This is a genomic window from Bacillus sp. DE0042 (genome assembly GCF_007680225.1).
Taxonomy (GTDB): domain Bacteria; phylum Bacillota; class Bacilli; order Bacillales; family Bacillaceae_G; genus Bacillus_A; species Bacillus_A wiedmannii.
This window is the reverse complement of the sequence record NZ_VEJP01000001.1, coordinates 1874477-1931804: the sequence shown is the minus strand read 5'-3', so window position 1 is coordinate 1931804 and position 57328 is coordinate 1874477. Positions and strand designations below refer to the sequence as shown.

General features: G+C 36.2%; 62 protein-coding genes and 1 riboswitch. Of the genes, 41 read left to right on the top strand and 21 right to left on the bottom strand.

What is annotated here, in order from left to right:
• Window position 1 precedes the first annotated feature (1 nt).
• The 3 genes from FS802_RS09845 (at window position 2) to FS802_RS09835 (ending at window position 2697) form a co-directional block, all read left to right on the top strand.
• A complete protein-coding gene (locus FS802_RS09845) occupies window positions 2–736 on the top strand; it encodes a YwaF family protein (protein WP_144524982.1) in 735 nt (244 codons plus the stop codon).
• An 88-nt stretch (window positions 737–824) separates the two neighbouring features.
• Entirely contained in the window at window positions 825–1691 is an 867-nt protein-coding gene (locus FS802_RS09840) for an ABC transporter permease subunit (protein WP_000239701.1), read from the top strand.
• Between the two features lies 1 nt (window position 1692).
• A complete protein-coding gene (locus FS802_RS09835; RefSeq protein WP_000269930.1) occupies window positions 1693–2697 on the top strand; it encodes an ABC transporter permease in 1005 nt (334 codons plus the stop codon).
• Between the two features lie 35 nt (window positions 2698–2732).
• On the opposite strand, the gene brnQ2 is transcribed toward FS802_RS09835, so the two are convergent.
• From brnQ2 to FS802_RS09815, 4 genes are all read right to left on the bottom strand, one after another.
• On the bottom strand, window positions 2733–4049 hold the full coding sequence (gene brnQ2 / locus FS802_RS09830) for a branched-chain amino acid transport system II carrier protein BrnQ2 (RefSeq protein ID WP_001260906.1): 1317 nt from the start codon (window positions 4047–4049) through the stop codon (window positions 2733–2735).
• 218 nt (window positions 4050–4267) lie between these two features.
• On the bottom strand, window positions 4268–4837 hold the full coding sequence (cotJC, locus tag FS802_RS09825; RefSeq protein ID WP_000265283.1) for a spore coat protein CotJC: 570 nt from the start codon (window positions 4835–4837) through the stop codon (window positions 4268–4270).
• A gap of 12 nt (window positions 4838–4849) precedes the next feature.
• Window positions 4850–5113 (bottom strand): spore coat protein CotJB, encoded by a 264-nt coding sequence (locus tag FS802_RS09820; RefSeq protein ID WP_000194954.1) that lies wholly within the window; start codon window positions 5111–5113, stop codon window positions 4850–4852.
• An 8-nt stretch (window positions 5114–5121) separates the two neighbouring features.
• Window positions 5122–5337 (bottom strand): spore coat associated protein CotJA, encoded by a 216-nt coding sequence (locus FS802_RS09815; protein WP_000343267.1) that lies wholly within the window; start codon window positions 5335–5337, stop codon window positions 5122–5124.
• 108 nt (window positions 5338–5445) lie between these two features.
• Between FS802_RS09815 and FS802_RS09810 the strand changes: the two genes are divergently transcribed.
• From FS802_RS09810 to FS802_RS09790, 5 genes are all read left to right on the top strand, one after another.
• Complete coding sequence (locus tag FS802_RS09810; protein WP_000446754.1) at window positions 5446–5808, top strand: VOC family protein; 363 nt, start codon at window positions 5446–5448, stop codon at window positions 5806–5808.
• Between the two features lie 289 nt (window positions 5809–6097).
• A complete protein-coding gene (locus FS802_RS09805) occupies window positions 6098–6379 on the top strand; it encodes a YkvA family protein (protein WP_000733852.1) in 282 nt (93 codons plus the stop codon).
• 11 nt (window positions 6380–6390) lie between these two features.
• Complete coding sequence (locus tag FS802_RS09800) at window positions 6391–6996, top strand: DedA family protein (protein WP_000435018.1); 606 nt, start codon at window positions 6391–6393, stop codon at window positions 6994–6996.
• Between the two features lie 110 nt (window positions 6997–7106).
• Window positions 7107–7475, top strand: coding sequence for a DUF3992 domain-containing protein (locus FS802_RS09795; protein ID WP_001277539.1), 369 nt, complete (start codon window positions 7107–7109; stop codon window positions 7473–7475).
• A gap of 20 nt (window positions 7476–7495) precedes the next feature.
• On the top strand, window positions 7496–7840 hold the full coding sequence (locus FS802_RS09790) for a DUF3992 domain-containing protein (protein ID WP_000525800.1): 345 nt from the start codon (window positions 7496–7498) through the stop codon (window positions 7838–7840).
• A gap of 58 nt (window positions 7841–7898) precedes the next feature.
• Here the strand turns inward: FS802_RS09790 and FS802_RS09785 are convergent, their stop codons facing one another.
• Complete coding sequence (locus tag FS802_RS09785) at window positions 7899–8324, bottom strand: S-Ena type endospore appendage (RefSeq protein WP_002096836.1); 426 nt, start codon at window positions 8322–8324, stop codon at window positions 7899–7901.
• Between the two features lie 351 nt (window positions 8325–8675).
• Between FS802_RS09785 and FS802_RS09780 the strand changes: the two genes are divergently transcribed.
• The 3 genes from FS802_RS09780 to FS802_RS31030 all read left to right on the top strand — a co-directional run bounded on the left by FS802_RS09780 (window position 8676) and on the right by FS802_RS31030 (window position 11604).
• A complete protein-coding gene (locus tag FS802_RS09780; protein ID WP_141547144.1) occupies window positions 8676–11138 on the top strand; it encodes a LamG-like jellyroll fold domain-containing protein in 2463 nt (820 codons plus the stop codon).
• Between the two features lie 79 nt (window positions 11139–11217).
• Complete coding sequence (locus FS802_RS09775; RefSeq protein ID WP_000391504.1) at window positions 11218–11421, top strand: hypothetical protein; 204 nt, start codon at window positions 11218–11220, stop codon at window positions 11419–11421.
• A 12-nt stretch (window positions 11422–11433) separates the two neighbouring features.
• Window positions 11434–11604 carry a hypothetical protein gene (locus tag FS802_RS31030; protein WP_001174856.1) on the top strand — a complete coding sequence of 57 codons (171 nt, stop codon included), beginning with the start codon at window positions 11434–11436 and terminating at the stop codon, window positions 11602–11604.
• A gap of 28 nt (window positions 11605–11632) precedes the next feature.
• Here the strand turns inward: FS802_RS31030 and bcaP are convergent, their stop codons facing one another.
• Entirely contained in the window at window positions 11633–13036 is a 1404-nt protein-coding gene (gene bcaP, locus FS802_RS09770) for a branched-chain amino acid transporter BcaP (RefSeq protein WP_000838746.1), read from the bottom strand.
• Window positions 13037–13216: 180 nt separating this feature from the next.
• Here bcaP and FS802_RS09765 point away from each other — a divergent pair, with 180 nt between their 5' ends.
• The 9 genes from FS802_RS09765 (at window position 13217) to FS802_RS09725 (ending at window position 21002) form a co-directional block, all read left to right on the top strand.
• Window positions 13217–14440 carry a cation:proton antiporter gene (locus FS802_RS09765; RefSeq protein WP_050552155.1) on the top strand — a complete coding sequence of 408 codons (1224 nt, stop codon included), beginning with the start codon at window positions 13217–13219 and terminating at the stop codon, window positions 14438–14440.
• A 124-nt stretch (window positions 14441–14564) separates the two neighbouring features.
• Entirely contained in the window at window positions 14565–14879 is a 315-nt protein-coding gene (locus tag FS802_RS09760) for an outer surface protein (protein ID WP_078182858.1), read from the top strand.
• A 29-nt stretch (window positions 14880–14908) separates the two neighbouring features.
• Window positions 14909–15772, top strand: coding sequence for a MurR/RpiR family transcriptional regulator (locus FS802_RS09755; protein WP_000648177.1), 864 nt, complete (start codon window positions 14909–14911; stop codon window positions 15770–15772).
• Between the two features lie 150 nt (window positions 15773–15922).
• Window positions 15923–16807, top strand: a complete 885-nt coding sequence (gene murQ, locus FS802_RS09750) for an N-acetylmuramic acid 6-phosphate etherase (protein WP_075312087.1) — start codon at window positions 15923–15925, stop codon at window positions 16805–16807.
• Between the two features lie 24 nt (window positions 16808–16831).
• Window positions 16832–18196, top strand: coding sequence for a PTS transporter subunit EIIC (locus FS802_RS09745; RefSeq protein WP_000711310.1), 1365 nt, complete (start codon window positions 16832–16834; stop codon window positions 18194–18196).
• Between the two features lie 48 nt (window positions 18197–18244).
• Window positions 18245–19318, top strand: a complete 1074-nt coding sequence (locus FS802_RS09740) for a DUF871 domain-containing protein (protein ID WP_098707906.1) — start codon at window positions 18245–18247, stop codon at window positions 19316–19318.
• A 152-nt stretch (window positions 19319–19470) separates the two neighbouring features.
• Window positions 19471–19875: a DoxX family protein gene (locus tag FS802_RS09735; protein ID WP_001077758.1), complete on the top strand. Its 405-nt coding sequence runs from the start codon at window positions 19471–19473 to the stop codon at window positions 19873–19875.
• 155 nt (window positions 19876–20030) lie between these two features.
• The gene (locus FS802_RS09730; protein ID WP_001126716.1) at window positions 20031–20432 is read left to right on the top strand and encodes a nuclear transport factor 2 family protein; all 402 of its coding nucleotides are present in this window, start codon (window positions 20031–20033) and stop codon (window positions 20430–20432) included.
• A gap of 87 nt (window positions 20433–20519) precedes the next feature.
• On the top strand, window positions 20520–21002 hold the full coding sequence (locus FS802_RS09725; RefSeq protein ID WP_098654520.1) for a DUF6241 domain-containing protein: 483 nt from the start codon (window positions 20520–20522) through the stop codon (window positions 21000–21002).
• Window positions 21003–21034: 32 nt separating this feature from the next.
• On the opposite strand, the gene FS802_RS09720 is transcribed toward FS802_RS09725, so the two are convergent.
• The gene (locus FS802_RS09720) at window positions 21035–21946 is read right to left on the bottom strand and encodes a DMT family transporter (protein WP_098654521.1); all 912 of its coding nucleotides are present in this window, start codon (window positions 21944–21946) and stop codon (window positions 21035–21037) included.
• A 205-nt stretch (window positions 21947–22151) separates the two neighbouring features.
• Here FS802_RS09720 and FS802_RS09715 point away from each other — a divergent pair, with 205 nt between their 5' ends.
• On the top strand, window positions 22152–22646 hold the full coding sequence (locus FS802_RS09715; protein ID WP_000446101.1) for an Lrp/AsnC family transcriptional regulator: 495 nt from the start codon (window positions 22152–22154) through the stop codon (window positions 22644–22646).
• A 128-nt stretch (window positions 22647–22774) separates the two neighbouring features.
• Window positions 22775–23230 carry an N-acetyltransferase gene (locus tag FS802_RS09710; RefSeq protein ID WP_098654522.1) on the top strand — a complete coding sequence of 152 codons (456 nt, stop codon included), beginning with the start codon at window positions 22775–22777 and terminating at the stop codon, window positions 23228–23230.
• A 66-nt stretch (window positions 23231–23296) separates the two neighbouring features.
• On the opposite strand, the gene FS802_RS09705 is transcribed toward FS802_RS09710, so the two are convergent.
• Entirely contained in the window at window positions 23297–24067 is a 771-nt protein-coding gene (locus FS802_RS09705) for an SDR family NAD(P)-dependent oxidoreductase (protein ID WP_000878087.1), read from the bottom strand.
• 137 nt (window positions 24068–24204) lie between these two features.
• Here FS802_RS09705 and FS802_RS09700 point away from each other — a divergent pair, with 137 nt between their 5' ends.
• The 5 genes from FS802_RS09700 to FS802_RS09675 all read left to right on the top strand — a co-directional run bounded on the left by FS802_RS09700 (window position 24205) and on the right by FS802_RS09675 (window position 28444).
• Window positions 24205–24564: a MerR family transcriptional regulator gene (locus FS802_RS09700; RefSeq protein WP_098130982.1), complete on the top strand. Its 360-nt coding sequence runs from the start codon at window positions 24205–24207 to the stop codon at window positions 24562–24564.
• A 1075-nt stretch (window positions 24565–25639) separates the two neighbouring features.
• Window positions 25640–25984 (top strand): DMT family transporter, encoded by a 345-nt coding sequence (locus tag FS802_RS09690; protein ID WP_098654523.1) that lies wholly within the window; start codon window positions 25640–25642, stop codon window positions 25982–25984.
• 2 nt (window positions 25985–25986) lie between these two features.
• The gene (locus tag FS802_RS09685; protein ID WP_000539678.1) at window positions 25987–26301 is read left to right on the top strand and encodes a DMT family transporter; all 315 of its coding nucleotides are present in this window, start codon (window positions 25987–25989) and stop codon (window positions 26299–26301) included.
• Between the two features lie 151 nt (window positions 26302–26452).
• Entirely contained in the window at window positions 26453–27031 is a 579-nt protein-coding gene (locus FS802_RS09680) for a TetR/AcrR family transcriptional regulator (RefSeq protein WP_048562455.1), read from the top strand.
• A 210-nt stretch (window positions 27032–27241) separates the two neighbouring features.
• Entirely contained in the window at window positions 27242–28444 is a 1203-nt protein-coding gene (locus FS802_RS09675; protein WP_048545666.1) for an MFS transporter, read from the top strand.
• A 33-nt stretch (window positions 28445–28477) separates the two neighbouring features.
• Here FS802_RS09675 and FS802_RS09670 read toward each other — a convergent pair whose 3' ends face one another.
• Window positions 28478–28816, bottom strand: a complete 339-nt coding sequence (locus FS802_RS09670; RefSeq protein ID WP_001059468.1) for a winged helix-turn-helix transcriptional regulator — start codon at window positions 28814–28816, stop codon at window positions 28478–28480.
• A gap of 166 nt (window positions 28817–28982) precedes the next feature.
• Here FS802_RS09670 and FS802_RS09665 point away from each other — a divergent pair, with 166 nt between their 5' ends.
• A complete protein-coding gene (locus tag FS802_RS09665) occupies window positions 28983–29522 on the top strand; it encodes an ester cyclase (protein WP_098654524.1) in 540 nt (179 codons plus the stop codon).
• A gap of 23 nt (window positions 29523–29545) precedes the next feature.
• Complete coding sequence (locus FS802_RS09660) at window positions 29546–30094, top strand: NAD(P)H-dependent oxidoreductase (protein WP_098654525.1); 549 nt, start codon at window positions 29546–29548, stop codon at window positions 30092–30094.
• Between the two features lie 44 nt (window positions 30095–30138).
• Here FS802_RS09660 and FS802_RS09655 read toward each other — a convergent pair whose 3' ends face one another.
• The 6 genes from FS802_RS09655 to gapN all read right to left on the bottom strand — a co-directional run bounded on the left by FS802_RS09655 (window position 30139) and on the right by gapN (window position 36644).
• Window positions 30139–30657 carry a general stress protein gene (locus FS802_RS09655; protein WP_098654526.1) on the bottom strand — a complete coding sequence of 173 codons (519 nt, stop codon included), beginning with the start codon at window positions 30655–30657 and terminating at the stop codon, window positions 30139–30141.
• A 128-nt stretch (window positions 30658–30785) separates the two neighbouring features.
• Window positions 30786–30989, bottom strand: a complete 204-nt coding sequence (locus FS802_RS09650) for a hypothetical protein (RefSeq protein WP_001063864.1) — start codon at window positions 30987–30989, stop codon at window positions 30786–30788.
• A gap of 222 nt (window positions 30990–31211) precedes the next feature.
• Entirely contained in the window at window positions 31212–31727 is a 516-nt protein-coding gene (locus FS802_RS09645) for a type 1 glutamine amidotransferase domain-containing protein (protein ID WP_098654527.1), read from the bottom strand.
• 281 nt (window positions 31728–32008) lie between these two features.
• Window positions 32009–33208, bottom strand: coding sequence for an ABC transporter permease (locus FS802_RS09640; RefSeq protein ID WP_098654528.1), 1200 nt, complete (start codon window positions 33206–33208; stop codon window positions 32009–32011).
• 60 nt (window positions 33209–33268) lie between these two features.
• A complete protein-coding gene (locus tag FS802_RS09635; RefSeq protein WP_001186279.1) occupies window positions 33269–34693 on the bottom strand; it encodes an amino acid permease in 1425 nt (474 codons plus the stop codon).
• Between the two features lie 146 nt (window positions 34694–34839).
• Window positions 34840–35026, bottom strand: a riboswitch (Lysine riboswitch).
• Between the two features lie 178 nt (window positions 35027–35204).
• Entirely contained in the window at window positions 35205–36644 is a 1440-nt protein-coding gene (gapN, locus tag FS802_RS09630; protein ID WP_000213611.1) for an NADP-dependent glyceraldehyde-3-phosphate dehydrogenase, read from the bottom strand.
• Window positions 36645–37233: 589 nt separating this feature from the next.
• Here gapN and FS802_RS09620 point away from each other — a divergent pair.
• The 5 genes from FS802_RS09620 (at window position 37234) to FS802_RS09595 (ending at window position 43508) form a co-directional block, all read left to right on the top strand.
• On the top strand, window positions 37234–38994 hold the full coding sequence (locus tag FS802_RS09620; protein ID WP_000953774.1) for an ABC transporter ATP-binding protein: 1761 nt from the start codon (window positions 37234–37236) through the stop codon (window positions 38992–38994).
• Window positions 38991–40991, top strand: a complete 2001-nt coding sequence (locus FS802_RS09615; RefSeq protein ID WP_098720290.1) for an ABC transporter ATP-binding protein — start codon at window positions 38991–38993, stop codon at window positions 40989–40991. The genes FS802_RS09620 and FS802_RS09615 overlap by 4 nt, the downstream gene beginning before the upstream one ends.
• A gap of 271 nt (window positions 40992–41262) precedes the next feature.
• A complete protein-coding gene (locus FS802_RS09605) occupies window positions 41263–42060 on the top strand; it encodes an amino acid ABC transporter substrate-binding protein (protein WP_000732850.1) in 798 nt (265 codons plus the stop codon).
• Window positions 42047–42745 carry an amino acid ABC transporter permease gene (locus tag FS802_RS09600; protein ID WP_033657688.1) on the top strand — a complete coding sequence of 233 codons (699 nt, stop codon included), beginning with the start codon at window positions 42047–42049 and terminating at the stop codon, window positions 42743–42745. The genes FS802_RS09605 and FS802_RS09600 overlap by 14 nt, the downstream gene beginning before the upstream one ends.
• A gap of 28 nt (window positions 42746–42773) precedes the next feature.
• Window positions 42774–43508, top strand: a complete 735-nt coding sequence (locus FS802_RS09595) for an amino acid ABC transporter ATP-binding protein (protein ID WP_000623593.1) — start codon at window positions 42774–42776, stop codon at window positions 43506–43508.
• A 51-nt stretch (window positions 43509–43559) separates the two neighbouring features.
• Here the strand turns inward: FS802_RS09595 and sasP are convergent, their stop codons facing one another.
• Window positions 43560–43763, bottom strand: coding sequence for a small acid-soluble spore protein, SasP family (sasP, locus tag FS802_RS09590; RefSeq protein WP_000013349.1), 204 nt, complete (start codon window positions 43761–43763; stop codon window positions 43560–43562).
• Window positions 43764–44201: 438 nt separating this feature from the next.
• Between sasP and FS802_RS09585 the strand changes: the two genes are divergently transcribed.
• A complete protein-coding gene (locus FS802_RS09585; protein WP_098654530.1) occupies window positions 44202–44447 on the top strand; it encodes a hypothetical protein in 246 nt (81 codons plus the stop codon).
• Window positions 44448–44463: 16 nt separating this feature from the next.
• On the opposite strand, the gene FS802_RS09580 is transcribed toward FS802_RS09585, so the two are convergent.
• Entirely contained in the window at window positions 44464–45924 is a 1461-nt protein-coding gene (locus FS802_RS09580; RefSeq protein WP_000658065.1) for a YheC/YheD family endospore coat-associated protein, read from the bottom strand.
• A 20-nt stretch (window positions 45925–45944) separates the two neighbouring features.
• A complete protein-coding gene (locus FS802_RS09575) occupies window positions 45945–46997 on the bottom strand; it encodes a YheC/YheD family protein (RefSeq protein WP_098654531.1) in 1053 nt (350 codons plus the stop codon).
• A 134-nt stretch (window positions 46998–47131) separates the two neighbouring features.
• Between FS802_RS09575 and FS802_RS09570 the strand changes: the two genes are divergently transcribed.
• Both FS802_RS09570 and FS802_RS09565 read left to right on the top strand, forming a co-directional pair.
• Complete coding sequence (locus FS802_RS09570) at window positions 47132–48268, top strand: DUF445 domain-containing protein (protein ID WP_141545963.1); 1137 nt, start codon at window positions 47132–47134, stop codon at window positions 48266–48268.
• Window positions 48269–48410: 142 nt separating this feature from the next.
• Window positions 48411–48767, top strand: a complete 357-nt coding sequence (locus tag FS802_RS09565; RefSeq protein WP_000164620.1) for a YlbF/YmcA family competence regulator — start codon at window positions 48411–48413, stop codon at window positions 48765–48767.
• A gap of 41 nt (window positions 48768–48808) precedes the next feature.
• On the opposite strand, the gene FS802_RS09560 is transcribed toward FS802_RS09565, so the two are convergent.
• On the bottom strand, window positions 48809–49405 hold the full coding sequence (locus FS802_RS09560; protein WP_000760956.1) for an NDxxF motif lipoprotein: 597 nt from the start codon (window positions 49403–49405) through the stop codon (window positions 48809–48811).
• A 24-nt stretch (window positions 49406–49429) separates the two neighbouring features.
• Window positions 49430–49987 (bottom strand): DUF1700 domain-containing protein, encoded by a 558-nt coding sequence (locus FS802_RS09555; protein ID WP_001038632.1) that lies wholly within the window; start codon window positions 49985–49987, stop codon window positions 49430–49432.
• Window positions 49988–50388: 401 nt separating this feature from the next.
• Between FS802_RS09555 and alsS the strand changes: the two genes are divergently transcribed.
• Window positions 50389–52077 (top strand): acetolactate synthase AlsS, encoded by a 1689-nt coding sequence (gene alsS / locus FS802_RS09550; protein ID WP_098654535.1) that lies wholly within the window; start codon window positions 50389–50391, stop codon window positions 52075–52077.
• Between the two features lie 16 nt (window positions 52078–52093).
• Window positions 52094–52852, top strand: coding sequence for an alpha-acetolactate decarboxylase (alsD, locus tag FS802_RS09545; protein WP_098654536.1), 759 nt, complete (start codon window positions 52094–52096; stop codon window positions 52850–52852).
• 62 nt (window positions 52853–52914) lie between these two features.
• On the opposite strand, the gene FS802_RS09540 is transcribed toward alsD, so the two are convergent.
• The gene (locus FS802_RS09540) at window positions 52915–53532 is read right to left on the bottom strand and encodes a DNA-3-methyladenine glycosylase (protein WP_001148819.1); all 618 of its coding nucleotides are present in this window, start codon (window positions 53530–53532) and stop codon (window positions 52915–52917) included.
• Between the two features lie 134 nt (window positions 53533–53666).
• Between FS802_RS09540 and FS802_RS09535 the strand changes: the two genes are divergently transcribed.
• Together FS802_RS09535 and FS802_RS09530 are read left to right on the top strand one after the other, a co-directional pair.
• Window positions 53667–54539: a Cof-type HAD-IIB family hydrolase gene (locus FS802_RS09535; RefSeq protein ID WP_000640413.1), complete on the top strand. Its 873-nt coding sequence runs from the start codon at window positions 53667–53669 to the stop codon at window positions 54537–54539.
• Window positions 54540–54931: 392 nt separating this feature from the next.
• Window positions 54932–57328, top strand: a 2397-nt coding sequence (locus tag FS802_RS09530) for a SpaA isopeptide-forming pilin-related protein (RefSeq protein ID WP_260989062.1), incomplete at its 3' end; no start/stop codon positions are given.

Sequence of the window (57328 nt, the reverse complement as noted above, 5' to 3'; positions counted from 1 at the left end):
GATGGAAGCTTATTTTAGTGCGCATCCATTCAAACCATTTATTCCATACTCAAGGCAACATGTCATTATATTATTTATTATGTTGGTAGGGATATTTTTTCTATATCAATACCAAGATTTATTGCGGCAAAGTGAGTGGAATATAACGGTTAGATATGCGATTGCATTTTTATTTATTGGGAGTGAAATTGGGCTCCATATGTGGGAATGGAAAGCAGGGATTTTTGAACTAGGCACTTCATTACCATTTGAGTTATGTACGATTAGTTTATTGTTAGCGTCGATTATGATGGTAACGAAAAGTTACCGCATATATGAGATTGTATTTTTTACAGGAATTATCGGTGCATCACAAGCGATTTTAACGCCGAACGTGCAATATGCTTTTCCGCATTTTCGCTTTATAGAATTCTTCGCTGCACATGTATTACTCATTTGTGCACCACTCTTTATGACGTGGGTAGAAGGATATAGACCGACCTTGCAATCAATTAAGCGTACGATGATATTTTTAAACATAGTAATTCCAATCGTTTCTTTTGTGAACTACAAAACAGGCGGTAATTATATGTTTTTAGCTCGTAAGCCAGAAACTGCTTCATTACTTGATATGTTAGGGCCGCACCCTTACTATATTATTTCATTAGAAATAGCTGCGCTTATTGGATGTTTTATTTTGTATATGCCGTTTGCGAAAAGAGAAGGGCATGCGCATAAAGAATCACTAGGATCATAACCTAGTGATTTTTTCGTGTAAATATTTACAATTCAGAAAATTAAGAATAAAATTAAGGGGTAAATTATATAGAGAGAGAAGGGAAAACGTGGTCAAAAAAGTTTTTCTGAATGGGATGGAAGTGACGGTTCAATTTATTATTTCGATTTTGGGTATTATTTGTTTAGGGGCACTGCCGAAATTATTTTATGGATTTGAGCTGCATGCATCAAGGTACATACAGAGTTTAAAAGAAGTGTTTGTGAACTTAATGGATATCTCTAATTTTCAATATGTGAGAGGTAAATTTTTATTTCCGCAGTTGTTCGTCCATTATAAAGAAACGATTGTTATTTTTTTAGCTGCTTTTTTCATTTCATTATTTGTAGCATTTTGTATTGTTTATGTGATTACGAGTAGTTCACCGCGTATACAACATCGCATTAAATCATTTCTCATCTTCTTAGAATCTATTCCAGACATTCTACTTATTTTAGTATCACAAATTTTAGTTGTATGGTTTTTTAAACAAACAGGTTTTTTGCCCTTTCAAATTGCATCAATTGGAGGCGAATCAATTAGAGGATTACCAATATTTTGTTTGAGTATACCGACTACGATTCTGTTTGTAAAACTGTTAGTGCTTCGTTTTGAAAATGAGCTAGAAAAAGATTATGTACTATTTGCTAAGGCGAAAGGGCTCGATCGTTTTCATATTTTAAATCGTCATATTTTACGAAATGTGTTGCTTAGTACACTTTTCTTTGCGAAAACGAATATCTTTTTTATGTTATCTAATTTATATATTATAGAATGGATTTTTAATACGGGTGGTATTTTTATGTTTTTGAAATCGTATGAGGGTATTAGGATTGAGGTTTTCATCGTTAGTGTGCTGCTTATTTATATTCCGATTTTTATTTTGTTTAAATTGTTTCATTATCTCATTCCAGCTGCGATGAAGGAGAGACTATAATATGTGGACGTATATAAAACGCGATAAAAGATTTTGGATAAGCATTGGGTTTCTTCTCATATTAGTTCTTTTGAGCATCGGAAATACGATATGGAATGATGGACATATTAAAAAAGTTACGTTGCAATATGATGCGGCTGGAAATCCAGAAGTGCCACCCTTCTCACCTTCATTACAATTTTTACTCGGGACAGACCGAAAAGGATACGACCTGTTACATTTAGTCATTGAAGGCGCGAAGTGGACAATTGGTATATCTATTTTAATTGCGGCACTTAGAATGGTGATAGGTGTGTTTTTCGGTGTTATGCTTGGAACATATGTAAAAAGAGGTTTTTCCAAAATCGAGGCTTTTTTTGATAGTTTTACAGTTATTCCAACAGTTATGATTGCGTATTTTTTTCTTCAATCTGCAAATGCATTTGGGAGTGGAGAGGAAACAACAACCTTTTTTGAAAGGGCTTCGTTTCAAGTTTTATTACTTGTAATGCTTGTGATGCCAGTTATTGCATTGTATGTTGCGAAGGAAGTCCGTAAGTTGAGAACCGAAGAATTTATTGAAGCTGCGTGCATATTAGGTGGATCGAGAAGGCATATTGTTATAAAGCATATTTTCCCGCATCTTTATATGACGTTTATACTTGTATTTTTTCAGCAGTTTACGCAAACTCTTACTATTTTACTGCACTTAGGATTACTGGAAATATTCTTTGGCGGAACAGTTCAGTTTTTCGGACCGATAGAAGAAATAGACTCTTACACACATGAATGGTCAGGCTTAATTGGAGTCTATTTTAGATCATTAACAGTGAATCCGTGGATTCCGCTCGTTCCCATTACATTTTTTGGACTTACTATTTTTTCAGGAAATATGATTGTGAAAAGTATAGAAGAAGCGATGACAAAAGTTCGATTAGGGGGAGAGATAAAGAAGACGGATGTAGAAGAGGAACAATCTGCTGTGCAGTCAAAAGAAGAGCTATTTACTTTTAAACATACGATGTGAAAAGAAGCAAGCATGGATTTCATGCTTGCTTCTTTTTATTTTGTAGAAACTTCACCTTCAGCTTCTGTTTGAGGAATATAGTATCCGATTATACCACCGATGATTGCTGGAATAATCCAGCCGATTCCTAAGTTGTAAAAAGGAATGGTGTGTACGATATTAGCGATAAAACTTGGTATCAATTCCACATTATCAAGTGCATGAATACAGCTAATAATGAATGCTGCGAGCATTGCTCCGATGTAGACAGAAGGTTTACGTTTCGTATATTTATCAATAAATGATACGAAAATTAAAATGATTGTAATTGGATACAAAATGATTAATACAGGTAATGTAATTTTTATTAGTAAACTTAATCCTAAGTTTGAAATGACGAAGCTAAATATACAAACGTATAGTACGAGTTTCTTATATGAAACATTTGTTAGTACTGTTGCGAAATAGTTGGCGAATGCACTTACAACACCGATTGCTGTCGTTAAACAAGCGAAGATAATGGCGATACTTAATAAAACATTACCGCTTGTCCCAAAGAATTGATACATAACAGTAGCTAATAGTTGACCACCGTTTTCGAATTGCCCTAGATTGCCGTTTGAAGCGCCGATATAACCGAGTAAGAAATAAACAATTGTTAAGAATAGAGCTGCAATGCTTCCGCAAATAATTGTATATTTTGCAATCGATTTCTTCTCTTGTATACCATTTTGGCGAATTGCATTTACAACAATTGTTGATAATACAAGTGCTCCAATTGCATCTAACGTTAAAAATCCTTCAAGAAATCCTTTGAAAAATGGAATTTCTTTATAGTCACCAACAGGTTCTGCAAACGTTCCTGGTGAAAGAATCGCTTTTGTTGCCATAATTGCAATAATTCCAAGTAAAATTGGCGTTAATATTTTTCCGATATGGTCTACTAATTTTGATGGATTTAATGATAAGAAGTAGACGACTGTAAAGAAAATCGCACTAAAGACTAACATAGAGTACCATTGGTCCGGGAAAAGTGGTGCAATCCCAATTTCGTAAGATACAGATCCAGTTCGTGGAATAACAAATAGTGGGCCGATTGAAAGATAAATAATGATAGCGAATATTGCTGCGAATTTTGGATGAACACGGCTTGCTAAAGTGTTAAAACTACCACCGGCAAGGGCAACAGCGACGATAGCTAGTAAAGATAAACCGACGTCTGTAATAATAAATCCTGTAATGGAAATCCACATGTTTTCTCCGGATGAAAGACCGAGAAGGGGCGGGAAAATCATATTACCAGCACCGAAGAAAACTGCGAATAGTAATAAACTAATCGAAAGTATTTGCGCTGGTTTTAAAGTTGTACGCATATAAAGAAAATCCTCCTAATGAGTATTTTTGTCGAAAATTCAAATAATTTGTCGAGTAACTGTTACTATTTTAAAGGTCTGATGACTAGAAAGCAATAGGGAATTTTAAAAATATTTTAAAATAATGCGTAAAATTGAATAAATATACTATTTATATCTTTAATAGGAAGGATTTAACTTTAAACGTAAAAAAAACACATATCGCTAGGATACGTGTCTTAAAAAAATATTTTTTTATCACGTTCTTCTTTTAAAATTTCAACTGCTTCTCGGAAACGTTGTGAATGGACAATTTCTCGTTCGCGTAAAAAGCGTAAGCTGTCATTTATGTCAGGATCGTCAGATAAATCAATGAGCCATTGATAAGTTGCTCTTGCCTTTTCTTCAGCAGCAATATCTTCATATAAATCTGCAATAGGGTCTCCTTTTGCTTGAATATAAGTAGCAGTAAAAGGAACGCCACCAGCATTATGATAAAACAAAGCACTATCATGATTAGCGTACTGTGCGTCTAATCCAGCAGCTTTCATTTGCTCTGGTGTTGCATCTTTTGTTAATTTATAAATCATTGTCGCAATCATTTCTAGATGCGCGAATTCTTCGGTACCAATGTCGGTTAGTAAGCCAACTACTTTGTCAGGAATGGTATAACGTTGATTTAAGTAGCGAAGAGCAGCAGCGAGTTCGCCGTCCGCACCGCCATATTGTTCAACTAATAATTTGGCGAGTGCTGGATTACAAGTACTCACTTTAACTGGATATTGTAATTTCTTTTCATAAATCCACATAGTCTCTCTCCTTTATATTTGCCATGGCCACGGTCCTTTGCTCCATTCCCATGGAGCGTTAGAATAACTATTTCCGAACTGCTGGAGTGGCCCGTATTTTTCTTCGATTTTTTGTTGTAATACTCTTCGTTTATAGGAGAAATCGTTGAATTGATTTATAGCTGCAGTATCGTTTGGGTGCGTATCTAAATAGAGGGTAAGTTCAACTAATACAAAGTCTAGTTCTTGTAGTTCTTCAATCCATTTGTAATATTCATCAGGCAATGTCTGTGTCACGTTTTTATTCACCGTCCTTTTTTGTAAGGATTTTCATAAAAATCATAAAAAGCAGGCCACAGAGTTCCTTTTCGTAAAGCTTCTTTTGGTGGGAATTGTGGTAGGTTAGGTGGTTGAAAGCCCATAAATAGGTGTGGGGGAGTTGAGTAATATTTTTTTCCAATTGGAGGGCAAGGGTCGTTTGGGCCATGGAAAGGTATGTAGGATTTCATAAATTCATCCATGTTACACGCCTCCTTTATAAATGAAATATTCATCACTACGTATTGTATTCGTACATAATTGCAAATTATGACTCATATAGAAAACTAAAAGAGGCAGGGGGAGTGCGGATGGAAAGTGTTACAACATGTATTGTATTAGAATCTAAAAACTTAAAGGAAACATTATATTTTTACGAAGGCATTCTAGGGTTTAAACCGAGCAAGGAGAGGCCACAAATACGTGTAACAGGTGTGTGGTATGATATCGGTTCAACGAGAATTTGTTTTGTTGTAAATAGGGGACTAGGAGAACATAGAGAGACCGTTATATCATCAGTGAAAGAACTATTGTTAAAAACTACAAATATCGAGCGGTTAAAGAAAAAGTTAGTGTTTTATCAAATATCATTTGTAGAAGAGCACCATGGTGAAGAAGTTAAAATAATATTTCATGATCCAGATGGTTATACACTCCAATTTACTTCAATATAAAATATGGAATAGAGCTTTTTATAATGGAATAATCTGAATGGTGAATGAAAAAAATATTGACAAGCTTAGGCAAATATTTTAATGTGATTGTATAAAACTGTGTATATAAAGGGGAGTAACTTATTACAGTAAAGTCGTCATTACAGGGAGAAACCCTCGGCTTTATTGGCAACGTTTCGTTGTTAGTGAGACCTTTACCAGCAATGGTAAAGGCCCCTTATTGTCTTTTTTAGGACCCTTACCATATTTGGTAGGGTCCTTTTTGTATACAAAGAGAGGAGAAATAAAAATGAAAAAACTTATTAGTAGATTAAGAGTTGTATTTCATGTTCGTCGTTTCGTTCCATTCCTATTTGACTTTTTTACTTCAAAAGAGGTTTCAATAAAGAAGAAAATTTTATCTGTTGCTTTTTTAGTTGGGTATGTTGCGATGCCGCTTGATTTAATTCCAGACTTCCTGCCGTTTATCGGTATTTTAGATGATATTGGAATTGTGTTATTCATTTTGAACCGAATTGTAAAAATGGCGCCAGTGCAATTACAAGAAAAGCATAACGTAAACGTAGGATAGGAGTTGAAATTATGGAGCAAATTATTTTAGATATAATCGAGTTTTTAAAGCAGTTTTCTTATTTTGGAGTTGTGTTAGCATTAACGTTTGAATTTATTCCAGCAGAAGTAGTTTTGCCTATGGTTGGGTATTGGGTGTACGAGGGAGATATGAATTTTTGGCTAGCTGTATTAGCAGGGACACTTGGCGGAACGACAGGACCATTAACGTTATACGCACTCGGTTATTACGGTGGCCGTCCTCTATTAATAAAATACGGGAAATACTTCTTTATTAAAGAAGAGCAAATTCAAAAAGCAGATGATTTCTTTGAGAAATATGGACCAGTTGTAGCATTTGTTGGACGCTTTGTGCCAGGGGTTCGAACGCTTATTTCTGTTCCATGTGGAATGGCGAAAATGAATATATGGAAATTTAGTATATATACATTTGTAGCAATGTTCCCGTTAACGACTTTATATGTCTATTTTGGAATGAAATTAGGGCCGCATTGGGAAAAGGCTGCGGATGTTGTTGGACAATATATGTTACCGATATTAGGAGGCGTACTTCTTATCGTGGCTAGTATCTTTATCTATAAATTTATGAAAAAACGAAATAAAACTGAATCTATCTAGTCATTGGTACTGAAATTTTCATATTTTTTGAAAATAGATGAATAGTACAGGCAAAAGACTCTGAGGGACATACACATATAGGGAATATAAAAGAGAGAGGGGAAACAACTATGTCTTGTGAGTGCTCAGGGTCAGCATTAACTTGTTGTCCAGATAAAAATTATGTACAAGATAAAGTGTGTAGTCCGTGGTCTGCTACTGTAGTTGCAACAGCAATTGATAATGTTCTTTATACAAATAATATTAACCAAAATGTAGTTGGTACTGGTTTTGTTAAATATGATGTTGGTCCAGGTCCAATTACTGTAGAAGCGCTTGATTCTGCTGGGGCTACAATTGATACACAAATATTAAACCCAGGAACGAGTATCGCTTTTACGTATCGCCGCTTTGATAGTATACAAGTTGTGTTACCTGCAACACCTGCTGGAACGTATCAGGGAGAATTTTGTATTACAACACGCTATCCACTTTCATAGTAGAATAGGAGAGGATTGAAATGGGAATGAGAAGTTCCGGTTTGTCTTGTTGTTCTAATAAAACACTTGTGCAAGATCAAGTATGTACAGACTGGTCTATTACAGGTGCTGGTACTCAAATTGTATATACGAATAATATTACACAAGAAGTATATGGTTCAGGTTATTTGAAATATGATGTAGGCGCGAATCCCATTACAGTTGATTTTTTAGTAGGTGCTACAGTAGTTGATACAATTACTGTACAACCACAAAGTAGTGGTACTTTCACTGTACGATATTTTACTACTGTTCGAATTACTACGACAGGAACAACTGTTAATCAAGGAGAGTTTTGTATTACTGTACGTTATCCGATTTCATAAAAAAAGCATACCGTAAATGGTATGCTTTTTTAATTGAGAAAGTAATGAAATTGGTATTCTATAAGCAACATGTAAATTGGCAACAGTACTTGCCTTCTAAATATAGTGAAGGATCACTTTGTATATTAATAATACTGACAGATTGTAAGTCTTTTCCTGTGTAAGATATAGTATTACCAGGAAACACAGTGAAAATATTAGTTACTGCTCCAGTGATTTGAATTGTAATTGCTTCTGTGCTGCTAGTACTATTGTAAACCGAGACAGTACCTGATATAAGTAGTATCCTATCACTTTTCCATAGTATCATTGATTGTAATGCATCTTTGGCAGATGGGATGGTGTTATTAGTTATGAGGAAATTCCCTGCAAATTCATTTGTTACTCGCTCGCAATTTGGATTTGGGGGAGGGGGTGGTGGACAAGGGTCTGGACAAATAATAGATAAAGGAGCGAAACAGCCAATATTTTTTTTGTTCCTCAATATAACCCCTCCTTTTAAGTTGTCTTTTACTACTATTAAATGTAGAAGCATGGCCGATGTGTTAAAAAAGAAGGAAATGTTAAAAATTAAGATTGTCCAATAGGCTTAAACTTTAATTTATCATTAGTGTTATAGAAAAGATTATATGTGAATAGTCATAGGAAAAGAATGATCAGATTCTTTTAGACAAAAGGTGGTTGTATACAATAGTATGAGGAATGTTGGACTTAACCTCTAATTAACTGTATATTTACAAAAATCTAATAAAATTCATTTGTTATTTAAACGACATTAACATGTTTTAGATAAAATAGCTCTTGTAATGAATTAATTATTATGAGGAGGATTCACGTGGAAAGAACAGCTTTACGAAAAGTAAAAGGTCTTATTGGATTATTAATGTTTTTTGTATTAGCATTCGTATCAGTTCCGTGGAGTACATCAGTCAAAGCGGAAGAGAAGAAGCAAGAAAAGGCACCAAGTGAAAAGAAGATAGTTTTTCCAGTTGTGAGTGATGTACATATTAAAAATAGTGGAACGGATGATACGTTTCGCTGGAAAAGAGCGATTGAACAGTTTAATACACTTGCACCAAAGCAAGATGCGTTCGTAATTGTGGGAGATTTTACTGATTCAGGATCGGTACAACAATATGATCGTTTTATGCAAGTATATAATGAAAATGCAAATAAAGATGCGGTACGAATGAATTCTCTTGGTAATCATGATTATTGGAATGGTTTATCTGTAGAAGGAGCACAGAAGCGTTTCTTAGAAAAAACAGGAATGAAATCAATTTATTATCATAATGTGGTAAAAGGTTATCATTTCCTTGTTATGTCTCCAGAGGATGGAACAACTCATGGATATTATTCGGACAAGCAAATTAATTGGTTAAAAGAAGAGATGGCAAAGGCGCAAAAAGATGATCCAGAAAAACCAATTTTCGTATTTTTACATCAACATATTAAAGATACAGTGTACGGTAGTCAAGAATGGGGAACGAAAGATAGTGCAAAAATTAATGCAGTATTAAAAGAATATCCACAAGTCATTACGTTTTCAGGTCATTCACATTATCCATTAGATGATCCAAGATCGATTCATCAAAAAGACTTTACATCCGTTGGTACCTCTTCTGTAAGCTATATGGAGGTAGAGGGTGGCAAAGTGCAAGGGAATATTCCTTCAGAATCGCGTGCATTAAGCCAAGGTTTATTAGTAGAAGTAGATGATAAAGAAGTAACGATTAATCGCCGTGATTTCCATACAAATTCTTGGACAGGCGAGCCTTGGAAAATTCAGTTGCCATCAAAGAAAGAGACATTTACACATGTAGAAGATCGTGATAAAGAAAAGCCTTACTTTGCAAAAGATGCGAAGTTATCGGTATCAAATGTAACAGAAAATGCAGCAACAGTAACATTCCAGCAAGCGTTGGACAACCTTCTTGTTCATTCTTACCGTGTACAAGCGAGAGATAAGCAAACGGGAGAAATAAAGAATAAATTGTTAGCATTCTCAGAGTTTTATCGTGATCCAGTGCCGAAAGAACTGACATTTACGCTTGCAGGACTAGATGGCGGGAAAACATATACACTGGAAGTCGTTGCGATTGATTCATTCGGCAATGAAAGTGTACAACCATTAACGGCAGAGGTTACTACGAAAAAAGATAATATTGACCCGAATGTGAAAGTACCAAAGGCGGATGTTTTTGATGTGAACTTTGCAGATGGTACATTTAAAGACAATTCATCATTTGGTACAAAAGGTGATGTTAAGGGTAATGTGACTATTGAATATGATAAAGCGTTGAAAAAGAATGCTATGAAGCTAAACGGAAAAGCAAATACATTTGGATATCTTCCGTTTTCAGCAGCACAAAAAGAGAAAGTAGCAAATACATTTACGTTAGAAACTGTGTTTTCAATGAATGAAATCCGTGGGCAAGGTATTTTACAAAATACAGAGAGCGGCGGAATTGGCTTTGAATCTACAGGAAGTGGTTATGTAGAATTATGGGCTCATATTGGCGGTAGCTATAAGCGTGTTGGCGTGCAATTAGAGGCAAATAAAACGTACCATTTAACTGGAACGTATAATGGAAGTGAAGTAGCCATTTACGTAGATGGTAAAAAAGTAAATAGCCAACCAGCTACAGGGAAAGTATATCACCCGAACGTACCATTTGCACTTGGTGCAGATCCAGATAGCAACGGGAATGGCGGTATTCCGTTAAACGGACAAATTGCGCTTGCAAAATTATATAGTAAAGCGTTAAGTTCTTCAGAAGTATTAGCAGCATATAATGAGTTTTCTAATCGTACAAAATTAGAGCAAGTAAACGCGTTATATGAAGAGCTTGGAAAAGTAAAAGAAGTGTTAGCTGGTACGTATGAGTTTGGTGACAAACCAGGTCAATATTCAAAGGAAGCATTTCAAGCACTAGAGAAAAGCTATAACACTGCAAAGCAAGCATTTGAAAATGTAGGAAGTACTGGAGAGCAAATCGTTCAAGCGTATAACGAATTAAAAACAGCTAATGTAACATTTGTACAATCTAAAGTAGCAGAAGAACAACTGAAAACACCGAAAGAAAAATTACAAATCAATATTGAAACTGCAAAAGCAGTGGTGAAAAAAGCGCAAGCTGCAAATGTAACGGATGGTTCAGTGAAATCATTGAGTCAAAAAATTACAGTGGCAGAATCTGTGTTAAAAGATGCGAAAGTAAAAGATGCACAAGTAGAAACGATGAATCGTACGATGGAATATGCGATTTCACTCGTTGAAAAAAGCATAAACAAATAAGAGAGAAGAAAAGAAGCTTATCATGATAGGCTTCTTTTTTGTTATACTAAAAATAGTATAGAATGAGGGAGCGAATAATTTGGAAGAGAAAAAGCTAAAAAGAATTCTTGAATATGTATGGATCGCGGTTGTGCTCCTTGTAGGATATTATTTCTTAAAAGAAAAAAGTATATGGGTTCTATTTCTAATGACGTTTTTATTAGCGGGTTTAGGCACGTTATTTATTAATTTCTTCTTTGATAGTCTAAATGCATGGAAGAAGAAAAAGAAGGGAACGAAGTAAAGGAGGGAATATATGCAAAAGTGGAAGCTCATATATCAGGTGATTCTTTTCATAGTGCTTGTAGGTATTGTCGTTTTAAAATATTCTACACCGATAGGAAATTGGGCATCGTTTACAGCTTGCATCGGCATATTTTTCATTTTACAATCGTTAACGAAAAAATATAATAATACAGAAAGATAGCTCACCGTTTTATCGGCGAGCTATTTTGTTATGCTTTTTTCTCTCCATCATTTGTTTTTTCAGTAGCTAAATGACTATGTTTTCTAGAGTAGAAGAAATAGAAACATAAGCCAACTATAAGCCAAGCTATAAAGCTAATCCATGTCGTTTTAGACAAATTAATCATCAAATATAAACAGCAAAGAATTGCAACAACTGGTAATACAGGTACAAAAGGTGCGCGGAATCCACGTTTTAAGTCAGGATGTGTTTTTCGTAAAATGAGTACTGCGCAGCAAACGAATGTAAAGGCTGTTAGCGTACCGATGTTCACTAAATTAGCAAGTAGATGTAGGTCTAGAAGTCCTGCTAATAAAGCGGCAACAACACCAGTGATCCATGTGTTTAATAAAGGGACTTTTACTTTTTTATTTACACGTGCTAGCGCTTTTGGAAGTAGTCCGTCGCGGCTCATCGCATAAGAAACGCGAACTTGTCCGTACATAACGACTAGGAGGACGGTTGTCATTCCAGTCATCGCGCCAACAGCGAGAAGTCCTGCAATTGTATCTTCGCCAACGAAATGTAAGGCAAACGCAACTGGATCAGAAACATCTAATTGTGTATATGGAACCATACCTGTTAAAACGAAAGATACAATCATGTATAAAACAGTACAAATAAGAAGAGAACCGATAATGCCAATTGGTAAATCGCGCTGTGGTTTTTTCGTTTCTTCTGCCGCGGTGGCGATTGCATCAAAGCCTAAGAAGGCGAAGAATACAGTGGCAGCTCCAGTAATGATACCGTCGTATCCGAATGGAATGAACGGCGTCCAATTTTCAGGTTTTACATATTTTGCGCCTGCTACGATAAAGGCGATAATAACAGCTAACTTGATAAGAACCATAACATTATTAATGCGTGCGCTTTCGCGTATACCGAAACTTAAAAGGCCCGTAATGAGTAGTAAAATACAAACAGCTGGTAAATCGATAATGCCGCCTTTTCCTACGCCAGGGGCCGAGGCGATTATGGTGGGCAGATGGATGTTAAACCCTTGTAGTAAAGATTGTAAATAACCAGACCAACCGACAGCTACAGCCGCGACTGCAAGTAAATATTCGAGCATTAAACACCAGCCGACGATGAAGGCGACGACTTCTCCGACTGTCATGTATGCGTAAGTATACACACTTCCAGAGACAGGAATAGAAGAAGCAAATTCGGCATAGCAAAAGGCTACACAAGCACAAGTAAATGCAGCAATAAGGAATGATAACATAATACCAGGACCAGAATGTTTCGCTGCGACAATACCTGTTAATACAAAGATCCCTGTCCCAATTACGGCGCCAATTCCTAAAAAAGTTAAATCAAGTGCAGTTAATGTTCTCTCTAACTGCCGTGGTGATTCAGTACTAAGTGGCTTTTTTCGTAATAATGACTTCACTTTGGACTCTCCCCCCGTTTTTTCATTTCCATAACTGCGAATATAGTATGAGCCCACTAGAAGAGAGTATGTAAGTAAATGGAGGTACAGTTATGGTATGTAGTTTTTTAAAATTGCTGGATTAATCTTAATATAATTCAGAATATTTTGTCAAATAAAAATATGACAAATAAAATGCGGATGAATAGGGGAAACTACTTGCAGAAATGGACGAGGGTTAACAGAGTGACAAAACCACTCATAAAAGTTTCACTTTATAAAGTAGGAGAAGATGTTATGTTATTTTATTTTGAACTTGTCGTCATTTTACTTTGTACGAAATTAGCTGGTGATATTAGCGTGAGACTTGGCCAGCCTTCTGTACTTGGTAAATTAATCGTTGGTATTATTATCGGTCCGGCTGTGCTTGGTATTATTAATAGTTCTGAATTGATCGATGAACTGAGTGAAATTGGTGTTTTACTACTTATGTTTATGGCAGGGCTTGAAACAGATTTAGAAGAGTTAAATCGGAATTTGAAATCTGCATTCGCAGTAGCGATGGGGGGAATTATTTTCCCATTCCTTGGTGGGTATTTAGCGGGACTTGCGTTTGGAATGTTACAGTCGCATGCGATCTTTTTAGGGTTATTACTTTGTGCCACTTCCGTTAGTATTTCTGTTCAAACACTAAGAGATTTAGGGAAAATGAATACGAGAGAAAGTACGACGATTTTAGGGGCAGCTGTATTTGATGATGTAATTGTTGTTATTTTATTAGCATTTGTGATGAGTTTTTTAGGTACACAAGATGTAAATGTAACGCTTGTCATTGCAAAGAAAATTATCTTTTTTGTCAGTATCGTTTTCATCTCTTGGAAAGTTGTTCCATGGATTATGAAAATGCTCGTACCACTTCGCGTAACAGAGGCGTTAATTAGTGCAGCTCTTATTATTTGTTTCTCATTTTCGTATTACAGTGAAATGATGGGGATCGCAGGTATTATTGGGGCATTTGCAGCCGGAATTGCCATTTCGCAAACAGAGTATAAGCACGAAGTAGAACATAAAATTGAACCGATTGCTTATGCGATATTTGTACCGGTGTTCTTCGTAAGTATTGGAATGGAAATTACATTTCAAGGTATCGGAAGCCAGCTTTGGTTCATTATCATCATGACGCTTATTGCAATTTTTACAAAGTTAATCGGATCAGGTTTAGGAGCAAGACTGACAGGGTTCAACCTTCAATCTTCTATTAGTATTGGTGCGGGGATGGTTTCGCGCGGAGAAGTGGCGCTTATCATCGCAGCAAATGGACTTGCGGCGAATTTATTAGCGAAAGAAAATTTCACAGCGATTGTTATTGTTGTTATATTAACGACGATTATTACGCCGCCGCTTTTGAAAAAATATTTTGTATAGAGAGGAAGAGCTTATCTCATGTAGGTAAGCTTTTTTTTATTGGAAAAAGCAATAGTCATATAGCGTGAATAGGTTGTAATTATGTTAAAATCTACGTATATGATAAGTCGAGGAGAGAAAATGTGTGAGGATTACGAAGGGGAAGGTTATCGGTATAATCATACTTATTGCGCTATGTATACCATTTACTGCATGGAAAGAGTCAAAAGTGAAAGACTTTCCTGTTTCTATTTTTTCTTCCTATGTAGAAGACGAAAACCCGAAAGACTATAATTACACTGCTTTTGTACCTGACTTTGCAATTTGGATACATGGATGGGAAAAACAGCGATCTGAAGGTGAAACAACGTCATATAAAAAAGGGGATCGAACTGTAATTGTTCACCATCCTCCTGGCGATGATGGTTTTTATCTTTTTGAAGCAAGAGAAAATAAGTGAAAGCAACCGTAAGAAGTGGAGGTTAAATAGTGAAAGCTTCAACATTACTATTTAAAATTGAAAGTAATATGGATCAATTTTCACCAGCTGAAAAGAAGGTTGCCATGTACATAATGGGGAATGCAGAAATTGTTCCGAACTTAACGACGAAAGAAGTGTCAACGAATGCGGGCGCAAGTGAGGCGAGTGTTGTTCGCTTTTGTAAGTCGATTGGGATTGGAAGCTTTAAAGCATTTAAAATCGCGCTCGTTCGTGAATTGACGATTGCTGATTATAATATTAATGATTTTTCAGTTATGAATACGGAAGATGGACCGTATGACTTGTTTAATAAAGTTACGTATGTGAATAAAGCTGCAATTGAGGCGAGCGTTACTGCGATAGATAAAAAGGAACTTGAGAAAGCTGCAGATCGTATTGTAAATGCAGATAAAATTATATTTTATGGAGTAGGCGGATCAGCTACTCCGGCGATGGACGGGGCTTATAAATTTACAAGGCTCGGATTTACAGCGATGATGCTATCAGATTTTCATATGATGTTGCCGCTTGTGACGAATTTAAAAGAGGGCGATATATTTGTTGCGATTTCAACATCTGGTCGTACGAAAGATGTACTTGAAATGGCGCAATATGCGAAGAGACAAGGTGCAACAGTTATTGCGATTACAAAGCTTGACCAATCATCACCGTTATATAAAGAGGCGGATATTCGTCTTTGTATGCCAGATGTAGAGCAAGATCATCGTATTGCAAGTATTGCTTCTAGAATGACACAACTGAATATGATTGATGCTTTATATGTGATTACTTTTAATCGTATTGGTAATAAAGTGTTGGATCAATTTATGGAGACAAGGGAAGAAGCTCTACGGTTACGGAAGTTAAAATGAGAAGATGGGGAAACCCATCTTTTTTTGCATACTGACATAAATTCGTCATGAAAAGAAATAAAATTTCATAAAATAATAAAGTAATATTGATTTTAAATTTCTTAAAGTTATAATGAAAGTATGAAATTAAATTTCAAAGTGGGTGGTAATATGTTAGAAAATTTATCGACAGAACATCGTAATGAGAAGACGATGAATTTAGATGAGATGAGCATAAAAGAAGTGTTACAAAGTATGAATGAAGAAGATCGAACTGTTGCGTTAGCAGTTGAAAATGAAATAGAAGAAATTGAAAAGGTTGTACAGATTGTCATTAAATCCTTTGAAGATGAGGGCCGATTAATTTACATTGGGGCTGGTACGAGTGGCCGTTTAGGTATTTTGGATGCGGTGGAATGTCCGCCGACATTTGGAACAGATGATAAAATGGTGCAAGGATTTATAGCAGGTGGATTGAAAGCGTTTACTAAGGCGGTGGAAGGTGCCGAAGACCGCGAAGAGTTAGCAGAAGAAGATTTAAAAAGTATTGGATTAAATGAGAAAGATACAGTGATTGGAATTGCGGCAAGTGGTCGAACTCCTTATGTAATTGGCGGTTTGAAGTACGCGGCTAGCGTGGGAGCGAGCACGGCGAGTATTTCTTGTAATAAAAATGCTGAAATAAGTAAATATGCAAAACTAAATGTGGAAGTAGAAACAGGCGCAGAAATTTTAACAGGCTCAACGCGTTTGAAGGCTGGTACAGCACAAAAATTAGTACTTAATATGATTTCAACAGCTTCTATGATTGGTGTTGGGAAAGTATATAAAAACTTAATGGTAGATGTTCAATCTACAAATGAAAAGTTAGTAGAACGATCAAAACGAATTATTGTGGAAGCAACAGGGGTTAGTTATGAAGTAGCAGCAGAGTGTTATGAAAAAGCAGAACGTAATGTGAAAGCTGCGATTGTTATGGTGTTATTGCAGTGTGAGTATGGGGAAGCACTGGAAAAGTTAAAAGAAGCGAAAGGGTTTGTGAAGAAGGCACTATAAAATAATAGGGAGGGGGATTCTATTATGAAGAAAGAAGAGAGAATGGCCAAAGAGATTTCAGAGCAACTTGGGGGAGTAAAAAATATTCGTGGCATTGCTCATTGTATGACGAGACTGCGATTAACGCTTCATGATGAAAGTAAAGTGAATATGGACCTTTTGAAAAAGGTTGAAGGGGTTATGGGCGTTATTGAAGATGAGACGCTTCAAGTTGTTGTTGGCCCAGGGACAGTAAATAAAGTAGCTGCTGAAATGGAAGGTTTAACGGGACTGCGAATTGGTGAGGTGGCAGATCATCATCTTGAAGATCTTGGGCAAGAGATGAAGTCAGAGATTAAGAAGAAAAATAATACACCAGTGAAAAACTTTTTACGAAAAATAGGAAGTATTTTCATTCCGTTAATTCCAGGTCTTGTTGCGTCAGGAATTATAAACGGGGTTGCTAACTTTGCGAAAAACGCAGGTGCTGATCCAAATGCAACGTGGCTACAAATGTTACTACTTATTGGCGGCGGTATCTTTACATTCTTAGGGATTTTAGTCGGCTGGAATACAGCGAAAGAATTTGGCGGGACACCAGTTCTTGGGGCGATTGCTGGTATTTTAATTTTTAACCCGGCGATGGCGAATGTAAAATTATTCGGTGAAGCGCTCGTACCCGGACGGGGTGGATTGTTTGCAGTTATTTTTGCAGCATGGCTTATGGTTGTAGTAGAAAGACAAGTTCGAAAAGCAGTGCCAAATGCAGTTGATATTATCGTGACACCACTCATTACTGTATTAGTAGTAAGTATCGTAACGATGTTAGCCATTCAGCCGGTAGCAGGTTTCTTATCTGAAGGAATTACAAGCGGAATTAACGGCATTTTAAGTATTGGTGGAGCGTTTGCGGGAGCAGTGCTTGCGGGAACATTTTTACCACTCGTTATGGTCGGATTACATCACGGTTTGACACCGATTCATATGGAGTTTATTAATCAAACGCACGTAACGCCTTTATTACCAGTACTAGCAATGGCTGGAGCTGGGCAAGTAGGAGCAGCGATTGCGATTTTTGTAAAAACAAAAAACAAACGACTTCGTAACGTAATTAAAGGTGCATTACCAGTTGGCTTTTTAGGAATTGGCGAACCGTTATTATACGGGGTTACATTACCACTTGGGAAACCGTTTCTTACAGCTTGTTTAGGTGCAGCTGTCGGTGGTGCATTCCAAGCAGTTATGAAAACAGCCGCACTCGGAATTGGCGTATCAGGATTATCATTAATTCCGTTAATTGCTGATAATAAATATTTATTATATTTCCTTGGGTTAGTTGTGGCATATACTTTTGGATTTATCTTTACGTACTTCTTCGGATTTAAAGAAGAAATGGCAGAAAACATATAGAGAAAGGGATTCCTTTCTCTTTTTCTATTCATAGAAAGGGAGATTCATATGATAGGAGTTTCAATTTATCTTTCAAAAGAACGAGTACAGAAGCAAGAAGAGTGGCTAAAAGTGGCGAAGGAAAACGGATTTTTATCTATTTTTACATCACTTCATATACCAGAGGATGATCCTGGTACGTATAAAGAGTTAATTCAAATACTTGGGAAGCAAGCGCTCAAATATGACATGGAATTAATGGTCGATGTTTCTCCAAAATCGTTATACCATTTAGGAATGACGTACGAAAATGTCGAAGAGTTAGTAGACTGGGGCATTACTGGTTTACGAATGGACTACGGCATCACGCCGAAAGAAATCGCACGCGTATCTCATAAGATGAAAGTAGCTTTAAATGCGAGTACGATTACAGATTCATTTTGGAAAGAGTTAATCATAGAAAATATAAAAGTAGCGAATGTAGAAGCTTGGCATAATTTTTATCCGCGTCCAGAAACAGGACTAGCAAAATCATTCTTACAAAAACAAAACGAATACTTACATGAGTGCGGAATAAAAACGATGGCATTTATTCCGGGAGATGGTGAAAAACGTGGTCCGTTATATGAAGGCTTACCAACGTTAGAAAAGCACCGCAATATGCGCCCGCTGGAAGCGTACTTAGAACTTGTACAAGATTGTGGTGTCGATAAGGTGCTAATCGGGGACATAAGCGGAAGTGTAGAAAGTGTACAAGAGATAGCGAGCGCGAGTAGAGGAATTATTCCGCTGCGGTATGAGCCATTGATAAAGAAAAGTGAAGTATTAAAAATGGTAGAACAAGTGCATACAAATAGACTAGATCCAGCTTGTGATGTCATTCGTTCTGCAGAATCACGAGAGGAGAATAAAGTGATTTTACAGCCGATGGATGCCATTGCAAGAAAGAAAGGCAGCATTACAATTGATAATGAATTGTACGGTAGATATGCAGGAGAGATGCAAGTTGTTGTACATGAGTTGCCTAAGGATGAGAAAGTGAATGTTGTTGGAATGGTTGTAGAAGAGGACTTGTCTTTATTGCCGTATGTTGGTGCTGGAAAAATGTTTCAACTTTTTTTGTGCGATAGAGTAAAAGCTTGAATTAGCGCTATTTTGTAGGAAAACATTATCCGTAAAAGGGATAATGTTTTTTGTTTTCTTAAAAAAAGTATTTGACGAATGAAATGAAATACCGTATTGTTTTGACTTGTAAATAAAAGTTCACCATAACAAAACAAAAAGGAGAGTTTAAAATGAACCAATATATTGGGAATTTAATGATTCGTATCGTGTTAGGAGTAACGTTCTTTGCACACGGTTTAGCGAAGTTTCAATCAGGTATCGATAACGTAGCGGGATGGTTTACAAGCATCGGCTTACCAGGTGGTCTTGCATATGGCGTAGCAACAGTTGAATTAGTTGGTGGTATATTATTAATTATCGGTTTAGGCGTAAGATATGTAGGATTGTTATTCGCTCTTATTTTAGCTGGAGCTATCGTAAAGGTAAATGGAGCAGCAGGTTTATTAGGAGATGGAAAGAATCCAGGATATGAATTAGATCTTGCATTATTAGCAATGGGCGCGTATTTATTCGTTGTAAAAGCAGAAGGATATGTAGATCGCTTCGTAAAAGAGAAAGTAATGAAAGCGAAGTAAACTTATTTATAAATTGTTGACTTGAATCATAATTGTAACTATAATGATTACAACTAGTGGATTAAGAATAAAACAATATAAATATTTTTTTACACAAGATGTAACGTTATCTGTTACATCTTGTGTAAAAAATAAATAAAACGGGAGGAAGTAATATGCCTAAATCAAATTTAGAAATTATTCGAAGCACGTATGAAGGGTCAGCTTCTTCAAATGCAAAACATTTAGTAGAAGCCCTCTCTGAAAAAGTAGAATGGACAGAGGCAAAAGGATTCCCTTATGGGGGAACTTATATAGGTGTAGAAGCAATAATGGAAAATGTATTTAGCCGATTAGGATCAGAATGGCATGATTATAAAGCGAGTGTAAATATGTACCATGAAGTAAACGGAAAAGATGTAATTATTGCTGAAGGTGTTTATTCAGGAGTTTATAAAGAAACGGGAAAATCATTTGAAGCAGAGTTTGTTCATGTATGGCAGCTTGAAAATGGAAAAATCGTAAAATTCAAGCAATATGTGGATAGTTATATTGTACGAGAAGCGATGAAGGTTTAAAATGAAATAAGGAAACAAATGGAATCGACTGTGCGCAGGCGATTCCATTTGTTTATGTGATTATTAGGGGAATGGGGAGTACATAATATGAAGAAATGGATAATAGGGGCAATTACAATCATTGTAATTGCGATAGGAGCTGTATTCGGTGTTACTAAACTTCTTAATTATATAGAGGAAGAGGAGAAGAGTCTTAAAACACAAAAAGTGATGGGCCAAAAGGACAAGAAAGTTGCGGAAGAGAAGCCACAATTTAGTGAGGATGAAATTATTTCTACCATGCATAGGATGGTACATCAAAAAGTGAAATCCTCTGAAAAATGGGGATTTATTGAAATGACAACTAAGGAAATTGTTAGCGCCAAGAAGGCTGTAGAAAGTAGTACAAATTTTAAATATAAATCAAAGTTACTTGCGACTTTAGAGCGTTGGGAGAAAGGGGATTTTTCACAAACGGTTGAGGAGCATAACTTTTTGTGGGAAATTCAAGGTGGTGATACTGGAAAGGCAACAGAACGTTTATCGCCAGAAGAAGAAAAGCAGTATGTGAAAGAAATGAAAGGTAAATAAAAACATCGCCACTTTGATGGCGATGTTTTTGATTAAGAATGTTTTCGCATTAAAGCTCTAGTTGGCTGAACAGTAACCGTTTTGAAATGAGAAAATAAATAACATCCCGTCACAACGATTATTGTCCCGAAAATTTGTATCCACGTTAGTTCTTCGCCGAGGAAAAGGAATGCTAAAATAGCTGTAAAAATCGGATTGAAGTTTAGAAAAATACCGGATGTAGTCGCTCCTAATTTTTGCACGCCAATATTCCAAAACACCATACAAAGAACTGTGGAAATAAGCCCAGTATATAAAAGTGATGTTAGGAAAGAAGTATTTATGTTTGTAACAGTGAAGCTCCCTATGTTAAATGGCAGTAATAAAATAACGCCGAAAATACCAGAGTATAATGTTGCCATGAGCGGTGTAGTTGTTTTTGTTGCCCATTTACTACAAACAGAATACATTCCCCAAATACAAACAGCCGCCATCATCCATAAATCTCCGCTATTAAAATGTAGTGAAAATAGAAGTGTAAAATTTCCTTTTAAAAGGACGAGAACCACCCCAAAGAATGAAAGAATCATGGATAGAATTTGAAGTGTATTTACTTTTTCTTTTAGAAATAATACTGAAAATAATGCAATTGAAATCGCATTTAATGTAGAAATAAGCCCTACATTCGTTGCGGATGTTTTTTCTAGTGCTAGAAATTGAAAGATGTTAAAAAGAGCGACCCCTGAAATCCCCATTAGTAGTAACGGAAGTATTGCAGCACGTGGTGGAATGATTTTCTTTTCTTTAAACCAAACCATCGGTAATAAACAAACGATCGCAATCATCCATCTTAAACTTGTAAGTGTCATCGGAGACGCGTGATTAACGAGCGATTTTCCAACGACGAAATTTCCTCCCCATAATAAGCTCGTTAGTAATAGTAAAAAGACATAAAAATAAGGCATACTAAAATCCCCTTTGTTGTAATCAATATGAATTGTAAATAATTTTAGCATTTTTCTTTATTGTGCAATATATTATTTTGTATAATGGTTAAAAGTCAATAAAATATTTTGTTTTAGATGTGGTTTGCAATAAAAGGTTCAGTTCTGAATAAGTTAAGGTGTGTTTTTTCGAATAATCATCGGTAAGAAAAAAGGGGGAATTGTAATGGAGTCATCTGTTATTAAAGTGTTAGATGATTTAGACGTACAAATTTTAGATATATTGCAGAAGGAGTCTCAAGTAAGTAATGCAGAGCTTGCGCGACGCGTTAATTTATCACCAGCTGCGATGCATGCGAGAATAAAAAGATTAGATGGAGAAGGGTTCATTGATAAGCAAGTAGCCATTTTAAATCAAGAAAAGCTTGGTTTTGATTTGTTATGCTTCATTTTTATGAGTACGAATATTCATCAATCGGATAAACTTGACGTGTTGGAAAAAGAATTAGAATCGATGCCGGAAGTGTTAGAATGTCACTGTTTAACAGGAGAGTATGATTATTTATTAAAAGTTGCAAATCGTGATCGTAAAGAGCTGGAACATTTTATTAGAAAGCTGAATAAGCTTGGTATTACAAGGATACAGACGAGTTTAGCACTTCGTGAAATTAAATATTCGACAGTATTACCGATCCGAAATGAGGAACCGAGCATCGATTAGAATGCTTGGTTTTTTGTTTGTATAAAGTGATTGACGGGGAGAAAAGAGAGATGTATTATTATATAAAATTATGTATTAAAATTCATTTTGGGTTATAAATATTAATATTAGGGGCAAGGGGATATAATATGAAAATCTTTAATGCGGTTACGAGTGATGTGAAAGAAATTTATAGTCTCATTGAAGTTTATGCAAAAGAGGGAGTTGTTTTACCGCGTTCTCTTTTATCTCTCTATCAATACTTACAATGCTTATATGTTATGAAAGAAGGAGAAGAAATCGTTGGAGTTGCTGGTTTACATGTGTTAGGGGAGGACCTTGCAGAAGTCCGGTCATTAGTCGTTTCGCATACATATGCAGGGAAAGGAATCGGTCGCATGTTAGTGAACCATGTAATAAATGAGGCAGCGAAAATAAAAGTGAATAGAGTCATTTCTTTAACATATGAAACGGAATTTTTTCAAAAGTGCGGGTTTGATTTTGTGAATAGAGATGCGTTACCAGAGAAAGTATGGATTGATTGTAGGCATTGTCCAAAAGTTGATTATTGTGATGAAGTGGCGATGATTCGGTATGTTGGGTGAAATTTTCAGAGAGAAAAAAGTCCCACTATTATTTACGTAATAGTGGGATTCTATATTATAGGGAAATTAAGAACTTGAATTCGTTTTTCTTACCGCAAAATTAAAAATGGGATTTTTAAGCTCATAGTTATAAGTAGAACCATCGACAAGCCCTACAACTTTATCGCTATCGTAAAGATCGAGCATAAATTGTGCCATTTGTTTTGCGGTGTGGAATTTCGGTACAACATTATCGTATTGGAACTCATCAATATCAAATGAACGTTTTGCAAATTCTGTTTCAGTTGCACCAGGTGCTAAAACCTTTGCTTGCAGTTTTGCACCTTGTTGTTTCAATTCGTGAGATAAACCTTCTGTAAATGCACTTACATAGAATTTCGTAGCGCAATACGTAACAGCATCAGCAACGATTGTGTATCCACCGCCTGATGAAACGTTAATAAGCTGTGTGCCATCAACCATTGAATAATCTCGAACGAAAAGAGAGGAGAGTATTGTTAGTGCTTCTATATTTACATGTAACATCGTTTCTATTTTATTTAAATTTTGTTCAGCAATTGAGGCGAAATTACCAAACCCTGCGTTGTTAATCCACGTTTCAATTTGAAAGGCTTGTAGGTTTTCATACAGCTTATAAACATTTTTCGTGATAGATAAATCCGTTCTTCGAATAACAACATCCAATTCCGGATTCATTTCGTTAATTTTTAATTTTAATCCGTCTAATTCTTCTTGTCTTCGAGCTACAAGTATTAAGTTCTTTCCGCGAGCTGCAAAGGCTAAAGCCGATTCATAGCCAATTCCAGAACTAGCACCAGTAATAACAGTGTATTTCATATAAAATCCCCCTAAGTTCAAATAAATATATTATGGTTAGATTTTATTTGTTAGAGTATACTCTAAGTCAAATGTTTTTTATGAATTTGATAAGGCTATAAAATATATGAGGGTAAGCACGTGGAGGGAGTTAGAGTATGTACACAATTAGCGAGGTGGCTAAATTAATAGGAGTGAGTACACATACACTACGTTATTATGAAAAGGAAAATATATTAATTGCAAATCGCGATACAAATGGGAATCGAATGTATGCAGAGTCGCATATAAAGTGGTTGCAGTTTGTTATGAAATTAAAACAAACGCAAATGCCAATAGCGAAAATAAGAGAATACGCTAGGTTATATTTAGAAGGGGAGCATACAACCGAAGCTCGTTTACAGCTCCTAGAAGATCATAGGAAATCTATTCAGATTCAAAGAGAAAACTTAGTAATTACAGAAAAGATGCTTGAGAATAAAATTATTGCATACAAAGCCTCTTTGGAAAATAAATAGAAAACATATATGTGATAAAAATGGATTTAATCTCACAGTGTGCTGGTAAATAAAAAAGAGCAGTTAGCAAAGGCTAACTGCTCGGTAAATTGGATGTGAAAATTTAGTGTTTATATTTTCATAGTAGATAAATTATGGTTTCTTGAATGTGATTTTTCACTGAAAATCGCATCTTAATACAAGGTACATAAACGAAGAAGAGCCTGATATGGCTCTCAGGCTCTTCCCTCAATAGCAAAGAGTAAGTCTTTTAATTACTCTTCTCCTACATAATACACAAGATGTACTTGGATGTGTAGAACAGGAAATTCCAATATAATTATCCGAATATAGTGTTTAAAAATAAAATCTAGATGATTTAAATAAGGAATTAAATTACAAATGTTGATTTAACGCATAATAGGAACTCATTTATATAAAATGATGGTTAATAAAGTGATATTGCGATAATGAAATATGAAATATTGCATATCGAATTGTAGAACAAAAAAGTGAAATGGTAATTGAATGAAAATGCTATTTTGTAGAAAAGGATGTGCATCTTGAAATCTGAATAAATTAAACAACTCATTACGGATTTAGAACGAAGAAAATCAGATCTAAAATGAATCTGAAATGACTTTTCGGGAATTCATATTGAGGAATATCGTGATAGTATTGCATAAGCAAATATTTATTTTGGATCAAGTGAATATGCGATTGAATTGGATTATGAAAGATGAAAAATAAAAAGAGCAACTAGCACAAGCTAACTGCTCTATTAAAGGGATCTCTCCAAGGGGGAGTGGAGAAAATATTATGTTACTAGCAGTATTGACAGGTTATTAGGAAATATACAAATCGGATGAAAGAAATTTTAAATAATCTTTCGGCATTGACAGTTTTTAAAATATTCATGTACAATACATATGAATGACATTCAGTCATTTTTATGTGGCAGGATGCAGTTAGCTTGGAAATGGAACAAATATAATGGTAAATGAGGATGATAGTTGTTTATATATAGTAGTGATGAAAGAGAATATGTTTTTAAAACAAAAAAATGACTGATAGTCAGTCATAAGAGGTGAGAGGTATGAAAAATAGAGCTTGGTTATATGTCATATTAACATGTATCTTTGAAATTTTTTGGGTGTTTGGTTTTAATACAGCCGATACTTGGTGGCATTGGATTATTATTTTAGGAGTTATCGCTGTTGATTTTCACTTCCTTACTAAAGCGTGTGAACATCTTGCGACAGGCACTGTATATGCCATTTTTGCCGGAGCTGGTACGGTAGGGACTTTCTTAATGGATGTATTCCTTTTCGGCGGAAGTTTCAGTGTAGGAAAGTTATTCTTTATCGTGATGGTTGTAGCTGGCGTTATCGGTTTAAAGTTAGCTGATAATAAAGAAGAAACTGTGGAAGGAGCTGCTTAAAGATGGGTTGGTTTTTCGTATTTTGTGCTGCAATTAGTGAAATAGTCGGTGTGATCGGTCTGAAAATGTATAGTAAAGAAAAGACGTTAGCAAATGGCGCAATTTATATAGGCGGGTTTGCTACATCCTTTGCATTCTTGTATACATCTTTCTTATTTTTACAAGTAAGTGTCGCGTATGCGGTTTGGATTGGTATTGGAACAGCAGGAGCCGTTTTATTAAACATGTTCCTATTTGGTGAGTCGAAAAGTAAAGCACGTATTATTAGTGTGGCTCTTATTGTATGCGGAGTGACAGGATTAAAGGCTCTTTCTTAAAGATATATTGTATTTTATCTCCTAATGGTTTATTAGGAGATTTTTATTATTAAAAAATGATTTCCTCTTAGAATTCACTATCATTGACAGTACAATCGATTATCTTATAAAATGAGTGACAGTCATTCAATATGTGTGTGAAAGGGTTTAGCTGATGAATAAAAAAGAAAAAATTGTCTATGCAGCTATTGAAGTGTTTCAGGAGAAGGGCGTTGAAAAAACGAAGATTTCTGATATCGTGAAATTAGCTGGCATTGCACAAGGAACTTTCTATTTATATTTTCCTTCTAAGTTATCTGTTATGCCTGCAATAGCAGAAGTGATGGTTGAAAAGATGATACTTGCAGTGAAAGAAAAAGTGCAAAATGATGCGCCTTTCTCAAGTAAAGTGACGCAAGTAATCGATGCGGTGTTTCACTTTATAGCGGAATATCGTGAAATACAAGCTTTAATGTATGCGGGTCTTGCATCTACAGAACATATAAAAGAATGGGAAGCTGTGTATGAGCCTCTTTATATGTGGCTAAGCGAATTTTTAAGTGAGGCGAAAGAAGCTGGTGAAATTCGTGATTCGGTTCACGCAGAGCGAACAGCGAAGTTATTTATCGCCCTTGTTGAATCAGCAGCAGAACAAGTTTATTTATATGATCATAAAGATGAAGAGCAAGTCGAGCTACAAAAGGCAGAAGTACTAGATTTTTTAACACATGCACTACATATAAAGAAGTAGTAAGATGAACCTGTCTGAAAAGGTAGGTTCATTTTTGAGGGAAAATGAATGATAGTCATTCACCTGATACGTATGTATGCGTGGGAGGATAGAGTGAAATTCTAATGGGTGGAGGCATTTCTACTCATGATTAGCCCACAAATAGCAGGATAAAGAAAAAGCTTCTTAGGCATTTTTTTGAGAGGAACTTACGGGAAGAGGTGTTAAAAAGTGAAGAAACCGATAAAAGAACAAAAGATGGTATTGGTCATTCTTTTGAGTAATATATTTATCGCTTTTTTAGGGATTGGATTAATCATTCCGGTTATGCCGTCCTTTATGAATGACATGAGTTTAACAGGGAAGACGATGGGATATCTCGTTGCAGTGTTTGCAATGGCGCAGCTTATTACGTCACCTATTACAGGCCGGTGGGTCGATCTTTACGGTAGGAAGAAAATGATCATCATTGGATTATTTATTTTTGGTGTTTCAGAACTTCTTTTTGGATTAGGAAAAGATGTGTGGATGCTTTATGCAGCACGGGTGTTAGGCGGAATTAGTGCCGCGTTTATTATGCCTGGTGTTACGGCATATGTTGCGGATATTACATCTATGCAGGAACGTCCAAAGGCAATGGGATATTTATCCGCGGCAATTAGTACTGGATTTATTATAGGGCCTGGAATTGGCGGATTTATTGCAGAGTATGGTATACGTGTACCGTTTTTCGTTGCAGCAGCAATTGCCTTTATAGCATGTGTAATTTCTATCTTTATTTTGAAAGAGCCGTTAACGAAGGAAGAGCTTGCAGAGATTTCTGCTAATACGAAAGAATCCAGTTTTATTGGTGATTTAAAGAAATCATTACATCCAATGTATGCAATTGCATTTATTATCGTATTTGTACTCGCATTCGGATTATCGGCGTATGAAACTGTGTTTAGTCTGTTTTCTGATCATAAGTTTGGTTTTACACCGAAAGATATCGCGGCAATCATTACAATTAGTTCAATCTTTGGGGTAGTTGTGCAAGTATTTATGTTTGGCAAATTGGTCGACATGTTCGGTGAAAAAGTGTTAATTCAAATATGTTTAATTGTAGGTGCAGTATTAGCCTTCGTTTCAACTGTAGTCTTTAATTATTGGATTGTACTTCTCGTTACTTGCTTCATTTTCTTAGCATTTGATTTACTTCGTCCAGCTTTAACGACATTTTTATCAAAAGCAGCTGGAAAAGAGCAAGGATTCGTTGCTGGTATGAACTCGACTTATACGAGTTTAGGAAATATCGCAGGACCAGCGATGGGCGGAATATTATTTGATATGAATATTCATTATCCATATGCATTTTCAGGAGTTGTTTTAATAGTTGGTCTCGGCATTACATTTATGTGGAGAGAGAAACAGCTAGCTGAAAGTTTTGCGAAGTAATAAAACCCCTTACGACGGTAAGGGGTTTTTGTTTTATAAGCTTAGTCCAAACCGTTTTAATTCAATGAAAATCCCCTCTAATTGCTTTCCTTTATCCGTTAATGTGTACTCTACACGAGGCGGAACTTCTGGATATACTTTTCTCGTTATAATGCCTTGAGATTCTAATTCTTTTAGTCGAAGCGATAATGTTTTCGGACTAATCCCGTCCATTGATTTTTGTAAATCACTAAAGCGTAATGTTCCTTCGATAAGAAGGTCACGAATGATTAAAAACGTCCATTTTGTACGAATTACATCAAGGGTTTTAGCGATAGGACAAGGTATGCCAGGTAAACCTTTCGTTAATTCAACTGGATCTATATTGTTCATGGAACTAGCCTCCATAAAATTTTTTTGAATGAATTTGCTTTATAGTATCACAAAAATATACTTTTGGTAACTATATGAAAAAAATATCACTACTTCCATAAAGAAAGTTAGTGCATATACAATAGCAATACGAAATAAAAAGGGTTTAGATGAGGAGGTGATTTTCATGGGGATAAAAAAGTTGTTTGGATTTCTTAGTTTGTTTGTTGTTTGTATTGTACTTGTAGCATGCGGCGTGGAACAAAAAACTGAAATTCAGTTATTAAAAGAAATGCCACAGCCAAAAGCAATGACAATTGATCCCTCACTAAGTAAAAAAGAAGCGACAGAGATGGTTCATGCAGCGCAGCGTTTTTATGCATTTTGGGATACAGGTAAGGAGGAACTTATTCCGCAGACTATTACTAAAGATTTTTTCGATAATACATTGCCGAAAGGGCGACCACAAGGAACGGAAGGATTAAAGTTTGCGGCACAAAATTTTCGTAAAGTCGTTCCTAATATACATTGCGAGATTGAAGATTTATTAGTCGTCGGTGATAAAGTAACAGCTCGTCTTTCTTTTACAGGAACGCATAATGATAAGAAAATCAATTTTTTCGCCATTGATATGTTACATGTGAAAGACGGAAAGATCACGGAAGACTGGCATTTAGAAGATAATCTTACGCTGAAACAGCAACTTGGGTTAATAGCTGAAGAGTAAATTATATAGGGGAGAGAAAAGCAATGAAAAATATATTTATTATAAATGGACATGAAAAATACGGTACGAAAGAAGGACGTTTAAATAGAACGTTAGTTGATTATATGGTAACGGTATTAAGTGAGAAACATCATGTGAAAACAACAACGATTCAAGATGGCTACAGTATTAAGGAAGAACAAGAGAAGTTTTTATGGGCCGATGTTGTGATTTATCAAACACCGATTTATTGGTTTAGTGTACCGGGCTTATTTAAAACGTATATGGATGAAGTATATGAATACGGTTTGTTCTTTAAAGGTGCTGATGAATATGGAACAGGCGGTTTATTAAAAGAGAAAGCGTATATGTTTTCTACAACTTGGAATGCACCTGAGAAAGCATTTGGAGATAAGACGAAGTTCTTTGAGGGAGAAAGTTTAGAGTCAGCGCTTAGCCATTTACATCGCGTGCAAAAGTTTCTCGGTATGAGTCCGTTAAAGAGTTTTGCTTGTTATGATGTGGTGAAGAATCCGAATATTGAGCAATATTTATTGAACTTGAAAGATCACTTAGATGGAGTAATTAAATAATAGTTTGTAAAGAAGGTACTACTAAGGACGTAGTACCTTCTCTTTCATGAAATACGTTGAAAATCTTTACTTATACAGGACTGTTTTAGTTTTTTTGATTTAATTAAATGTTTAATATCAGAGATGTTATCGTATGAAAGCTGAGTGTGATAATAGTTAATGTACTCAAGTAATGCAAAAATATAAATAAATAGAGTGAATGATAGTCCGCCTAAAGGTAAGTGGGGATACCAAATTACAAAATCAATAGTAAACGTAACAAATCCCGTGATAATTAATGCTATATTTATCTTTTGAAGTATTTTTAAATATTGAACCACCCTAATAGGGGTAACAGATGTTTTCTCTTTTTTTAGTCGTTTCCACTTTACGTACCAGTAAATTACTCCTTGTAATAAGATAAACTCTAAAAGAAGAAATGATCCCCAAAAAGAATATAGGGAATATAAATGTAACGTAGGATAAGCATAATTAAGTAAGTAACTTGTGAAAATAAAAGTAATGACTGAAAATAACTCACCTGTGTATAGATAGGAAAGTCTTTTTTCTAGGGTGCGTTTCATGGTTCTTCTCCTTTTGTAATGACTCACATTTTAAGACGTGGATGGCTGTATCCATAACTTTGCAAAATTTGCCCAGCCGTATGAATCAATTGTTACGTTTTTTAAAGAAGAAGGATATGTTTTTCTTTTTAAAACGGATCAACTTCAGCTAAGTTTGGAGTGGTACTAGGTTGTAGTAAAAGATTTTTTAACGTTCCTACTTCAGAAAGAGCTACTAATATGTAGCCACTAATCAGTACAATAAGCCCAATGACGCGTAACGTTTGTAAGCTCACTTCATTATTATTCGTTTCCGTTGGATTTGGGGGCGTTGAAGGTGGATTGTTATTCATAAATAAGGCTCCCATCTTTTGTATTTATATATGTGTAAAATCATGATTTAACTTATGGATAGGAATTATATAGTCATTTTCACTATATGAGAATTGCCTATGAAAAGTGATTAGAAATTTTGGGACGCAAAAAAGAGGCTGTTCCAAAAAATTAAAGATGGAGAAGTGTTACAAAAGGTTAACCAAAGTAGCTAAACAGCTATTTTGGTTAACCTCTAATAACTATCTTAATATACGCAATGATTCTTCAATAAACGCTGGGATATCCTCTGGTTGTCTACTTGTTACTAGCTGATTTTGGCATACGACAACCTCTTTGTCATGAAAATGTCCACCAGCATTTTTTAAGTCGACCTCAATAGATTTATATCCAGTCACATCGCGTCCTTCAAGTGTTTGTGCAGTGATGAGTAATTGGGGGCCGTGACAAATAGCAAAAACAGGTTTTTTCGCATCCATAAATGCTTTGCTAAAGCGAACAAAACGTTCATCTGCACGAAGTATATCTGGGGAAAATCCGCCTGGTATGAAGAGGGCATCAAAGTTATCTGGAGAAACATCATCAATACTTTTATCAATTACGACTTCACTTTTTCCTTGTTTACCGTGTACCGTTTTACCTTTTTCCATTTCAATAGTTGTTAATTCATATCCCTTTTGATTAAAAGCTTCTACTGGCTCTGTGTATTCTGTGTCCTCGAAATAATCCGTTATTAAAATAGCAATTTTTTTACTCATTCTAATCCGCTCCTTACATTATATTATCGGTTCCAGAATCATCCTCGAGCAATGTCTTTTATAAAGCGAAACTTTAATTCATATTTTTTCATTCCCTCCAGTTCCTTTGCCCTGTTACTTTAATACATACCCTTTTTCTTAGGGCGTAAACATGTATTATCGTTTTTGTATGTAAAAATCATAAAATGTCGGTTGTTTCAGTGATTCTTGTTTGAGGAAGAAAAATAAAAAAGCCAAGGAGATAATTTATCTTCTCCTTGGCTTTAAGATAATTCTTTTCGTTAAAACGCAGAAACGCGTTGCTTCGTTTTTGGTACAATAATAAATTTGATCCAGAGTACCCCGATAATCATAATGATAAGGCTATGTAAAAATTGCCCTGTAGCAATGAGTATAACAATTGAAAATACAATGAGTTGAATGCTTAGTAATATAAAGATTAAGCGAAGGAATTCATTCATTCGTTTTTCAGTATCAATAGGATATAATGCTACGATAATATTTCCCGAAAAATATTTCCACAGGGAACGGAGCTGCATAGAAATCATATATAGGACGATATATGCGATAGCGCCTTTTACGTATATGTTTGGTATAAAATATAAGGCGAAGGCACCGATTAAGCCTAAGCGAATATATATACCGAAATAATCATTCCCGCGTAAAAATGCTAGTGTATGTAAATAGAAGAAAGTTGCTCGTTTTTTATGTAATAAAGGTTCAATCCAATTTGTAAGCCATTTTCTTTTATTTACTTGCTTATTCAGTTGCGGAACATCGGTGAAAATGCTAGCAAATTGATAAAAACGGACGTTCATTTTTTCTTCTTGCTCGATTATGTAATCCCACGGTATTCGTTTTGTAGGCTGTTTTTTCGTATATAGAAGTAGGAAAGCAAGTAGTAAGAGCAATCCGCCTAATATGAGAACATGTGCCGAGTAAAATAGCATGTAAATGATTAAGGCGTTACAAGCAATACGAATAATGAACCATATATTTTTTTCATGACTATCACGCCACATCCAATGTGTATACATGTTCCAAGCTTTTATAATCATTAAAACGATAAAGATTGTACATAAGAAAGGTACAGTTAATTGTAATGATTGCAGTGCAAGTGGAACGAGAATAAGGAACGTAAATAATAATGGGAAAAGCTGAATGATGTAATTATATAGAAGAGATTTTTTAAAATAAGATGTTAGTTTCTCTTCTAATGCAAGCAAATAGACAGCATCAGGTTTTTGAATAAATGTACGGATAGGACATCTCGTTATAATCGCTGTTAGGACGATTGTAATAAGTAATAAAGATAGTCCTTTAGAAGGAGCTGTCTTAAGAAACTTTGCATAATAGTAAGCACCTATACAGGCAACGAAGATAAAGCTATATAGTAAACCGTTAATCATACGTGCAAAGTATGTAATGATATTTTGAATATGTTGTTGGAAGCGGCTGCTCCATAGTGATTCAATTGACATGTTTTTCACCTCTTTGTTCTATTATATATGTTTTACAAAAGAAAAAACGAGCAAATTGCGTTACGCAACTTGCTCGTTTTTCTTTTCGTTATTTTTTTTCTGATCACGATTCATTAATGGATAGAAGGCAAAGCCGATTACGAATAAACCAATTCCGAGAAGGAACGTTTTTATATCGGCTGCGCCGGTTTTAATAACCCATAGTGCATAGCAAAGTGCGATCACTGCGACTATGCCATCTGTAATTCTTGCCCGCATTTCATTTTTATATGTTTCACCAGTTGCGACTAGTTTTAACTGGAAGATTGGTGAAACGAGATATGGAATGAGGTAGGCTAGTGTTGATACGGTAATAACGAATGTATAAGCTTCCGCAATTGTTCCGGATAGCGTTGAGAATAAGAACACTTGCGACATAATGTTTGTTAGTCGTAATGAGTAAATTGGACTTCCTTTTTTATTTGTTTTCGTGAAGAAGGAAGGGAAGAAACCTTCTTTTGCTGCTTGATACGGTACTTCTGAGCTTAATAAAATCCAGCCTAATATAGAACCGAATAGGGAAGTAAGAGCAAGTAATGCCATCAGTTTCCCGCCGCCATGACCCATTGCAGCGTTTAATGCGTCTGCTAATGGACGTTCAGAAGCTTGTAATTTATCAACGTGAAGTACACCCATTGTTAAAATTGTAATTCCTAAGTAAATCGCAACTGTAATAAGTAGTCCAGCTACTGTTGCGCGTTTTACCGTTTTAGGAGAGGTAGCACGATTTGATAAAAGTACTGCCGATTCAATTCCGATAAATGCCCAAAGCGTTGTAAGAGCAGCTAAATTTACTTGTGAAAGAAGGCCGTGTGATACACCTGATTTATCGATCATCGGTGTGTACCATTGTCCAAACTTAGAAGCTTCGAATGCAAATAACGTAACGACGATGAATAAAAGGAATCCAGTTACTTTCGTTGTTGTTGCTAAGAAGTTTAGCTTTCCAGCTCCACTTACACCGTTTGTTAATATAATATGAGTTCCCCAAAGTAAGATGGAACAAATCGTAAATGTAATTAGTTTTCCGACTTCTATGTTAAAAGAACCGATTGAAAATAGTAGTCGTGTATCTTTCATAATTGGGAAAAAGAGTGATAAATATCCCGCGAAAGATGTAATGATGGCAACGTTACTTGCCCAGTTTGCAACCCAATATCCCCATACCATACTGAAACCAGCCATTTTTTTCTTTTTTGGTGATGAGAATAAAGCATATGCATGACTTTGTGGTCCTGTCGTTAAATCAGGACGACGAATTGCTAAATTACCGAAAACAAGAGCTAGCATTAAAACACCAAACCCTGTTGTTAACCAAGCTAAAGTGACACCGAGAGGGCTTGCTGTTTGTGCCAACGTACTTGGCACCATGAAAATACCAGCGCCAACCATGTTACCGACAACGAAAGCTGTTAGTACCCAAAAGCCCCATTTTTTTTGTTGCATAGAAAATACCTCCAAAGTTAGTATAACCAAGTCAAGCGAGGAGATATGTATGTCTTCTTAGTAGAGAAGAAAAGTCCCAAACAAAACAAAAAAAGCACGTAATTTGCCGCTACATGCTTTCTATCTTATAAGAAACCCACGACATACCTCTCGATAGCTCTCCACAAACGAAACGTTTCGTTTGTGACAGTTCTGCACTTATTAAATGCAGACCCAGCAAGTGTGCATGGTGGACACGACTTACTTCGGCAATCATTCCTTTCTCATTCCTTCATCAATGCCACTACATCTCCTGAAACGATACTCTTAATGATTGCAACCTCTACCTCACCGAGATACGAATGAGGATTTAAATATTAAATTAACGTAGTTAAGAGTAACAAATGTATTTTTATACGTCAATGGATATAGTAATAATCAGATTATAGAGAAGAGTTTGTTATTAGGAATGAATAATTATTTGATATAAAAAGAAGCTAATCTAAAACTAGATCAGCTTCTACATATAAGATTAAACGAAGTTTAATACAGTTACTTTTTCACGTGTCATAGACTCAAGGCTCTTACGAATACCTTGTGCGCCCATACCTGAACCTTTTACACCGATGAATGGGAAGTGGTCAGGGCCGCGCTCTGTGCGTCCGTTAATTTGAACAGAACCAGTTTCGATTTTGTTAGCAATTGCAAATGCTTTGTTAATGTCTTTTGTGAAGACACTTGCTTGCAAGCCGAACTCTGATTTGTTAGCAATCTCAATTGCTTGCTCATCTGAAGAAACACGGATGATTGGAAGGATTGGGCCAAATGGCTCTTCCCAAGCAACTTTCATTTCTTCTGTTACGTGGTCGATTAATGTTGGGTAAATTAAGTTACGCTCACGTTTGTTACCGATAACGATTGTTGCACCTTTTTCAACAGCGTCGTCAACTAAACCTTGAACGAAGTCAGCAGACTTGTCGTCGATTAATGGAACGATTGTGCTGTCTTGTTCTGGAGATCCAACTGATAGCTCAGCTACTTGCGCTTTTAATAAGCTAACAAGCTCGTCCGCTACGTTTTCGTGTACAAGTACACGTTTAATAGCAGTACAACGTTGACCAGAGTAAGAGAATGCACCGCTTACGATATGGTTTGCAGCATCTTGTAAGTCAGCATCTTCACGAACGATACCAGGGTCTTTACCACCAAGTTCTAATACAAGTGGAATCATTGCAGCTTTTTTCGCTAAATGTTTACCTGTGTTTGTACCACCTGTGAACGATACCATATTGATGCCTTCGTGTTCTACTAAGTAGTCACCAATTACAGAACCGCGTCCTGTAGCTACGTTTACAAGACCTTTTGGAAGGCCAGCTTTGTGAAGTGCTTCAACCATTTTAATACCACTAATTGCACCTTGAGTTGCTGGTTTGAAAATAACAGCGTTACCCATAATTAATGCTGGTGCAAGTTTTGCAGCAGATAAGTTTACTGGGTAGTTAAATGGTGCGATTGCTAATACAACACCAAGTGGTGCGCGTTGGATGATCGCAAGTTTAGATTTCGTTCCGCCAGGGAAGCTATCGCCCATCATGCTTTCTCCGTGCATATGAAGAGCTTCTTCGATTGTGTAACGAATGAAATCAGCTGTACGAACAACTTCTTTCTTCGCATCTTTATAACCTTTACCGACTTCTTTCATAATGATATCGGCAATTTCATCTTGCATATTTACGAGCTCATCAGCCCATTTATATAAATATTTTGCGCGATCTTGTAGAGAAGCTTCCGCCCATGATTTTTGAGCTTCTTTTGCAGATGCAATTGCTTCATCTACTTCTCCGCGAGTAATTGCTTGTACTTGTCCAATTACTTCGTGTAAGTATGGAGATGGAATTTCGATTGTTGCTCCTGAAGAGCTTTCTCTCCATTCTCCGTCTAAATAAAATTTGTACGTATTGCTAGTTGTCATGATTAGTCCTCCTAAAATAGCAACTTGTAAGAGTGAGTATAAGGTGATTGTAGGGTGTTTGATAGCATTTTTCAAATGAAATGTTTGTGAAAACGATTTCTTATTCTTTTTTTATTTTGTATGCCCTTTCTTACAGAAGATTCCCTTATTTCAAAATGATGTAGCGTATATTTTTATTCGATTTGTAAAAAAATAATTGACAGAATACTCAATAAAGTTGTAAGATTATAAATGGAAAATAAATGAAGGGGGTGTGCGTAATGATTGTAATCGTAAATGTAATGGGCTTAGCTCTGTTAAATGGCAGAAAACATTCATATCATTACGCAACCCGTGCGGATATATAAGGCATCTTTGTCTTATAAAAAGCGTACGTTGCGTATATCGTAACGTACGCTTTTATGCATTTTTGTGCATATCGTCAAGCGGCGGTATGCTTTTTTTTGTTTATTTTCCACGTTACTATATAAAAATTTGGAAGGTGGAAAAATGTGATGAGACTGTATGGATTACGAAATGTAAATGTGATGGGTCTGGATAGTGGGTAAAGAAATGGGAGTGAAACGAGAACGAGAAGGGAGAGGTTACATTGTTATCAGTATTACTAAAGCTAAAATGGTTTTTTAAAGAGCATTGGAAGAGATATAGTATCGCCATTGGAGCTCTTTTAATTGTGAATATAGTTGAAGTCATTCCCCCGAAAGTGTTAGGGGTTACGATTGATAATATAAAAACAGGAACGTTAACGAATGCGGCAATTATGCAATTTATTCTTATTTTAATAGGGGTTACGGTAATTGGATATGGTCTTACTTTCGTTTGGCAACATCAGCTGTTTGGGGGAGCATTCGTACTGGAGAAGACGATGCGCTCTAAGTTTATGGGGCATTTACTTAAGATGACACCGACGTTTTATCATAAAAATCGTACTGGTGATTTAATGGCGAGAGCGACAAATGATTTAAAAGCAATTGCTATGACAGCTGGTTTCGGTATATTAACGCTCGTGGATTCGAGTTTATATATGCTTACAATTGTCTTTATGATGGGATTTACAATCAGTTGGGAGCTTACATTTGCGGCGCTTATACCGCTTCCGATTATGGCGTATGCGATGAACATATATGGAAAGAAATTGCATGAGAGATTTACAGTTGCGCAAGATGCGTTCGGAGATATGAATGATAAAGTACTCGAATCGATCGCCGGCGTGCGCGTTATTCGTGCATACGTACAAGAGAATGCAGATGAGGGAAGGTTTCATCATTTAGGAGATGACGTCTACGAAAAAAATATGAAGGTAGCGAGAATTGATGCATTATTCCAACCAACTGTTAAAATGCTTGTTGGCCTTAGTTATTTAATCGGTTTAGTGTATGGTGCGTATCTTGTATTTCAATCAAAGGTGACACTTGGTGAACTTGTTTCATTTAACGTGTATTTAGGGATGATGATTTGGCCGATGTTTGCAATTGGCGAATTAATTAATGTTATGCAAAGAGGAAACGCTTCGTTAGACCGTGTGAATGAAACATTAGCGTACGAACCGGATGTAAAGGATCCGAAAAACCCAAAGCTTGTACAAGAGCCGGATTATATTCAGTTTGATGACGTTACCTTTTCATATCCTTCATCAAATGAAACAAATTTAAAGAAGGTTTCATTTACATTAAAACAAGGGGAGACGCTTGGAGTTGTTGGAAAAACAGGAAGCGGAAAAACGACGCTTGTACGTCAGCTTCTTCGTCAATATCCGCTTGGTGATGGGGATATTGCGGTCTCTGATGTGACGTTAGATAAAATAACGAATGAAAATGTACTCGGGTGGATTGGGTATGTACCTCAGGAACATATTTTGTTCTCAAAGACAGCGAGGGAAAATATTTTATTTGGGAACCGAGAAGCGACGGAAGAAGAACTCGAGAAAGCAATTGAAATTGCGGCGTTTACAAAGGATTTAGAGTTTTTACCAGAAGGGTTAGAAACGCTCGTCGGAGAGAAAGGTGTTTCTTTATCAGGAGGGCAAAAACAAAGGATTTCGATTGCGCGAGCTGTTATTCAAAATCCAGAAATTTTAATTTTGGACGATTCGTTATCAGCTGTTGATGCTCGTACGGAAGCAGCGATCATCGAGAATATAAGAACAGAAAGAAGCGGAAAGACGACGATTATTACGACGCACCGTTTATCTGCCGTACAACATGCGGATTGGATTCTCGTTATGGATGAAGGCGAAGTAATGGAAGAAGGTACGCATGAACAGCTTATTCAAAGCGGAGGCTGGTATGCGGAGCAGTTTGAAAGACAACAAGGGGAAAGTGAAAGTGCGGATAGTGGGGTGAAAATATGAGCGTATCAAAACGATTGTTCCAATATGCGATGAAAGTAAAAGGGACGATTTTTGCAGCGATGCTAATGTTATTTATTTTCGTCATCGCAGAGCTTGCTGGTCCTTTCGTCGCGAAAACGATGATTGACGATCATATCGTCGGGATAGAGAAACCTTGGTATGAAACAGAACAGAGTGAAGAGGCTGTTTCGTATAATGGTGCCTTTTATAAGCGAAGTGATCGCTTCCAGGAAGGTGAGAAAAAAGGAAAAGAAGTACGCGTGATGCAAGTCGGTTTTCAATATTACTTTGTACCGAATAAAGTGAATGCTGAAGGTTCACGTACTGTAAAAGATGATATGATTACCGTCCAAAATGGTAAGGCAGTGCAAGTGTATAAAGCGAAAGCATTAACGAAAGAAGAAGTGTTTGCGTTTTATAAACCAGAAATACCCCCCCTATTATTACTTGGTGGTGGTTATTTCGCTTTATTAGTGGTTGTCTCATTATTTGCATACGGAAAGCAATTTTTCTTACAGAAAGCAGCGAACAAAATTATTCAAATTATGAGGGAAGATGTCTTTTCTCATATTCAAACGTTGCCGATTCGTTATTTCGATCATTTACCAGCAGGGAAAATTGTATCGCGTGTTACGAATGATACGGAAGCCATTCGTGATTTATACGTAACGGTACTGGCGACATTCGTTTCTAGTATCATTTATATTATCGGGATATTCGCTGCGCTATTTTTACTCGATGTAAAATTGGCGACATTATGTTTACTTATCATCCCGATTTTAATCGTTTGGGCAATTCTTTATAGAAAGTATGCGTCTGTATACAATCATAAAATGCGTTCACGTTTATCTGATATTAATGGGACAGTGAATGAATCTATTCAAGGTATGCCAATTATTCAAGCGTTTCGTCAAGAGCGTGAAACGAAGAAAGAGTTTGAAGAATTAAATGGTGATTATTTTAAATATCAAAATAAAATTTTGAATTTAAATGCAGCAACTTCTCATAACTTAGTGTCTGTATTAAGAAATATTGCTTTCACAGGTGTGATTTGGTATTTCGGTGGTGCTTCATTAAGTGCTTCAGGCGTCATTTCTCTAGGGATACTGTATGCGTTCGTTGATTATTTAACACGATTGTTCTCACCAATTACAAATATGGTAAATCAGCTTGCTAACTTGGAACAATCGCGTGTTGCATCAGAACGTGTTTTTGAATTGTTAGAGGAAAAAGGGGAAGCAGTAGAAGAGGAACGTATGCCTCGCTTACAAGGAAATGTAAAGTTTGATAATGTGTCGTTTTCTTATAATGGAAAAGATGAAGTACTAAAAAATATTTCTTTTGAAGCGAAACAAGGCGAGACAGTGGCACTTGTCGGTCATACTGGATCAGGAAAAAGTTCCATTATGAATGTACTCTTCCAGTTTTATGAGTTTGAAAAAGGGAAGCTTACGATTGATGGTCACGATGTAAAAGCGATGCCGAAACAAGCAACGCGTGAACATATGGGAATCGTACTGCAAGATCCGTTTTTATTTAGCGGGACGGTCGCTTCTAATGTAAGCTTAGAGAACGAAAAAATTTCAAAAGAGCGCATCGTAAAAGCATTGCGTGATGTTGGTGCGGAACGGTTTGCGAACAATATAAATGAAGAAATTACAGAAAAGGGAAGCACACTTTCCACTGGAGAACGTCAGCTTATTTCGTTTGCTAGGGCACTCGCTTTTGACCCAGCCATTTTAATTTTAGATGAAGCAACGTCTAGTATTGATACAGAAACAGAGGCGATGATTCAACAAGCGTTAGAAGTTGTGAAAAAAGGAAGAACGACATTTATTATCGCTCACCGTCTTTCCACAATTAAAAGTGCAGATCAAATTATTGTGCTTGATAGAGGAACGATTTTAGAAAAAGGCTCTCATGATGAACTAATGAAAAAGCGCGGGCGTTATTACGATATGTACAAAACGCAAATGGAAGGAAACCAGAGCGCTTAATATGTATGGAGGAGAACTTGCGATTTTTGCAAGTTCTTTTTTAGTGAATCGCGACAGTTAAATAAGAAGTATTGTTTTACCTTTTTCTTTATAAATGCTATATTAAAAAATGTTACTTATTTTTTGTATGTAGCGTTATTTTCCCCTTTTGTTTGATTATGAAGAAAAAGGATAAACTAAATAAGAACATTTTCATTGAAAAATTGTTCAAGATTGCATACAATCAATATAGTTTTTAAATTCCTATCAGAATACTTGGAGGATTACCATCATGAAAAAATTATTTTCAGTTCTTGCAGTAACTACTTTAGCGATCGGGATTGTAGCAGGCTGCGGCAAAGAAGAGAAAAAAGATACAGCTAGTCAAGATGCGTTACAAAAGATAAAACAAAGTGGTGAACTTGTAATTGGAACAGAAGGTACATATCCACCGTTCACATTCCACGATTCAAGTAATAAATTAACTGGATTTGACGTTGAATTAGCAGAAGAAGTTGCAAAACGTTTAGGAGTAAAACCTGTATTTAAAGAAACACAATGGGATAGCTTACTTGCTGGTCTAGATGCAAAACGTTTCGACATGGTTGCAAACGAAGTTGGTATTCGTGAAGATCGTCAAAAGAAATATGACTTCTCTAGCCCATATGTTTCATCTTCAGCGGTATTAGTTATTGCGAAGGATAAAGATAAACCTGCTACATTTGCTGATGTAAAAGGATTAAAAGCAGCACAATCTTTAACAAGTAACTATGCAGATATTGCTAAGAAAAATGGTGCAGAAATCACGAATGTAGAAGGCTTTAGCCAAGCTGCAGAATTATTAAACACTGGCCGTGTTGATTTCACAATTAATGATAAATTATCAGTGTTAAACTATTTAGAAACGAAAAAAGATGCAAAAATTAAAATTGTAGATACAGAAAAAGAAGCGTCACAAAGTGGATTCTTATTCCGTAAAGGTAGCGACAAGCTAGTACAAGAAGTAAATAAAGCGTTAGAAGATATGAAAAAAGATGGTACGTACGATAAAATAGCGAAAAAATGGTTCGGTGAAAATGTATCTAAGTAGTGCGCTGGTTTCAGATCGATTGTCTACTTGGATAGATATTATGCAGTCTTCCTTCATGCCTATGCTGAAGGAAGCTGTGTTTACGACAATTCCATTAACGCTTATTACATTTATTATCGGGATTATACTTGCGACGTTAACGGCGCTTGCACGTATTTCAGGTAGTCGTATTTTACAATGGATTGCTCGTATCTATGTATCTATCATTCGCGGAACGCCACTTCTTGTACAGTTATTTATTATTTTCTATGGTCTTCCAACTCTTAATATTGAAGTTGAGCCATATACAGCAGCAGTTATTGGATTTTCGTTAAATGTTGGTGCGTATGCATCTGAAATTATTCGTGCTTCTATCCTTTCAATCCCGAAAGGACAGTGGGAAGCAGCTTACACAATTGGGATGACATACCCGCAAGCATTAAAACGTGTTATTTTACCGCAGGCAACGCGAGTATCTATTCCGCCGCTTTCGAATACATTTATTAGTTTAGTGAAGGATACTTCATTAGCATCGTTAATTTTAGTAACAGAAATGTTCCGAAAAGCGCAGGAAATTGCGGCAATGAACTATGAGTTTTTAATTGTTTATTTCGAAGCAGGTCTAATTTATTGGGCAATTTGCTTCTTATTATCTATTGTGCAACAAATATTAGAAAAACGTTCAGAACGTTACACTCTAAAATAACCCTTTCATAAAAGGAGTTTTTGTTTTTATGATTTCAATTCAACATTTACAAAAAAGTTTCGGAGATAATACCGTACTAAAACATATAGATTTATCAGTTGAGAAGGGGGAAGTTGTTGTTATTATCGGGCCATCGGGATCTGGTAAAACGACATTCCTGCGTTGCCTCAACGTGTTAGAAACGCCGAACGCTGGTAATATTCGCATCGGTAATAAAGAGCTCGACTTCTCTCAAAAAGTATCGAAGAAAGATATTGTCAATCTTCGTACGCAAACAGGTATGGTATTCCAGCACCATAATCTATTTCCGCATTTAACAGCACTTCAAAATGTAATGGAAGGGCTCGTTACAGTGAAAAAGATGGGGAAAGAAGAAGCGAAGAAAAAAGCAAACTATTTCCTTGAAAAAGTTGGTCTTGCAGATAAAGTAGACTTATATCCGTTCCAATTATCAGGCGGACAACAACAGCGCGTTGGAATTGCTCGCGCGCTTGCGATGGAGCCGGAAGTATTACTATTTGATGAACCGACGTCAGCACTTGATCCTGAACTTGTTCAAGAAGTTCTGAAAGTAATGAAAGAACTTGCTAAAGAAGGCATGACGATGGTGATTGTAACGCACGAAATGCGTTTTGCACATCAAATTGCGAACCGCGTTATTTTCATGGATGGCGGTGTCGTTGTCGAACAAGGTACACCAGAAGATGTATTTACAAATCCAAAAGAAGAACGTACGAAAAAGTTTTTACAAATGTTGCAGTAAATGAAGGAAGGTCTCAAGGCATATGCCTTGAGACCTTTTTGCCATATATATTTATTTTTGGAATCCGCCAAGGCTTTGCTCAGCCATTGCAACTAGACGTTTTGTAATTTCTCCACCAACAGAACCGTTAGCGCGAGCCGTAGAATCTGCCCCTAATTGTACACCAAATTCTTGAGCGATTTCGTACTTCATTTGATCGATTGCAGCTGTTGCTCCTGGTACTACTAATTGATTGTAAGAACTTTGGTTTGCCATAGGAATATATCCTCCTTAGAGTTAGAAAAATTTTTTTTGGTTGGACTAGCTGGATTTGAACCAGATTATCGCCCCGTTTGGCGCTAATCCATCGGTAATTAAGTTTGTACTCATAGTATGGATGTTACCTAAAAAGATATACGAAATAATAATTTGTAAATTTTGTAAAAAAATCTTAGTGATTTCGTAAATTATGAAATAAGAGTAATCGTTGTATTTTTTAGAAAGAAGGCTAAACTAAGAGCGATATGAAATATGTTTTTCTTTTTGTATCCCGCTATTGTGGGGCAAATCATTAACTTCTTATTTATGACTTACTAAAATTAAATCGGTAGCAACTTTATAGTTCTATTTTAAGTAGGGGGACAGGACGCTCCTATGCACGGCTAGATGCTCTCTTCAATCTGCTTGTAAATGATAACGTATGGAGGAATCGTGATGGGAATTTGCCCGCTTTGCAACGCATTAGAATCACAAACATATTCTTGTCAAAATTGCCAAGGTATACTCCAAGATTATGGGAAAACTGTAGATTACATAGACGATTATAGTGCGTATATGGATCAAGAATTATTAAGTGCAGTAGATGGTTTAACACATAATAATTCACAAGAGTACTGCAATCATGTTTTTTATTGCGGGATGTGTAATGTGGAGACAGAGGTTGTAGTGAAACTTGTATAAATAGAAAACTTCCACCTTATGAATGAGGTGGAAGTTTTTGTTTTCGTATTTGTGAGTGAATCATAGGGGATGGGATATGTTCGGTGTTTGATGGAGTTCCGGATTTTATTTGAGCCATTTTTTCTTTTGCATCGCGCAAAGAATGTTCAGTTAAGTAGATGGCATATTCGTAAAATAATTGGCGCGTCAGTTCACTTTGTTCTTTTAACTTTTCATCTTGGAATACAGTTCGCCCAGGTTTAGAGTTTGCTTCAAAGAGCCACGGGTTTTCTTGCGTGTCTAAACCGATATCAAAACCAATCTCTCCAATATTTCCGGTTACTTGTTCATCGAGCGCGTAACTGATTTGTAAGGCTGTATGTTTTAATTTATTTTCAATTTGAACTTGTTTCGTTGAATCAGGAAAAAGTTCTTGCAGTAATTTTGTATCGCCACCGCTATTTACATGCGTTGTTAAGCTACCTTTGCCAGCAATTTTTGCAACGATTGCACTGACCATCCATTGGCCAAAATGATTTTTATTTGTATGAATGCGAAAATCAACAGGTTGCCCATCGAAGCGAAGTAAGGAAATACCTTGTTGTACGATAAACTTTTTTAAATCATGTCCTTTTAATACATGGTTCAGAAGCGTTTCTAATGATTGGTACTTTCTTAGTTTATTTTCTTCATTTTCGCGATAACGACAGTAGTAGCAATTCTCTGTTTGAGAGTAAAATATTTGATGAATGTTTCTCCCGAAGCTACCGTGTATCGGTTTCATGTAAACAGATTTATACGTGCCAAGAAAGCGTTCTACTTGTTCGAAATGTTGAAAAGCTTCCGTATTTGGTAATAAGGGAATAATGGATTCATCTTTCATAAGAAGTTGATGCACTTCCCATTTATTGAAAAACCCTGGGTTAAACCACGGAATGGAATAGTCATGCTCTAATTTTCTTTTTGCTCTTACGATCGGTTTATAATTTTCGGCTTTCCGATTTGGTAATCGATCATAAATGACATTCGGTAAAGGAACTTTTTTCTTAATCCATTGCCCTTCTTGAAAGAAATATCCTTCAATTGTTTCGTCTGCCCAGTTTATATGTTGCACACCAAAAACGAATACAAATGGTCGCAAGGTGAATGGCGGCGTTAGTAACTCGCTGAGAGAAGTTGAACGGTTTCCTAAAGGATTAGAAGAGTCATCGTTAAAACCAGTTGTGAAAATCCCGATTAACGGTCCGAAAATAATGGTTTCATTTTGCGTGAATGCATGGATAGTAGTGGAATGAGGAAGTAAAAGTTTCTCTGCAATTTGTTTTCCGATAATGATTTCGCGAGTAAAGGAATAATGAATTTTCACCTCTTCACTTGCAACATGGCGTACGCCGAAGGAAAGAGATGCGATTGGTGGTGTAATGGAAAAAATATAAGGTAAAGTAATACTATTTGGATGCTCATCTGAAATATTTAATGTATATATGTGCTCTTTCAAAATGGTGTTACCTCCTTTCATTATGGTGTGAAGCGACTAAACTTTAGTGGTCCGTGATATATTTTTTCGGCTAGTGCATCACTATGACGAATGTAATGTTCGTACGGGGGAATCGTGTTGACATACATAAGCCAAATTGCCCCTTTTTGATCCATAATGGTGGAAAGCTCTAGCTCGAATAACGAAGAATAAGATTCATCTAATGTTTGAAACACTTCATTTATAATGTCATGTAAAGCGTCCTGTAATAATTGTACACCGGTACTAGATAATACGTATTTAATTTTTGAAAACGAATGCAGCGAGGAATCATCCGTTGCCGAAAGTAAAAGTTGATTCGGAAATGAGCTTTTTTGTATAAATTGGCCGATAGCAGTCCACTTCTGTTCTTTATTTTTTTGCAAAATGGTTCGAATATGAAGCGGGTATGTTAATTGATTTGGTGGTTGCAGCATTGTATGGGTGATGTAACGTGCTGATCGTATGTTAGATTTGTACCAAGATATAAATTCATCTGTCCGTTTGATTGGAGTAGAAGTATGATAGTCATCATTTATCGTATCGATATGAAACGTTTTATTTTTATAAGCGATTCGGTACAGACTTTCATTGGAATGTGTGTTAGTAGGCCGTATAATAATATTTTTTGTTTTTAATAACAGTTTGAAAATGTTTTGTATCGTTGCTATTTCGAATTTTGGTATATAAGGAGATAATTTTTTATTCGTGAGAAATAAATCATGTAGTTCGCTCAAGTCAATGAGTGTGTTATTTAAAAAGGTAGTGGAAGCACGGTTGTGTAATGAATGAATAATTGATTTTGCTTTGTCGAAGTCTGTTTCCTCGTTAAAAGAAGAACGATCGTAAATATAAGAAGGAATAGGGAATATTTGCTCTTTCCATTTTCCTGTATCTGTATCATAAATCAGACCAGAGACAAGATCTGTTTTAGGATCAATACCAAATGGCGTAAACTGGGCAACGACATTATGATAAAACCGAGCGCGTTTAGCGATTTCGGTGTAATACATTTGCTCATAATGAGGGTGAGAAGTTAAAATACCGAGAACCAACGAAATCACTCCTTTATTAACAAAATGTTGGCATAAGAGGCGAAGCTATATATTGCAAATACGTTTTTATACCATTATACTTTTGTCCGTATGATGATATGCTATAGTTTTGGAGAAGCGAAAGGTTGATTGTAATGAATATGTGGTTAAGTATGTTAACGACGACAGGGCTCGGAGCGATTATTGGAGGATTCACAAATCATTTAGCGATAAAAATGTTATTTCGTCCTCATCGCCCTATTTATATTGGAAAGTTTCAAGTTCCATTTACACCAGGATTAATTCCGAAGCGCCGCGATGAACTTGCTGTTCAATTAGGAAAAATGGTTGTCGAACATTTGTTAACGCCAGAAGGAATCGGAAAGAAATTAACAAATGAAGAGTTTCAAAAAGGTTTAATTCAATGGACACAAGTAGAAGTGGATAAAGTAATTACGAATGAACAGTCGTTACGACAAATGTTAGAAAAATGGAATTTAGTACATGTAGAAAAAGAGGCGACCGAGAAAATCGAGCATGTAATTACAGAAAAAATAGAGGCATTTTTAGCAGAGTATTATACATATACATGGGAACAGGCTTTACCTCATTCTGTACATGAAAAAATAGAAAATACGATCCCAAATGTCTCGGGGTTTATTTTAGAGCGAGGAATTCGTTTTTTTGAAAGTGAGGAAGGAAAAGCTCGTCTTTCAAAAATGATTGATGATTTCTTTGCTTCTAGGGGAACGCTGCTTAACTTAGTCGGAATGTTTTTAGGAAATGTAAGTGTAGTGGATCGTGTGCAGCCAGAAGTTATTAAGTTTTTAGGGCAAGATGGCACAAAGCAACTTTTAACTGATGTACTGCAAAAAGAGTGGGAGAAGTTAAAAGGAAGAGATGTAAAAGAAGTAGAAACGTTTGTAGAAAAAGAAATGATTGTAAACTCCATATTGTCAGCAGTTAAAGTTGAAGAAACAGTGAGTAAGTTTTTAAATCAATCTGTGCAGCAAGTATGTGAGCCAGTTCGAGAAACAATTATTGAAAAGGTAGTCCCAAGTGCAGTAACGAAAGGCTTGAAGTGGGGAACAGAAAACGTAGCGAGTATATTAAACAATCTCCACCTTGCGGAAATTGTCCAGCAAGAAGTGTCTACGTTTTCAACAGAGAGACTAGAAGATTTAGTGCTGTCCATTACGAAAAATGAACTGAAAATGATTACGTATTTAGGAGCACTATTAGGCGGGATGATTGGGCTCTTGCAAGGACTGTTACTGTTGTTTCTTAGATAATAAGGTGAGTACATAGAAATAAAAGTGAAATTTCTTCACATCTCTTGCATAGTTTGATATGGTAAGAAGAGGTGCGTATGTAAATGCACTTAAAAGGCAGTGTGAGCGAAAAGCGCTAGCCTTCTAAAGGAGGAAAAATAAAATGACAAAAAACATTCATGATGTTGCATATGAATTACAAAAAGCAATCGCTGAAAACGAAGATTTCCAAACATTAAAAGCAAGCTACGCAGCAGTTCAAGGTGATGCGACTTCAAAGAACTTATTCGATGAGTTCCGTACAATGCAACTTGGCTTACAACAAAAAATGATGCAAGGTCAAGAAATCACTGAAGAAGATAACCAAAAAGCACAAGAAGTTGTAGCTCGCATTCAACAAGATGCTAAAATCACAAAGTTAATGGAAACTGAACAACGCCTAAACATCGTTATCACTGACGTTAACAAAATTATCATGCAGCCACTTGAAGAATTATATAACGCGCAACAACAAGCGTAATAGTGGAAGACGCTCCTGTATAGGGGCGTCTTTTTTGTTTGTTATTTGTTGAAATACTCAGTCTCAATCTTCTTTTCCTTCAAAAACTTTTCAATTTCTTTTTGCTTCCTACCATTAACTTGCTCAAAGCGTTTTGTAAAAGAAAAATCAGTTTTGAATAAGTTACCATCTTGCGCGAGTTTGTCGAATTCTCGCTCTAGTTCTACTGAAAGTGCCGTAGACGCTGAAATAAAATCATGAATTTCCTTCGAAGGCTGTTTGTAATCATCAGGGATCGTATTGTTACTAATAAAATCATGGAAATTCGCATCATTTTGTTTTGCTAAATCTACTAGTTGTTTTAATTTCTTTCGGTCGGATTCAGTGACATTCTCGTCAGACATAGATGATGAAAGTGGAACGATATTTTCGTCTAACTCCCCGCTATAATCTAAATACGTTTTTATATTTTGTTTCATTTCGTCTTCGTTAATCGTTTCATTCTTTTTTGAGGAAGTGAATATAGTTTCTGGAATTTTTATCGTTACATCTTTAATAGATTCTATATCGTTTTCTTCCGTAGGTTGTGCACTGTTTGAACAAGCTGATAGAAATAAAATTGTAAGTAACATGAGTAGATATAAAGTATACTTCTTCATTTTAATCTCCTTTTATATTCATTATTATCTTTGTAAAATAGCTATATTCCATTTCAAATATTTTACTAAAGTTGCGTATAGATGTTTTACCATTTGGTAACATATGACGGATATGAGTAAACCGCTGCAAAAAGCGATGAACACATTGTAAACATCGGAATAACTGATTTGATGAAACCCTTTAAAAAATCCTAACCCTATTAATAAAATAGGTGAGATGATTAATAATGGAGTGGCGATGATAAGTGCTAGAATAATCGGTAATAAAAAGAGTAATACGAAAAAGGCGATAATGATAAAGGTAAAGTTTAAAACACTTAAGCTCATAACAGAAAATAGTGCGGTTATCATATTTTTGAAGCTTCGTTTTTTGTCAGCATTGCTTATTGCATAGGAAACATTAAGTTCTTTCGCGATTGTTTTAGGGTTTCCTAGTTTTCTAGCAATTTCTTCTTCACATTTCCCATCCTGTTTACCACTGATAAAATGAGTTTCATACTCTGAAATAATATCTTTCTTTTCTACATTAGGCATATTCCGGAGGGAAGAATTAAGTTGTTCCAAAAATTCATTTTTGTTCATAACAATCACTTTCCTTTATAAAATGATGAATTACAGCTGAGAATCTTATCTTTTGAAAAGGGGGATACGAATCATAAAAACCATTCCAATTAATGGGCATTCCAATATTTACAAATATATCATTTGCTAGTGTTCTTTGCAAGGTACTGTGAAGTTTTTAATACTGTGATGAGATGAAAGTTTCTCTTACATTTTTAGATAAGTTATAAAAATATTATTTTAGGATAAACAAAGGGTTGTAAGCGTATTCCTTATTGTTTGTCAAAATACTGTCAAATTCATATTCTTGGAAAAATAATGCATTTGTACTATAATGATAAACGATACTTCACCACGTTAATTAACTAGGTGAAATTAAAAAATCTTTATTACACACATTATGAAATAAAGGAATGATTAGTTTGAGTACAGATGTAAAAGCAAACGACGTGAAGACAAAAACAAAAGGAGCAGATCTTGTTGTTGATTGTTTAATTAAACAAGGTGTTACACATGTTTTCGGTATTCCAGGAGCGAAGATTGACTCTGTATTTGATGTACTGCAAGAAAGAGGACCAGAGTTAATTGTTTGTCGTCATGAACAAAACGCAGCATTTATGGCAGCTGCTATTGGTAGATTAACAGGGAAACCGGGCGTATGTCTTGTAACTTCAGGACCAGGGACATCGAATTTAGCGACAGGTCTTGTTACTGCGAATGCGGAGAGTGATCCCGTTGTTGCTTTAGCTGGTGCAGTTCCACGTACGGATCGATTAAAACGTACGCATCAATCTATGGATAATGCTGCACTATTCGAACCAATCACAAAATATAGCGTAGAAGTAGAGCATCCTGATAATGTGCCAGAAGCATTAAGTAATGCATTCCGAAGTGCGACTTCCACAAATCCAGGAGCTACTTTAGTAAGTCTTCCGCAAGACGTTATGACAGCGGAAACGACTGTAGAGTCTATCGGTGCGCTTTCTAAGCCACAGCTTGGAATCGCTCCCACACATGAAATTACATATGTAGTAGAAAAAATAAAATCGGCGAAATTACCAGTTATTTTACTCGGTATGAGAGCGAGCACAAATGAAGTGACGAAAGCCGTTCGTGAATTAATTGCGGATACAGAACTTCCTGTCGTTGAAACATATCAAGCAGCTGGTGCAATTTCCCGTGAGTTAGAAGATCATTTCTTCGGCCGCGTTGGATTATTCCGTAACCAACCAGGTGATATTTTACTAGAAGAAGCAGACCTTGTTATTTCGATCGGTTATGACCCAATTGAGTATGATCCGAAATTCTGGAATAAACTTGGAGACAGAACGATTATCCATCTTGATGACCATCAAGCGGATATCGACCATGATTACCAACCAGAGCGCGAATTAATTGGTGATATCGCTTTAACTGTAAATAGCATCGCGGAGAAATTACCGAAACTTGTATTAAGTTCGAAATCAGAAGCAGTGTTAGAACGATTACGCGCGAAATTATCAGAACAAGCAGAAGTTCCAAACCGTGCTTCAGAAGGTGTTACGCATCCGCTGCAGGTGATTCGTACACTTCGTTCTTTAATTAGTGACGATACAACTGTGACATGTGACATCGGTTCACATTCTATTTGGATGGCAAGATGTTTCCGTTCTTATGAACCACGTAGATTATTATTTAGTAACGGTATGCAAACGTTAGGTGTTGCACTTCCTTGGGCAATTGCCGCTACTTTAGTTGAACCGGGCAAGAAAGTTGTTTCCGTGTCAGGTGATGGTGGTTTCTTATTCTCTTCGATGGAATTAGAAACAGCGGTACGTTTAAACGCACCGATCGTACATCTTGTATGGAGAGACGGTACGTATGATATGGTTGCGTTCCAACAAATGATGAAATATGGTAGAACATCCGCTACAGAGTTTGGCGATGTCGATCTTGTGAAATATGCAGAAAGTTTCGGTGCAATAGGTCTTCGTGTCAATACACCAGATGAATTAGAAGATGTATTGAAAACGGCATTAGAAGCAGACGGTCCGGTCATTATTGATATTCCAATTGACTACCGTGACAACATTAAATTAAGCGAAAAATTATTACCAAACCAATTAAACTAATGGAGGCATGATTGAGATGACTGTTGCACAATTAATTGATATTGATGCAAAAAGAACGAAAACGAGTAATGAAGTATATCAAACATCTACAATGCTTGCGCTATTAGATGGTATATATGATGGTGTGATTAGCTTTGAGGAATTGAAAGAACGTGGTGATTTCGGCATCGGCACATTTGATCAATTAGATGGTGAAATGATTGCATTTGATAACGGATTTTATCATTTACGTTCAGACGGTTCAGCAGAAAAAGTAGAACCGGAAGAAACAACACCGTTTGCGACTGTAACGTTTTTTGAAAAAGAAATGAGTTATAGAGTAGAGCGCCCGATGAATCGTGAAGAAGTGGAAGCTTTATTACATGAATTAATGCCAAGTAAAAACTTATTTTACGCTATTCGAATGGATGGTACGTTCCGTGAAGTAAGAACGAGAACTGTTCCAAGACAAGAAAAACCGTATATACCGCTCGTTGAAGTGACGAAATCTCAGCCAATCTTTTCATTTAAACATACAGAAGGTACGCTTGCTGGATTTTGGACACCAGATTACGCGCAAGGTATTGGTGTAGCTGGTTTCCACTTACATTACATTGACGATGTAAGAAGCGGAGGCGGACATGTTTTCGATTATGTTGTAGAAAACTGTACGATCCAAATTTGTCAAAAAGCTCATATGCATTTAGCACTTCCAGAAACAGCTGACTTTATGACGGCTGAATTATCAAGAGAAAACTTAGAGGATAATATTGCGACTGCGGAAGGCGCGGAGTAAAAGGGAGAGACTGTTCCATTGTGGAACAGTCTTCTTTTATTAATATTTCTTGTTGATATCGTTTATTTCTTTGAAACGAACGGATTCCCCTCGTAATAAAAACGCCACGGATAATGTACAGCTTCTTCTGCATAGTCGATGTTAATACGAGGTCCTGCTGTTATTTTATATTGTGATGATATGTGTTCTTCTTCTGGGACGAGTTCAATATGCAATGTGTCACTTTGTAAGGATACGCCTCGTTCTTCTAACGTAATTCCGAGGGCACGGCATAGTTTGCCAGGGCCATTCGTTAAATTTTTATACTGCGCTTTTGTAATGTCGGTTTTGTTGTATCGCGCAAATTCGATTTCTTCAATCCCGTCTACTGGCTCAAGGGCTCGAATGAGAACACCTTGTGGGGTGCCAACTGGCGCTGTAATGACGTTAAAACAATGATACATACCATAAATTAAATATACGTAAGCATGCCCCGGTGCGCCAAACATGACTTCTGTGCGACCTGTTCGTCTCCCGCCGTAACTATGTGCGGCCTTATCATCGGGACCCTTATATGCTTCTACTTCTACAATGATTCCGCTTCGTTTTATTCCATCTACAGTATGTACAAGTTTCTGTCCGAGTAATTTCTTTGCGACTTCTAACGTATCGCCTTCATAAAAGGAAGGTGGTGCTTGCATTGTACTATCTCCTTTACTGAGTGTATATGTATATAGTAAACCAAATTTTCAGTAGTAATTCTAACTCGTTCTATTTGCTACATTTATTTCATAAATTATGGATAGAGTACAACAGCGAAGAGGGGGAGTGCGACATGATTTATCGCTTACTAGCTCTTAATATAGATGGGACACTACTATACAACAACGGAAAAATTGCAAAAGGATTACGAGAAACAATTGAATTTGTGAAAAGAAAAGATGTATACGTTACATTATTTACGAGCCGTAATTTTCAGTCCGCTCATAAAGTTGCAAAGGCGTTGAAATTAGATTCTATCTTAGTGACACACGGTGGTGCTTTCGTTTCAGCAACGTTAGATAAGCCGTACGTTCAAAGAAGATTATCGGAAGAGAAGACGTTTAACATTGTGCAAGTATTAGAGCACTTCGATTGTAACGTCCGCATTTCTCATGAACGGTTTTCAATCGGAAATCGGGAGAGAAATACACCAAACTTAATTGCGCGTACTGTATTATCGAGTGCAGATCCGTTATTTTATCCGGTTCAATTTGTAGACTCGTTAGGTGATGCGCTTCGTGATCATCCAGTAGCTGCTCCGAAAATTGATGTGATTTTCCAAAGTAAAGGTGAAAAAGAACGAGGGCTAAATACATTACGAAAAGCATTCCAAGATATAGAGTATATTGATTGTGATTCAAAACGAATAGAAATTTTGCCGCAAAATGTATCAAAATTACGTGGATTACAATTGCTTGGAGAGCATTTAAATATTTCGCTAAACGAAATGGTTGCGATTGGGGATAGTTTAGAAGATCTAGAAGTAATTGAAAATGTAGGGCTCGGGGTAGCAATGGGGAATGCACCTGTAGAGTTAAAACAAGCAGCTGACTGGATTACACGTTCAAATAGTGAGAACGGTGTAGAGTATATGATTAAAGAACATTTCCGCAAGCAATTCCCGCTTCCGTTTTTGAAGAATCATAAAAATACACCGAAACGATGAAAGAAAAACGTAGCTTTTCAGCTACGTTTTTTATTAGTTTTATTCGAAAAATGAAAACGTTTTACCGGATAAATTGTGTCTGAAATTCATACAATTAACTTGAATCATTTAGAAAACTGTTGTAAAGTGGGTGATGTTGCCAAAATAGTTACACCACATGAAATATTCTTCAGGTTAATTTTATTGAGCTCCTATACGTAAAAATATTTCCGCATGATAGTTTAGTTCACGTAGTATTTCAAAAATGAATTGTAGTAATTTTACTAATTAGTTGTAGAGTGTCTTTGTTTTATTTAAATGGATTATTTTAAGTTAATGTGAGTAAGGCTTGGTACATATGAAATGTACTTCTTTTTGTAGCTTTAGGAAATTTAAAAGGGGGAATGAATTTTTTGAGGAAATCATTTAATCAAAAAATAAAAAAATTAAGTAGTAGTTTTATAGTCGTGTTACTAGTATGTATGAATTTTCTAATCCATTTACCATATAAAGCAGAGGCAGCTACACCAGAATTAAAAGGTTTAGGTGATGTATCTTATTACAATGCAATCATTTTTGGAGATCATAGTGCAACGAGTGCGGATATTGAGGGTGCGATGGCTATTCAAAAAAATATGAACGCATCAAGTTATACAGTCTTAGCGGCTGCAACAGGAGCACATAACTTAGCTGGAGCAACATGGGTAGAGGAAGGATATCCAGCATTATTACTAGGTGGTCAATTTACGAAAGCGGGAACAGGACAAGTAATTATTCAAGATGGAACAGTGGCGATGACAAAAGATGGTGACCCAGAAGGTGCAATGAAATCATCATATGACCGTATCTCTTATAAAGAGCAAGCGGAGATTGATGCTAAATTTAAAGAATTTAGAAAAGACGTTGATAGCGTAATTGAGGATGCGGGCCAATTACATACTGATAAACCAAAATCGGGTATGACCTTTGGGATCGGTGAAGATGTAAATAATCCTAATATTTATGTCTCTTCAGGCCAAACGGGAAAGAAAACATTTGATGTAACAGACGTTTTTCTTCCGAATGCAGATAATAAAGATTTTATTGTTATTTATTCAGATGCGGAAGAAGTGAGTTTTGGTGGCGGTGCAATTTTGTATGATACAAAAAACACTGGGATGGCTACAGACTTAATTAATACATCTCAAGCATATGATCCTAATTCATCTTTTACGGAGTTAGCTAGTAAAGTTATTTGGGTGTTTCCAAACGCTACAAAAATAACAACTAAAGGCTATGGTGTAGTAGGTAGTGTGTTTGCACCTAATGCAGTTGTAGATACAAAGGGTGGTTCAATTAACGGACAAGCCTTTGTTGGTGGATTACACCAAAGAGATGGCTTTGAGGTTCATAACTTTAAATTTAATTGGCCGAAATGGAATAAACCATCAGTTGAAAAAGTAACTGGTCAATTTGAAATTGTAAAAGTAGATGCAAGTGATGAAACAAAGTTATTACCAGGTGCAGAATTTGAAGTGTATAAAGATGGTAAACAAATAGATACATTACGAACAGATAAGACAGGTAAAGTAATCTCTAAGAAATTAGAACCAGGTAAATATACATTAAAAGAAACGAAAGCACCAGAGGGATATAAATTACTAAAAGAAGAAATTGAAGTTACTGTGGAAGAGAACAAAGTAGTACCGGTAATAGTTAAAAATGTGAAAGCGTTGGGAAGCTTACAGGTAGTCAAAAAAGATGCTGAGAGCAGAAACGTGCTAGAAGGCGCGGAATTTAGACTGAAAAACGAAAATGGTCAAATAGTTGGAGAGGCGAAAACAACAAATAAAGATGGTGTTGTTACATTCGAAAACTTAGTGCCAGGTAAGTATACGTTAGAAGAAACGAAAGCACCAGAAGGTTACAAAGCGATAGACGTTACAGTAGAAGTAAACGTTGTAGCAAATAAAGTAGCGAAAAAAGAAGTATTGAATGAAAAAGAACCAAGTAAAGGTCCAGAAAATCCAGGTGAAGAAACAGAAAAACCAGGTGAAGAAACAGAGAAACCGGGTGAAGAAACAGAAAAACCAGGTGGAGAAACAGAGAAGCCAGGTGAAGGAACAGAAAAACCGGGTGAAGAAACAGAAAAACCAGGTGGAGAAACAGAAAAGCCAGGTGAAGAAACAGAGAAACCGGGTGAAGAAACAGAAAAACCAGGTGGAGAAACAGAGAAGCCAGGTGAAGAAACAGAAAAACCAGGTGGAGAAACAGAGAAGCCAGGTGAAGAAACAGAGAAGCCAGGTGAGGAAACAGAAAAACCAGGTGAGGAAACAGAAAAACCAGGTGGAGAAACAGAGAAGCCAGGTGAAGAAACAGAAAAACCGGGTGGAGAAACAGAGAAGCCAGGTGAAGAAACAGAGAAGCCAGGTGAAGAAACAGAGAAGCCAGGTGAAGAAACAGAAAAACCAGGTGAGGAAACAGAGAAGCCAGGTGAGGAAACAGAAAAACCAGGTGGAGAAACAGAAAAGCCAGGTGAAGAAACAGAGAAGCCAGGTGAAGAAGCAGAAAAGCCAGGTGAAGAAACAGAGAAACCAGGTGAAGAAACAGAGAAGCCAGGTGAAGAAACAGAGAAACCGGGTGAAGAAACAGAGAAGCCAGGTGAAGAAACAGAGAAGCCAGGTGAAGAAACAGAGAAACCGGGTGAAGAAACAGAGAAGCCAGGTGGAGAAACAGAAACACCAGGTGGAGAGACAGAAACACCAGGTGGAGAGACAGAAACACCAGGTGGAGAGACAGAAACACCAGGTGGAGAGACAGAAACACCAGGT

Excerpts from the sequence above, each read along its gene's own strand:
- FS802_RS09845 (WP_144524982.1), top strand. The coding sequence starts at position 2 with ATGGAAGCTTATTTTAGTGCGCATCCATTCAAACCATTTATTCCATAC.
- FS802_RS09835 (WP_000269930.1), top strand. The coding sequence starts at position 1,693 with ATGTGGACGTATATAAAACGCGATAAAAGATTTTGGATAAGCATTGGG.
- brnQ2 (WP_001260906.1), bottom strand. The coding sequence starts at position 4,049 with ATGCGTACAACTTTAAAACCAGCGCAAATACTTTCGATTAGTTTATTA.
- cotJC (WP_000265283.1), bottom strand. The coding sequence starts at position 4,837 with ATGTGGATTTATGAAAAGAAATTACAATATCCAGTTAAAGTGAGTACT.
- FS802_RS09815 (WP_000343267.1), bottom strand. The coding sequence starts at position 5,337 with ATGGATGAATTTATGAAATCCTACATACCTTTCCATGGCCCAAACGAC.
- FS802_RS09810 (WP_000446754.1), top strand. The coding sequence starts at position 5,446 with ATGGAAAGTGTTACAACATGTATTGTATTAGAATCTAAAAACTTAAAG.
- FS802_RS09805 (WP_000733852.1), top strand. The coding sequence starts at position 6,098 with ATGAAAAAACTTATTAGTAGATTAAGAGTTGTATTTCATGTTCGTCGT.
- FS802_RS09800 (WP_000435018.1), top strand. The coding sequence starts at position 6,391 with ATGGAGCAAATTATTTTAGATATAATCGAGTTTTTAAAGCAGTTTTCT.
- FS802_RS09795 (WP_001277539.1), top strand. The coding sequence starts at position 7,107 with ATGTCTTGTGAGTGCTCAGGGTCAGCATTAACTTGTTGTCCAGATAAA.
- FS802_RS09790 (WP_000525800.1), top strand. The coding sequence starts at position 7,496 with ATGGGAATGAGAAGTTCCGGTTTGTCTTGTTGTTCTAATAAAACACTT.
- FS802_RS31030 (WP_001174856.1), top strand. The coding sequence starts at position 11,434 with ATGCAAAAGTGGAAGCTCATATATCAGGTGATTCTTTTCATAGTGCTT.
- FS802_RS09765 (WP_050552155.1), top strand. The coding sequence starts at position 13,217 with ATGAATAGGGGAAACTACTTGCAGAAATGGACGAGGGTTAACAGAGTG.
- murQ (WP_075312087.1), top strand. The coding sequence starts at position 15,923 with ATGTTAGAAAATTTATCGACAGAACATCGTAATGAGAAGACGATGAAT.
- FS802_RS09745 (WP_000711310.1), top strand. The coding sequence starts at position 16,832 with ATGAAGAAAGAAGAGAGAATGGCCAAAGAGATTTCAGAGCAACTTGGG.
- FS802_RS09740 (WP_098707906.1), top strand. The coding sequence starts at position 18,245 with ATGATAGGAGTTTCAATTTATCTTTCAAAAGAACGAGTACAGAAGCAA.
- FS802_RS09735 (WP_001077758.1), top strand. The coding sequence starts at position 19,471 with ATGAACCAATATATTGGGAATTTAATGATTCGTATCGTGTTAGGAGTA.
- FS802_RS09730 (WP_001126716.1), top strand. The coding sequence starts at position 20,031 with ATGCCTAAATCAAATTTAGAAATTATTCGAAGCACGTATGAAGGGTCA.
- FS802_RS09725 (WP_098654520.1), top strand. The coding sequence starts at position 20,520 with ATGAAGAAATGGATAATAGGGGCAATTACAATCATTGTAATTGCGATA.
- FS802_RS09720 (WP_098654521.1), bottom strand. The coding sequence starts at position 21,946 with ATGCCTTATTTTTATGTCTTTTTACTATTACTAACGAGCTTATTATGG.
- FS802_RS09715 (WP_000446101.1), top strand. The coding sequence starts at position 22,152 with ATGGAGTCATCTGTTATTAAAGTGTTAGATGATTTAGACGTACAAATT.
- FS802_RS09710 (WP_098654522.1), top strand. The coding sequence starts at position 22,775 with ATGAAAATCTTTAATGCGGTTACGAGTGATGTGAAAGAAATTTATAGT.
- FS802_RS09705 (WP_000878087.1), bottom strand. The coding sequence starts at position 24,067 with ATGAAATACACTGTTATTACTGGTGCTAGTTCTGGAATTGGCTATGAA.
- FS802_RS09700 (WP_098130982.1), top strand. The coding sequence starts at position 24,205 with ATGTACACAATTAGCGAGGTGGCTAAATTAATAGGAGTGAGTACACAT.
- FS802_RS09690 (WP_098654523.1), top strand. The coding sequence starts at position 25,640 with ATGAAAAATAGAGCTTGGTTATATGTCATATTAACATGTATCTTTGAA.
- FS802_RS09685 (WP_000539678.1), top strand. The coding sequence starts at position 25,987 with ATGGGTTGGTTTTTCGTATTTTGTGCTGCAATTAGTGAAATAGTCGGT.
- FS802_RS09670 (WP_001059468.1), bottom strand. The coding sequence starts at position 28,816 with ATGAACAATATAGATCCAGTTGAATTAACGAAAGGTTTACCTGGCATA.
- FS802_RS09665 (WP_098654524.1), top strand. The coding sequence starts at position 28,983 with ATGGGGATAAAAAAGTTGTTTGGATTTCTTAGTTTGTTTGTTGTTTGT.
- FS802_RS09660 (WP_098654525.1), top strand. The coding sequence starts at position 29,546 with ATGAAAAATATATTTATTATAAATGGACATGAAAAATACGGTACGAAA.
- FS802_RS09655 (WP_098654526.1), bottom strand. The coding sequence starts at position 30,657 with ATGAAACGCACCCTAGAAAAAAGACTTTCCTATCTATACACAGGTGAG.
- FS802_RS09650 (WP_001063864.1), bottom strand. The coding sequence starts at position 30,989 with ATGAATAACAATCCACCTTCAACGCCCCCAAATCCAACGGAAACGAAT.
- FS802_RS09645 (WP_098654527.1), bottom strand. The coding sequence starts at position 31,727 with ATGAGTAAAAAAATTGCTATTTTAATAACGGATTATTTCGAGGACACA.
- FS802_RS09640 (WP_098654528.1), bottom strand. The coding sequence starts at position 33,208 with ATGTCAATTGAATCACTATGGAGCAGCCGCTTCCAACAACATATTCAA.
- FS802_RS09635 (WP_001186279.1), bottom strand. The coding sequence starts at position 34,693 with ATGCAACAAAAAAAATGGGGCTTTTGGGTACTAACAGCTTTCGTTGTC.
- gapN (WP_000213611.1), bottom strand. The coding sequence starts at position 36,644 with ATGACAACTAGCAATACGTACAAATTTTATTTAGACGGAGAATGGAGA.
- FS802_RS09615 (WP_098720290.1), top strand. The coding sequence starts at position 38,991 with ATGAGCGTATCAAAACGATTGTTCCAATATGCGATGAAAGTAAAAGGG.
- FS802_RS09605 (WP_000732850.1), top strand. The coding sequence starts at position 41,263 with ATGAAAAAATTATTTTCAGTTCTTGCAGTAACTACTTTAGCGATCGGG.
- FS802_RS09600 (WP_033657688.1), top strand. The coding sequence starts at position 42,047 with ATGTATCTAAGTAGTGCGCTGGTTTCAGATCGATTGTCTACTTGGATA.
- FS802_RS09595 (WP_000623593.1), top strand. The coding sequence starts at position 42,774 with ATGATTTCAATTCAACATTTACAAAAAAGTTTCGGAGATAATACCGTA.
- sasP (WP_000013349.1), bottom strand. The coding sequence starts at position 43,763 with ATGGCAAACCAAAGTTCTTACAATCAATTAGTAGTACCAGGAGCAACA.
- FS802_RS09585 (WP_098654530.1), top strand. The coding sequence starts at position 44,202 with ATGGGAATTTGCCCGCTTTGCAACGCATTAGAATCACAAACATATTCT.
- FS802_RS09570 (WP_141545963.1), top strand. The coding sequence starts at position 47,132 with ATGAATATGTGGTTAAGTATGTTAACGACGACAGGGCTCGGAGCGATT.
- FS802_RS09565 (WP_000164620.1), top strand. The coding sequence starts at position 48,411 with ATGACAAAAAACATTCATGATGTTGCATATGAATTACAAAAAGCAATC.
- FS802_RS09560 (WP_000760956.1), bottom strand. The coding sequence starts at position 49,405 with ATGAAGAAGTATACTTTATATCTACTCATGTTACTTACAATTTTATTT.
- FS802_RS09555 (WP_001038632.1), bottom strand. The coding sequence starts at position 49,987 with ATGAACAAAAATGAATTTTTGGAACAACTTAATTCTTCCCTCCGGAAT.
- alsD (WP_098654536.1), top strand. The coding sequence starts at position 52,094 with ATGACTGTTGCACAATTAATTGATATTGATGCAAAAAGAACGAAAACG.
- FS802_RS09540 (WP_001148819.1), bottom strand. The coding sequence starts at position 53,532 with ATGCAAGCACCACCTTCCTTTTATGAAGGCGATACGTTAGAAGTCGCA.
- FS802_RS09535 (WP_000640413.1), top strand. The coding sequence starts at position 53,667 with ATGATTTATCGCTTACTAGCTCTTAATATAGATGGGACACTACTATAC.